The organism is Streptomyces griseus (assembly GCF_900460065.1).
Classification (GTDB): domain Bacteria; phylum Actinomycetota; class Actinomycetes; order Streptomycetales; family Streptomycetaceae; genus Streptomyces; species Streptomyces griseus.
The window spans coordinates 169,059-226,729 of the sequence record NZ_UAVD01000004.1 but is presented as its reverse complement, the minus strand read 5'-3'; the positions used below and the strand labels follow the sequence as shown (position 1 = coordinate 226,729).

Genomic DNA, 57,671 nt, shown 5'->3' with positions numbered 1-57,671 from the left:
GGCGGTGGTGCGGGGTTCGGCGGTGAATCAGGATGGTGCGTCGAATGGTCTGACGGCTCCGAATGGTCCGTCGCAGCAGCGGGTGATTCAGCAGGCGTTGGCGAGTGCGGGTCTGTCGTCGGTGGATGTTGATGTGGTGGAGGCGCACGGTACGGGTACGAAGTTGGGTGATCCGATCGAGGCGCAGGCGTTGCTGGCGGCGTATGGGCAGGGGCGGGTGGAGGGGCGTCCGTTGTGGCTGGGGTCGGTGAAGTCGAATATCGGGCATACGCAGGCGGCGGCGGGTGTGGCCGGGGTCATCAAGATGGTGATGGCGATGCGGCACGGGTTGCTTCCGGAGACGTTGCATGTGGATGAGCCGTCGCCGCATGTGGACTGGTCGGCGGGTGAGGTGCGTCTGCTGACCGAGCCGGTCCCGTGGCGGGCAGAGGGCCGCCCGCGCAGGGCTGGGGTGTCCTCGTTCGGGGTGAGCGGAACCAACGCGCACGTCATCCTGGAGGAGCCCCCGGCTGCCGAGCCGAAGCCTGTCGCAGAGGGAGAGGCGCCCGTTCCGGTGGGTGTCGATCTGCTGCCGTGGGTGGTTTCGGGTCGTGATGTGGCTGGTCTGCGGGCTCAGGCGGCGCAGCTCGCGGGCTTTGTGCGGGCTCAGCGGGCGGCGGGTGCGGTGGACGGTCTCTGGCCGGCGGGAGTGGCGGCGGGTCTGGCGGGACGCGCGGGCCTGGAGCAGCGGGCGGTGGTGACCGGCGCGGACGTCGAGGCGTTGCTGTCGGGACTGGACGCTGTGGGAGCGGGCGAGCCGGCCGAAGGCGTCACCACCGGCGCAGCCACGCCCGGCTCCGGCGTCGTCTTCGTCTTCCCCGGACAAGGTGGACAGTGGGCGGGTATGGGGCGTGAACTCCTGGTCTCGTGGCCGGTGTTCGCCGATCGGCTGGCTGTGTGCGAGCGGGCGTTGGATCCGTTCGTGGACTGGTCGTTGCGTGAGGTGTTGACGGGTTCGGACGAGAAGTGGCTGGGCCGGGTGGATGTGGTCCAGCCGGTGTTGTGGGCGGTGATGGTGTCGTTGGCGGAGGTGTGGCGGGCGGCGGGTGTGGAGCCGGATGCCGTGGTCGGTCACTCGCAGGGGGAGATCGCCGCTGCTGTGGTGGCGGGTCGGCTGAGCGTGGAGGACGGCGCCCGGGTGGTGGCCCTGCGCTCGCGGGCGTTGCTGCGACTGTCGGGGCAGGGTGCGATGGCGTCCGTCGCCCTGGACGCGGTTGAGGTGGAGGGGATGCTGCCCGGGTCGGTGACCGTGGCGGCGGTGAACGCTCCGGGGCAGGTCGTGGTCAGTGGTCCGCCGGACGAGGTCGCCGAGCTTTGTGTACGGCTGGACGGGCAGGGGGTCCGTGCCCGTCGGATCGAGGTGGACTACGCCTCGCACCACGCCCAGGTGGAGGCGATCGAGGAGGAGTTGCGGGCCGGGCTGGAGGGACTGTCCTCGCACGGCAGCGAGGTGACGATGTGGTCGACGGTCACCGGTGAGCCTGTCGGGGACGAGGAGTTGGACGCCTCCTACTGGTACCGCAACCTCCGCGAGCCGGTACGGTTCGACGCCGCTGTCCGGGCCGCGCAGGCCCACCGTCACGCTCACTTCATCGAGTTGAGCCCCCACCCGGTGCTCGCGCTCGCGCTGTCGACCGTGCTCGCGGACGGTTCCGACGATGGCTACGGGCGGGTGTTGCACAGTCTGCGCCGGGGTGAGGCGGAGCGGGCGCAGTTGTTGCGGAGTCTGGGTGAGGCCTGGGCTGCTGGTCTGCCGGTGGGGTGGCGGGGGTTGCTGCCGGTTGTGGAGCCGGTGGCGTTGCCGACGTACGCCTTCCAGCGGGAGCGGTATTGGCTTGATGCTCCGCCGCCGGTTGCTGCGGTGGGTGCGGCTGGTTCCGGTGTGGACGGGTGGCGTTATCGGGTGGGGTGGACGCCGTTGGCGGTGCAGCATGCGGGTGGGCTGCCGCGGAAGTGGCTGCTGTTGTGCCAGGACGTGGCCGATGCGGGTGAGGCGCGGCAGGCGTTGGAGCAGGCGGGCGCCCAGGTCGAGGTACGGACCCTGCCGGACGACCACGACATCGATCGCGCCGGGATCGTTCAACTGCTCGCGGGCGCCGAGCACATCGCCTATCTGCCGGCCCGAGTTGACGGTGGCCGCAAGGCTGAGACCGAGCCCGCGCCAGGGATCGGGACAGGTACGGAGACCGAGACGGAGACCGGGGCCGACACAGAGACCGGGGCCGGGGCCGGGGTCCCGTCCGGTCTGTCGGCTCAGCTGGCTGTTCCGCTGATGGTGATGCAGGCCGTGGTGGAGGTGGAGGGCGCCAGGTTGTGGGTGGTGACCCGGGGTGCGGTGTCGGTGTCGGGGGGTGGTTCGGTTCCTGATCCGGTGCTGGCGGCTGTGTGGGGTCTGGGTCGGGTGTTCGGTCTTGAGCATGCGGGTCATTACGGTGGTCTGGTGGATGTGCCGGTTGTGTGGGGGGCCGGTACGGGTGGGTTGTTGGTGACGGCGTTGGCGCAGTCGGTGGAGGATCAGCTGGCTGTCGGTGCGGACGGGGTGTTCGTGCGCCGGTTGCGGCGTGCTCCGGCTTCGTTGTCCGGTCGTGGGGTGGGGTGGCGGCCGGGTGGGACGGTGCTGGTGACGGGTGGTACGGGGGGTTTGGGTTCGCATCTGGCGCGGTGGCTGGCGCGGAGCGGGGCTGAGCATGTGGTTCTGGTCAGCCGGTCGGGTCGGCGGGCTGAGGGGGCGGTCGCCTTGGCGGAGGAGTTGGCGGCGGCCGGTACTCCGACCACGGTCAGGGCGTGTGACATCACGGACGCGACGCAGCTCGCCGAGGTCCTGGGGTGCACTGACCACCCGCCCATCACCACCGTCATCCACGCAGCGGCGACGATCGAGCTCGCCCACCTGCGTGACGCGACACCGGAGCACCTGAGCACCGTCCTGGACGCCAAGTGCACCGGCGCCGCTCACCTGGCCGATCTGCTCGGAGCCCACCACCCCGATGTCCGGCTGGTGCTGTTCTCCTCGATCGCCGGGATCTGGGGCAGCGGGGTGCACGGAGCGTACGCCGCGGCGAACGCGTACCTCGACGCACTGGCCGAGAGCCGGGCCGCGACCCAGCCGATCACCTCCGTTGCGTGGGGCATCTGGGACACCGAGCTGGCTCTGGGGCGTGTGGACCCCGATCAGATGTACCGCCAGGGGCTGCCGTTCCTCGACCGTGACCGGGCGCTGGACGCGCTCGCGCAGGTTCTCGCCGAGGAAGAAACGGTCCTCGCGATCGCCGAGGTCGACTGGCCCACCTTTGTGCCGGTCTTCACCGCGGCGAGGCCGCGGCCACTGCTCTCCGAGCTGCCCGACGTACGGGCTCTCGAATCCGCCGAGCAGGAGGGCACGGCTCCGACCGCATCCTCCTCGGCCCTGGTGGAGAGGCTGGCCACGGCGACCGAGGCCGAGCGGGACGCGGCGCTGCTCGACATGGTCCGGACAGAGGCGGCATCCGTCCTCGGCCACACCGGCCTGGACGACATCGGCCCCCACCGGGCGCTCCGCGACGTCGGGTTCGACTCGCTGACCGCCGTCGACCTCCGCAACCGGCTCGGCGCCAAGCTCGGTGTCCGGCTGCCCGCCACGGTGGTCTTCGACTATCCCAGCCCGCAGGCTCTCGCCGCCTTCCTCAAGGCCGAGGTGTGGGGCGGCGCCCCCGTCACCGACAGCACCCCCCGGCCCGTGGCGTTCGACAGCGAGCCTCTCGCCATCGTCGGGATGAGCTGCCGTCTCCCCGGTGGCGTGCACTCCGCCGAGGACCTCTGGAACCTCCTCTCCGAACAGCGCGAGACGGTCTCGGGATTCCCCGCCGACCGGGGATGGGACGCCGGCTCGCTCCACCGCCCGGACCGGGAAGGCTCGAACGGCGTGTCCGCCCGAGGCGGAGGCTTCCTGCACGACGCGGCCTTCTTCGATCCGGAGTTCTTCGGCATCAGTCCCCGTGAGGCCCGCGCGATGGACCCGCAGCAGCGGCTGCTCCTGGAGACCGCCTGGGAGGCCTTCGAACACGCGGGGATCGACCCGGAGTCGTTGGCGGGAACCCCGACCGGCGTCTTCGTGGGCTCCAACTACCAGGACTACGGTGCGAACCTGGCAGCCGTTCCGGACGGAACCGAGGGACACCTGCTCACCGGCGGTGCGTCCAGCGTGCTGTCCGGTCGCATCGCCTACACCTTCGGCCTCGAAGGGCCGGCGGTCACGGTCGACACGGCGTGCTCGTCGTCGCTGGTCGGTGTGCACCTGGCGACCCAGGCCCTGCGGCTCGGTGAGTGCTCGCTCGCGCTCGCCGGAGGCGTCGCCGTCATGGGATCGCCGGGAGCCCTGCTCGCGTTCAGCAAGCAGGGCGCGCTGTCGCCGGACGGTCGCTGCCGGTCCTTCTCCGCCGAGGCGGACGGCATGGGCATGGCCGAGGGCGTCGGCCTGCTGCTGCTGGAGCGGTTGTCGGACGCGGTGGCCAATGGTCACCAGGTGCTGGCCGTGGTACGGGGCTCCGCGGTGAACCAGGACGGTGCGTCGAACGGCCTGACCGCGCCGAACGGCCCCTCGCAGCAGCGCGTGATTCGCCAAGCCCTGGCGAACGCGCAGGTCGACGCCGGAGAGGTCGACGCCGTGGAGGCCCATGGCACGGGTACGACGCTGGGTGACCCGATCGAGGCGCAGGCCCTGCTGGCCACGTACGGCAAGGACCGGCCGGAGGGCCGCCCGCTGTGGCTGGGCTCGGTCAAGTCGAACATCGGCCACACGCAGGCCGCCTCCGGCGTGACCGGGGTCATCAAGATGGTGATGGCGCTGCGGCACCACGCGCTCCCGGCCACGCTGCACGCCGACACCCCGTCACCGCACGTGGACTGGGCGACGGGGGACGTAAGGCTGCTGACCGAGCCGGTGCCGTGGCTGGCCGACGGCCGCCCGCGCCGGGCAGGTGTGTCTTCGTTCGGGGTCAGTGGGACCAACGTCCATCTGATCCTGGAGGAGGCGCCCGCGGCACAGGCCCCGACGGCGGAGGGGCCGACGACAGGGGCGCCCGAGGAGGGAGAAGCACCGCGGACGGCGGCGCTGCTCGATGCGGGGCCGGTGCCCTGGGTGGTTTCGGGCCGCGGAGATGCGGGCCTGCGGGGGCAGGCGGCGCGGTTGGCGAGCTTCGTACGGGCTGCCCAGCAGGCCGCGGGTGAGGTCGACCGCGAGTGGATCGCGGGCCTGGCCTCCGGGCTGGCGGGCAGGTCCGCTCTTGAGCAGAGGGCCGTGGTCCTCGGCGCGGACGTTCATGAACTGCTGGCGGATCTCGACGAACTGGCCGAGACAGGTCGGCCGTCGCCCAGGCGGACGACCGACCCCGGCGTGGTTTTCGTCTTCCCCGGACAAGGTGGTCAGTGGATCGGGATGGGGCGTGAACTCCTGCCCGCATGCCCGGTGTTCGCCGATCGGCTGGCTGAGTGCGAGCGGGCGCTGGACCCGTTCGTGGACTGGTCGTTGCGTGAGGTGCTGTCGGGTGGGGAGCGGGAGTGGTTGGGCCGGGTGGATGTGGTTCAGCCGGTGTTGTGGGCGGTGATGGTGTCGTTGGCGGAGGTGTGGCGGGCGGCGGGTGTGGAGCCGGATGCCGTGGTCGGTCATTCGCAGGGGGAGATCGCGGCTGCTGTGGTGGCGGGTCGGTTGAGCGTGGAGGACGGTGCCCGGGTGGTGGCCCTGCGCTCGCGGGCGTTGCTGCGACTGTCGGGGCAGGGGGCGATGGCGTCCGTCGCCCTGGACGCGGTTGAGGTGGAGGGGGTGCTGCCCGGGTCGGTGACGGTGGCGGCGGTGAACGCTCCGGGGCAGGTCGTGGTCAGTGGTCCGCCGGATGAGGTCGCCGAGTTGTGCGTACGGCTGGAGGGGCAGGGGGTCCGTGCGCGTCGGATCGAGGTGGACTATGCCTCGCACCACGCCCAGGTGGAGGCGATCGAGGAGGAGTTGCGGGCCGGGCTGGAGGGACTGTCCTCGCACGGCAGCGAGGTGACGATGTGGTCGACGGTCACCGGTGAGCCGGTCGGTGACGAGGAGTTGGACGCCTCCTACTGGTACCGCAACCTCCGCGAGCCGGTACGGTTCGAGACCGCCGTCCGGGCCGCGCACGACCATGGCCGGGGCGTGTTCGTCGAGGTCGGTCCGCACCCGGTGCTCGGACTCGCGCTGTCGACCGTACTCGGTGAGGGCGAGAGCGACGGCGAGGGGCGAGTGCTGCACACCCTGCGGCGCGACCAGTCCGAGACCGCACAGTTGCTCAGCAGCCTGGGCGAGGCCTGGGCCGCCGGTCTTCCGGTGGCGTGGCGGGACCTGCTGCCCGCCGCGGAACCGGTGGCGTTGCCGACGTACGCCTTCCAGCGACAGCGCTACTGGCTCGACGCGCCCGCCATCGCGGTGGACGCCGCGCAGCCGGTCGGAGCCTCCCCGAGTGACGCGTGGCGCTACCGCGTGGGATGGACACCGCTGGCCGCCCAGCAGGCCGACCGGCTCCACCGGCGGTGGTTGCTTCTCTGCCACGAGGAGGCCGACGCTCACGAGGTGCAGCAGGCGCTGGAGCAAGCCGGCGCGAAGGTCGACGTACGGGTGCTGCCCGGCGCGGCCGACGCCGCCCCCGAGATCGACCGGGCCGGTGTCGCTGAGCTGCTGCGGGGCGCGGAGCACATCGCGTACCTGCCGGCCGGCCTGGACCGGAGTCATCCGGACCATCCTGGCCTGCCCGTCGGGCTGGCGGCCCTGCTCACGGTCGTGCAGGCAGTCGTGGAGCAGGAGGGAGCACGGCTGTGGGTGCTGACCCGTGGCGCCGTGAACGCGCCCGGGACCGGCGGGGCTCCTGACCCGGCGGCGGCAGCGGTGTGGGGGCTCGGCCGGGTCTTCGGGCTCGAACACCCCGACCACTACGGCGGTCTGATCGACCTGCCCGCCCTCTGGCAGCCCCGCACGGGTGGCCAGTTGGCCGCCGCGCTGGCCGAGCCGGTCGAGGACCAGATCGCCCTGCGCGCGGACGGAACCTTCGCCCGCCGGCTCCAGCACGCTCCGGCGCCCCCGCGCGGTGACCAGGAGTGGAAGCCCAGGGGCACGGCGCTGATCACCGGCGGCACCGGAGCGCTCGGCGCCCATCTGGCGCGCTGGCTGGCCCGGAACGGCGCCGAGCGGATCCTTCTGGTCAGCCGCACCGGGCCGGACGCGCCCGGCGCCGACGACCTGGCCCGCGAGCTGACGGATCAGGGCACCCCCACCACCGTCGTCGCCTGCGACATCGCCGACCCCCAGCAGGTGGCCGCGCTGTTCGACAGCTGCGACGGCCACCCGCCGGTCACCACGGTCATCCACGCGGCCGGGGTACCGCAGCGCACCACGTTGCAGGAGTCGGATCCCGCCGCGTTCGCCGAGCTGCTGCGGGCCAAGGTGACCGGCACGCACCACCTCCTCGCGGCGCTCGACGAGCACCCCGCCGACGAACTGGTGCTGTTCTCCTCCAACTCGGGCGTCTGGGGCAGCGGACTGCACGGTGCGTACGCCGCAGCCAACGCCTACCTGGACGCGGTGGCGGAGCAACAGCGTGAGCAGGGCCGACGGGCGATCTCGGTCGCCTGGGGCCTCTGGGGCGGCGGGGGCATGGCGGAGGGCGACGGCGAGGAGTACCTGTCGCGCGTCGGCATCCGCCCGATGGCGCCCGACCTGGCCGTCGCGGCCCTGCACGAGGCGCTCACCCTTGACGAGACGTTCGTGGCCGTGGCCGACGTGGACTGGGAGCGGTTCGTTCCCACCTACACCGTGGCCCGGCGTCGTCCTCTCATCGAGGACCTGCCCGAGGTCCGGCGACTGGCCGGGGCCAGGGACACGGCGACCGCCGACGCGCCCGACGACGAAGCGCAGTCGTTGCGCGGCCGCCTGGCCGGACTGAACGCCGACGACCAGTACGCCGAACTGCTGGCGATCGTGCAGCGCGAGGCCGCGAAGGTCCTCGAACTCCGGGATCCCGAGGCGGTCGCGGAGCAGCGTGCGTTCCGCGAGCTCGGATTCGACTCGGTGATGGCGGTCGAGGTGCGGAACCGGCTGAGGAGGCTCTCCGGACGGCAACTGCCCGCCACCCTGGTGTTCGATCACCCCACGCCGGGCGCTGTGGTGACGTACCTGCGCGGAGCGATGTTCCCGGACGATGCCGAGGCCGTGACGTCACCGCTCGCGCAGATCGAGCGACTGGAGAAGTCCCTGCTGAGCGGGGACCGCCCCGACAGCCGCGAGAAGGCGCGCATCACGCTGCGCCTCCAGTCCCTCCTCGAGACGTGGCGGGGCGAGGGTGACGAGCAGAGGGAGGGACGAGAAGACTCGGGAGCGCAGCCGTTCGAATCCGCGACCCCCGACGAAGTATTCGACTTCATTGACAAGGAGCTTGGTCAGCGCTGACCGCGACCAGCCCCGTTGGACTCCGGCGATTGAGAATGTGATGACGGACCAGGACAAGTTGTTCGAATACCTCAAGCGGGTAACCGGTGAGCTGAAGCAGACGAGGGAACGCCTCCTGCGGTACGAGTCGGGCGAGCACGAGCCGATCGCCGTGGTGGCGATGAGCTGCCGGCTTCCGGGCGGGGTACGCAGCCCCGAGGACCTGTGGAGGCTGGTGGCCGACGGGGCGGACGCCATCACGGCGTTTCCGCGGGACCGTGGCTGGCCGGTCGACGAACTGTACGACCCCGAGCCCGGTCGGCCGGGCAAGACGTACGCCCGCGAAGGCGGCTTCGTCGAGGACGTGGCCGACTTCGACGCCGAACTGTTCGGGATCAGTCCGCGCGAGGCCCTCAGCATGGATCCGCAGCAGCGGCTGCTGCTGGAGTCCGCGTGGGAGCTGTTCGAACGCGCGGGCCTGGACCACACCGCTCTCCGGTCCAGCTCCACCGGTGTCTTCGTCGGCGCGGGCTTCCAGGGCTACGGCAGCCACGCGGACTCCTCCGACGGCTATCTGTTGACCGGCTCCACAGGAAGTGTGGTGTCGGGCCGTCTCGCGTACGTGTTCGGGCTGGAGGGTCCGGCGGTGACGGTGGACACGGCGTGTTCGTCGTCGCTGGTGGCGCTGCATCTGGCGGCGCAGGCGCTGCGGGCGGGTGAGTGTTCGTTGGCGCTCGCCGGTGGTGTGACCGTGATGTCGACGCCGGGTGCGTTCGTGGAGTTCAGCCGCCAGCGCGGGATGGCACCGGACGGGCGCTGCAAGCCGTTCGCGGCTGCCGCGGACGGCACGGGCTGGGGCGAGGGCGTCGGCCTGCTGCTGCTGGAGCGGTTGTCGGACGCTCGCCGCAACGGACATCAGGTGCTGGCCGTGGTGCGGGGCTCCGCGGTGAACCAGGACGGTGCGTCGAACGGCCTCACAGCACCGAACGGACCTTCACAACAGCGGGTGATCCAGCAGGCGTTGGCGAGCGCCGGTCTCGGTCCGGATCAGATCGACGCGGTGGAGGCCCACGGAACGGGTACGACCCTGGGCGACCCGATCGAGGCGCAGGCGCTGCTGGCGACCTATGGCCAGGACCGGCCGGAGGGGCGTCCGTTGTGGCTGGGTTCGGTGAAGTCGAACATCGGGCATACGCAGTCCGCCGCAGGTGTGGCCGGGGTCATCAAGATGGTGATGGCGATGCGGCACGGGCGACTGCCGGAGACGTTGTACGTCGACGAGCCGTCGCCGCACGTGGACTGGTCGGCGGGTGACGTGCGCCTGCTGACCGAGCCGGTGGCCTGGTCGGGGGAGGAGCGCCCGCGCCGGGCCGGGGTGTCCTCGTTCGGGGTGAGCGGAACGAACGCCCACGTGATCCTGGAAGAAGCACCCGCTCTCGAACCCGCTTCCGAGCCCACGGTGGCGGTGCCGGGTCCGGTGCCGTGGTTGGTGTCCGGGCGTGGGGATGCGGGTCTGCGGGGGCAGGCGGCGCGGCTTGCGGAGTTCGTACAGGGTCGTGATCAGGACGTTGATGTCGCGGGTGTGGCTGCGGCGTTGATGGGCCGTGCGGTGTTGGAGAACCGTGCGGTGGTGGTGGGTGAGGGTGTCGCTGATCTTGTCGCTCGGCTGGATGTGCTGGCTGGTGGTGGGTTGGTTGATGGTGTGGTGTGTGGGTCGCCGGTGGGTGGGAAGTCGGCGGTGTTGTTCACGGGGCAGGGTTCGCAGTTTGCTGGTATGGGTGCGGGTTTGTATGGGCGTTTTGGTGTGTTCGCCGGTGTGGTGGACGAGGTGTGTGCGGTGGCGGACGGGTTGTTGCCGGAGCCGTTGCGTCCGGTGTTGTTCGGTGAGGGTGGCCGGGGTGGGCTGATCGACCGGACGGTGTTCGCGCAGGTGGGGTTGGTCGCGTTGGAGGTGGGGTTGTGGCGGGTTCTGGTGGAGTGTGGTGTTCGGGCGGATGTTCTGGTGGGGCATTCGGTCGGTGAGGTCAGTGCGGCGGTGGCTTCGGGTGTGCTGAGTCTGGCTGATGCGGTGCGGTTGGTGTGTGTGCGTGGCCGGTTGATGGAGGAGGTTCCGGCCGGTGGGGTGATGGTGTCGGTTGCTGCTCCGGAGGAGGTGGTCCGGGGGCGGGTTGTGGGGGTTGCGGGGGTGTGGGTTGCCGCGGTGAACGCGCCGGGGTCGGTGGTCCTGGCGGGTGAGGAGGGTGCTGTCCGTGGTGTGGTGGACGGTCTGGTAGCTGAGGGTGTGCGGACCCGCTGGCTCCCGGTGAGTCACGCGTTCCACACGCCGTTGATGGATCCGGTGCTGGAGGAGTTCTCCCGGGAGATAGCCGGCTTGTCGTTCCAGGAGCCCCGGATTCCGGTGGTGTCGACGGTGACCGGTGAGGTCGCGGGGGCTGGTTTCGGGAGCGCGGGCTACTGGGTGGAGCATGCCCGGCGGCCGGTCCGTTTCGCTGATGCGGTTGGTGTGGCGCGGGGCTTGGGGGTGCGGGTGTGGGCGGAGGTCGGTCCGCAGCCGGCGCTGTCCGCTGCGTTGGATGTGCGTGAGGGTGAGGTCGTCGCGAGCTTCCTGCGGCGCGACCGTGACCAGGCGACGAGCTTGCTGACGGGACTCTCCCGGCTCCACGTCCACGGGGTCGATGTGGCGTGGGACCAGTGGGTTTCCCGTACGGGGCCGCTGGTGGAGGTGCCGACGTACGCCTTCCAGCGGCGTCGTTATTGGTTGGAGGGGTCGGCACGGTCCGTGGTGGGGTCGGATGTCGATGCCAGTACGGCGGAGTTCTGGGAGGCGGTCGAGCGTAATGATCTGAGGGCTCTGGGTCTGGACGGTGACACGCCCTCCGACAGGGTTCTCCCGGTTCTGACGGAGTGGCGGCGTGGCCGTCGCGAACACCATGCGCTGGCCGGGCTGCGCTACCACGTCACCTGGAAACCAGTGCCCGAGCCTGCCGCCCCCACCACCCTGACCGGCACCTGGCTCGTACTCACCCGGCCCGACGACCAGGCCCCCGAAGTCATCGGCGCAGTCGGCCGGGCCGGCGGGCAGACCGTCCGGATCACCGTCCCCGTGGACGTCACGGACGAGGAACTGTCGCGGCGGCTGATCGCGGTGTCCGGCGACACCATCACGCCGAGCGGGGTTCTCTCCCTCCTCGCCGTGGCGGACGGCGCGGGAGCGGAAACGGAACCGGAAGCCTTTCCGGACCTGCTGCCCGGGACGGTGACCGACACCGTCACCCTGCTCCGAGCCTTGGACGCTGCCGGTGTCGACGCACCCCTGTGGTCGGTGACCCGCGGTGCTGTCAGCACGAGCGACGACGAACCGACGCGTGACCCCGCCGCCGCGCTGGTATGGGGCATGGGCCGGGTGGCCGCCCTGGAACAGCCCGGCCGGTGGGGAGGCCTGATCGATCTTCCGGCGGTGACGGACGAGAACACCTACGACCTGGTCTGCCGGGTCCTCGCCGGTACGGACCGAGAGGACCAGGTCGCGATCCGTGCCACCGGGGTGCTGGCACGCCGGATAAGCAGGGCGGACGGCGCGGCCGGGACCGCGACGACCTGGCGGCCCCGGGGCACCGCGTTGATCACGGGCGGCACCGGTGCCCTCGGAGGGCACGTCGCGAGGTGGCTGGTGGGGCAGGGCGTCGAACACGTCGTCCTGTTGGGACGCCGAGGCTCCGACGCCCCGCAGGCCGCGGCGTTGCGTGACGAACTCACCGCTGCGGGAGCTCGCGTCACCGTCGCCGCCTGCGACGTGGCGGACCGCGATCAGCTGCACGAGGTGGTGCGCAAGGTCCGGGCCGACGGCGCGGAGATCCGCGTCGTGGTGCACGCCGCCGGCCTGGGCCTGACCGGCGCGCTGTCGGAGGTGCGACCCGAAGAGTTCCGCCGGACCATGGCCGCGAAGGCACTCGGCGCGCTCCACCTCGACGCCCTCTTCGGCCGGTCCGACCTCGACGCCTTCGTACTCTTCTCCTCGATCGCGGGCATCTGGGGCAGCGGCGGCCAGAGCGCGTACGCGGCGGCGAACGCGTTCCTCGACGCCCTGGCCCGGCACCGCCGTGGCCGCGGGCTGACCGCGACCTCGGTGGCCTGGGGCGCCTGGGCCGGGGACGGCATGGCGGAGGGTGACGCCGCAGTGCAGCTCGCCCGCCGGGGCATCACCACGATGCCGGTCGACCGGGCGCTGAGCGCACTCCGGCAGATCCTCGACCGGGACGAGACCACGGCCACGGTCGCCGACGTCGACTGGAGCCGTTTCGCCCGGACCTACCTGACGGTCCGCGACAGCCGCCTGTTCGACGAGATCGCGGAGGCACGGGAGGCGCAGGCGGGGGAGCCGGCCGACGACGGGAAGGGGGCCGGCGACACTCCGCTGACCGGCCGGCTGCGCTCTCTCGACGAGGCCGCACAGCACCACGCGCTACTCGACGTGGTCCGCACGGCGGCGGCCGAGGTGCTGGGCCACACCGGACCGACGGACATCCACGAGGACCGGGCTTTCCGCGACCTCGGCTGCGACTCGCTGACCGCTGTCGAAGTCCGCGATCGTCTCCGCGCCGCCACCGGCCTGCGCCTCCCGGCCACCCTGCTGTTCGACCACCCCACACCACGGGTGCTCGCCGCGCATCTTCGGACGGAGCTGTTCGGCGCTCCCACCGCCGCCGTCCCCGCGCTTCCTTCGCCGGCCGGCGCACCGATGGACGACGACCCCATCGCCATCGTCGGGATGAGCTGCCGGTACCCCGGCGACGTGCGTTCGCCCGAGGACCTCTGGCGGCTGGTCGCGACGGGCGACGACACTCTGACCGACTTCCCGACCAACCGGGGCTGGGACCTGTCGGCCCTCTTCCACGACGACCCGGACCGCCCGGGAACCAGCTATGCCACCACCGGCAGCTTCCTGCACGACGTCGACGAGTTCGACGCCGAGTTCTTCGGCATCAATCCGCGTGAGGCGCTGGCCATGGACCCGCAGCAGCGGCTGCTCCTTGAGGTGACCTGGGAGGCGTTGGAGCGTGCGCACATCGCACCGGAGTCCCTGCGCGCCAGCCCGACCGGTGTCTTCGTCGGCACCAACGGCCAGGACTACGTCTCCCTGCTGAGCGGCGCCGGGATCGCCGCCGAGGGGTACCTGGCGACCGGGAACGCGGCGAGTGTGGTGTCGGGCCGTCTCGCGTATGTGTTCGGGCTGGAGGGTCCGGCGGTGACGGTGGACACGGCGTGTTCGTCGTCGCTGGTGGCGCTGCACATGGCGGTGCAGTCGCTGCGTTCCGGCGAATGCTCGCTGGCGGTCGCCGGTGGTGTGACCGTGATGTCGACGCCGGGTGCGTTCGTGGAGTTCAGCCGCCAACGGGGCCTGGCGCCCGACGGACGGTGCAAGCCGTTCGCTGCGGGGGCCGACGGTACGGGCTGGGGCGAGGGCGCGGGTGTCCTGCTGCTGGAGCGGCTTTCCGCAGCGGTGGCGAACGGTCACCGGGTGCTCGGGGTGCTGCGTGGATCCGCGGTGAATCAGGACGGTGCGTCGAACGGTCTGACGGCGCCCAACGGCCCCTCGCAGCAGCGCGTGATCCGGCAGGCCCTCTCCAACGCCGGCCTGGGACCTGGTGACGTGGATGTCGTCGAGGCGCACGGTACGGGTACGAGCCTGGGTGATCCGATCGAGGCGCAGGCGTTGCTGGCGACGTACGGCCAGGACCGGGTGGAGGGGCGTCCGTTGTGGTTGGGGTCGGTGAAGTCGAACATCGGGCATACGCAGGCGGCGGCGGGTGTGGCCGGGGTCATCAAGATGGTGATGGCGATGCGGCACGGGCTGCTTCCGGAGACGTTGCATGTGGATGAGCCGTCGCCGCACGTGGACTGGTCGGCGGGTGAGGTGCGTCTGCTGACCGAGTCGGTCCCGTGGCGGGCAGAGGGCCGCCCGCGCAGGGCTGGGGTGTCCTCGTTCGGGGTCAGCGGAACGAACGCGCACGTGATCCTGGAGGAGGCGCCCGCGGTCGCACCTCTCCCCGAGCCCCCGGCCGACCACTCCGGCCCGGTGCCGTGGTTGGTGTCCGGGCGTGGGGATGCGGGCCTGCGGGGGCAGGCGGCGCGGCTTGCGGAGTTCGTACGGGGTCGTGATCAGGACGTTGATGTCGCGGGTGTGGCTGCGGTGTTGGTGGGCCGTGCGGTGTTGGAGAACCGTGCTGTGGTGGTGGGTGAGGGTGTCGCTGATCTTGTTGCTCGGCTGGATGTGCTGGCTGAGGGTGGGTCGGTTGACGGTGTGGTGTGTGGGTCGCCGGTGGGTGGGAAGTCGGCGGTGTTGTTCACGGGGCAGGGTTCGCAGTTTGCCGGTATGGGTGTGGAGTTGTATGGGCGGTTCGGGGTGTTCGCCGGTGTGGTGGACGAGGTGTGTGCGGTGGCGGACGGGTTGTTGCCGGAGCCGTTGCGTCCGGTGTTGTTCGGTGAGGGTGGCCGGGGTGGGCTGATCGACCGGACGGTGTTCGCGCAGGTGGGGTTGGTCGCGTTGGAGGTGGGGTTGTGGCGGGTTCTGGTGGAGTGTGGTGTTCGGGCGGATGTTCTGGTGGGGCATTCGGTCGGTGAGGTCAGTGCGGCGGTGGCTTCGGGTGTGCTGAGTCTGGCTGACGCGGTGCGGTTGGTGTGTGTGCGTGGTCGGCTGATGGAGGAGGTTCCGGCGGGTGGGGTGATGGTGTCGGTTGCTGCCCCGGAGGAGGTGGTCCGGGAACGGGTTGTGGGGGTTGCGGGGGTGTGGGTTGCCGCGGTGAACGCGCCGGGGTCGGTGGTCCTGGCGGGTGAGGAGGGTGCTGTCCGTGGTGTGGTGGACGGTCTGGTCGCTGAGGGTGTGCGGACCCGCTGGCTGCCGGTGAGTCACGCGTTCCACACGCCGTTGATGGATCCGGTGCTGGAGGAGTTCTCCCGGGAGATAGCCGGCTTGGCCTTTGAAGCGCCTCGGATACCTGTTGTCTCGACGGTGACGGGTGAGGTCGCTGGTGCTGGTTTCGGGTCTGCTGCGTACTGGGTGGAGCATGCCCGGCGTCCGGTCCGTTTCGCTGATGCGGTTGGTGTGGCGCGGGGGTTGGGGGTGCGGGTGTGGGCGGAGGTCGGTCCGCAGCCGGCGCTGTCCGCTGCGCTGGATGTGCGTGAGGGTGAGGTCGTCGCGAGTTTCCTGCGGCGCGACCGTGACCAGGCGACGAGCCTGCTGACGGGACTCTCCCGGCTCCACGTCCACGGGGTCGACGTGGCATGGGATTCCTGGTTGCCCCGAGGGACGGATTCCGTGGACCTACCGACCTACGCCTTCCAACGGCGTCGCTACTGGCCGGGCGGTTCCGTCGGAGCTTCCACCGGCTCGCTGTCGGGCGTGGGTCTGTCCGGCGCCGACCATCGTCTGCTCGGCGCACAGGTGACGGTCGCCGACGGCGCTGCGGTGTTCACTGGTCGGCTGTCGGTGTCCACGCAACCCTGGCTCGCCGACCATGCCGTATCCGGAACGGTCCTGCTTCCAGGGACCGCCTTCGTCGACTTCATGGCGCACGCCGGTCGGCGGGTCGGCAGCCCCCAGGTGGGGGAACTGACCCTCCAGGCACCGCTGGTACTGGCCGCGGACGGACCGGGCGTAGCGGTCCAGGTCGTCGTCGACGTCCCCGACGAACACGGGCGGCGGACCGTCGCGATCTACTCCCGCCCTGACAACGACACCGGTGACTGGACCCGGCACGGCGCCGGTATCCTCACCGAGGCGCCCCAGGCGACGGATGCAACGGAGGCGACCGAGACGTCCGACGCCCCCGGTGCTTCCTGGGATTGGCCCCGAGCCGCTGCCGAGATGTCGGGCGAGGACGTCTACGCCGGACTGTCGGAGGCGGGATTCGACTACGGTCCCGTCTTCCGGGGGCTGAAGCAGGTCTGGCAGGACGGCGAGGACATCTACGCGGAGGTCGTCCTGCCCGACGACCCGGCCGGCTTCGTCCTGCATCCGGCCCTGCTCGACGCCGCGCTGCACGCCCTCGCCGCCGACTCCGGCACGGGGCCCGGCGAAGCCGGTCTGCCCTTCGCGTTCACCGGTGTACGCGTGCACCGGCCGGGCGCCTCGACGCTGCGCGTACGGCTGCGCCGCCAGGAGCCCGACGGGGTCTCACTGGAGGCCGTCGACACTGCCGGTCACCTCGTGGCATCCATCGACTCGCTGGTGTTCCGGCCGGTCAGCCACGCCGACCTCGCCGCACCCGGGGCAGCCGACGGGGACGTACTGCACCTGCGATGGATACCGCTCCCGGAGCGCGCTCAGGAAGAGGCCCCGGGAGAGGCCCCGGAAGAGGCTCCAGGAGAGGTCCCGGTGGAGGCGCCTGGAGCAGAGCCGGTACGAAACCCGGCCGACGTGCGGCAGTACGGCGGTCATGTGCACGCCGTCCCGGACATCGTGGCGGCCTCCGCCGCGGTGCGCGCCGGAGCGGCCGAGCCGCACTGGGTGGTGCTGCCCTGCCGCGCCCCCGACGAGGGGACCGTCCCGGAGCGTGCGCGTGTCCTGACCGTATGGGTGCTCGGCCAGGTGCAGGCCTTCCTCGCCGCACCCGAGATGGCCGGGCGGAGGCTGGTCGTCCTGACCCGGGGCGCGGTCGCGGCCGACGAGAGCGACCGTGGCGTCGACGTGTCCGCCGCGGGCGTGTGGGGGCTGGTGCGCTCGGCACAGTCGGAACACCCGGACCGGCTGGTCCTGCTGGACGTCGACACCGAGGTGGGCGACGACGAGTGGCCCGCCGTGCTGTCCGCCCTCTCCGCCGCCCCGCTGCCCCAACTCGTCCGGCGGAGCGGGACGCTGTCGACACCGCGCCTGGAAGCGGCCGGTGACGGCGGGGACTTGACCGCCCCGCCCCAGGGCCACTGGCTCCTCACGCCGGGGTCGGGCGGCACGTCGGCCGAACTCGCCCTGGTGCCCCAGCCTTCGAACGCCGACGAACCGCTCGGCGAAGGCCTGGTCCGGGTGGCGGTGCGCGCGGCCGGCCTCAACTTCCGTGACGTGCTCATCTCGCTCGGCATGTACCCGGGGGCCGCATCGATCGGCGGCGAGGGTGCGGGCGTGGTCACCGAAGTGGGCCCGGGAGTGACGGGGACGGCGGTCGGGGACCGGGTGATGGGACTGCTGCCGGACTCGTTCGCCGACACGTCGGCGGCGGACGCCCGCATGGTCGTCCGCATGCCCGAGGACTGGACGTTCCAGGAGGCTGCTTCCGTTCCCATCGTCTTCCTGACCGCCCGTTATGCGCTGGGTGATCTGGCGGGTCTGTGTGCGGGGGAGCGGGTGTTGGTGCATGCGGGGGCTGGTGGTGTCGGGATGGCGGCCGTTCAGCTCGCGCGGCATCTGGGGGCGGAGGTCTTCGCGACGGCGCATCCGTCGAAGTGGGGGGCGCTGCGGGAGTTGGGGGTGGCGGAGGACCATGTCGCGTCTTCCCGTGATCTGGGTTTCCGTGCCGCGTTCCTTGAGGTGACGGGTGGTGCGGGGGTTGATGTGGTGCTGAACTCGCTTGCGGGTGAGTTCGTGGACGCTTCGCTCGAACTGCTGCCGCGGGGCGGCCGGTTCATCGAGATGGGCAAGACGGATGTGCGGGAGGCGGCGTCGCTGCCGTCCGGAGTCCGGTACCGCACCTTCGACCTCACCGAACCGGAACCCACCCGGATCGGGGACATGCTGAGCGAGCTGCTCACCCTGTTCCGGGACGGGGACCTGCGGCTCCTCCCGCTGACCTCGTGGGACGTACGAAGGGCCCCGGCCGCGTTCGGGCACGTGCGGCTGGCCCGGCACACCGGCAAGGTCGTTCTCAACGTACCCGCGCCGCTCGACCTCGACGGAACCGTCCTGATCACCGGCGGCACCGGAACGCTGGGCGCGCTGGTCGCCGAGCACCTGATCACCGCACACGGTGTGCGGCACCTCCTGCTCGCCGGCAGGCGCGGGCCACAGGCGCCCGGTGCCGAGGAACTCGTGGAGCGGTTGCGGGAGTACGGCGCCGACGTCCGCGTCGTGGCGGCCGATCTGGCGCACCGTGACGAGGCCGTGGACGTTCTCGCACAGGTCGGTACGGACCACCCGCTCACCGGAGTCGTGCACGCGGCGGGCATCGTCGACGACGGGGTCCTCGGCTCGCTGACGCCCGACCGGGTCGAACGGGTCATGGCAGCCAAGGCCGATGCTGCCTGGCATCTGCACGAGCTGACCCGGGACGCGGACCTGGCGATGTTCACCCTGTTCTCGTCCGCGTCCGGAGTGCTCGGCTCCCCGGGCCAGGCCAACTACGCCGCGGCCAACACCTTCCTCGACGCCCTGGCCGAGCACCGCAGGGCACGCGGTCTCGCGGCACAGTCCCTCTCCTGGGGTCTGTGGGCCCGGCGCAGCGCCATCAGCGGACACCTCGCCGACGCCGATCTGGCCCGGGTGGCCCGGTCCGGGATGCTGCCGCTCGGCGATGAGCACGGGCTGCGCCTGATGGACGGGGCGCGGGACCGCGGCGGACGGGCGCACGCCGTCCCGGTGCTGCTCGCACCCGGACACCGGCACACGCACCCGCTCCTCGCGCACCTCGAGGGGCCCTCGCTCCCGGCCCGAGACGCCACGCGTGGCAGCGGGGCCGGCGAACCGTCCGTACCGATCGCCGAGAGGCTCCGCGGGTTGTCGGCGGAGGAGCAGCGGCGCACGCTGCTGACCCTGGTGCGGGAACAGTCGGCGGCAGCCCTCGGGCACGAGTCCGCGGACGCCATCGGCGCCCACAAACCCTTCAAGGAACTGGGGTTCGACTCGCTCACGGGCGTCGAGGTACGCAACCGGCTCGGCGCCGTGACCGGGGTGACCCTGCGCGCGACCGTGGTGTTCGACTTCCCCACACCCGGCGCCCTCGCCGACCACCTGTGGGATGCCCTCCGCCCTGACGACGGTACGGGGGAACCCCCGATCATCGCCGACCTCGCCCGCCTGGAGGCCGCTCTGACGCAGGCACCGGACTCCGGTGACCTGCGCGACGAGATCACTGCCCGCCTTGAGGAGATCCTCTGGACCTGGCGGGACAGGGCTGGGGGAGGGCAGCCGGTCACCGAGGACGGCGACGAGGATCTGGCAGCCGCCACCGACGACGAGATGTTCGCCCTGATCGACGAGGAACTCGGCAGGCAGTGACCTGCGCTTTTCGCCTGCTTGCCAGCCGCCGCCCGCACATGAGGAGTTAGGTCCGGATGTCAGACAACCAGAAGCTGCGGGACTACCTGAACAAGGTCACGGCCGACCTGCGGCAGACCCGTAGGCGGCTGGAGGAGGCCCGGTCCGCCGACGCCCAGCCGATCGCCATCATCGGGATGAGCTGCCGGTTCCCCGGCGGCGTCGAGTCCCCCGAAGGGCTGTGGGAGCTGGTCGCGGGGGAACGGGACGCGATCAGCCCGTTCCCCCGCGACCGTGGCTGGGACGTGGACGGACTCTACGACCCGGACCCCGAGCGGACCGGCACCTCGTACGCCCGCGCGGGCGGGTTCCTCGCCGACGCGGGCGGCTTCGACGCGGAGTTCTTCGGGATCAGCCCGCGTGAGGCGCTGGCGATGGACCCGCAGCAGCGGCTGCTGCTCGAACTGGCCTGGGAGGTGTTCGAAGCCGCGGGCATCGACCCGACCTCGGTGGCGGGCCGACCGGTCGGCACGTACGTCGGCACCTCCACCTCCGGCTACGGGATCACCCTGGCCGAGGCGCCCCCGGGGGTGGAGGGGTACCTGCTGACGGGCAGCGCGGCGGCTGTCGCCTCCGGGCGGATCGCGTACGCACTCGGCCTGGAGGGCCCGGCCGTCACGATCGACACGGCGTGCTCGTCGTCGCTCGTCGCCATGCATCTGGCCGCGCAGGCCCTGAGGTCCGGCGAGAGCGAGCTCGCGGTGGCCGGCGGTGCCACGGTCATGTCCAGCCCGGGCACGTTCGTGGAGTTCAGCAGGCAGCGCGGTCTGTCGCCGGACGGGCTGTGCAAGCCGTTCGCCGCCGCGGCGGACGGCACCGGCTGGGGCGAGGGCGTCGGACTGCTCCTCCTGGAGCGGTTGTCCGACGCCCTCGCGAACGGTCACCGGGTGCTCGGGGTGCTGCGGGGCTCCTCGGTGAACCAGGACGGCGCGTCCAACGGCCTCACGGCTCCGAACGGCCCCTCGCAGCAGCGCGTCATCCGGCAGGCGCTGCGCAACGCCCGGGTCGCCGGCGCCCAGGTGGACGTGGTGGAGGCACACGGCACCGGCACCACGCTCGGCGACCCCATCGAGGCACAGGCGCTCCTCGACACCTATGGCCAAGGGCGCCCGGAAGGCCGCCCGTTGTGGTTGGGGTCGGTGAAGTCGAACATCGGGCATACGCAGGCGGCGGCGGGTGTGGCCGGGGTCATCAAGATGGTGATGGCGATGCGGCACGGTGAGTTGCCGGTGACGTTGCACGTGGACGAGCCGTCGCCGCACGTGGACTGGTCGGCGGGGGACGTACGTCTGCTGACCGAGTCGGTCCCGTGGCGGGCCGACGGGCATCCACGCCGTGCCGGGGTGTCCTCGTTCGGGGTGAGCGGAACGAACGCGCACGTGATCCTGGAGGAGCCGCCCGCTGTTCAGCCGAAGACCGCAGCGCCGGTGGCGGACTCGGGTCCGGTGGCGTGGGTGCTGTCGGGACGCGGGGACGCGGGTCTGCGCGGCCAGGCAGCCAGGCTCGCCGACTTCGTACGGGACCGGCGGGCCGCTCGCACGGTCGACCGCGAGTGGCTCACGGGGGTCGCGGCCGGACTGGCCGGCCGGGCCGCCCTGGAACAGCGGGCCACGGTCGTGGGGTCGGACGTGGACGAACTGCTCAAGGGGCTGGACGCCCTGACCGCCGACGGGCAGCCGCTCGCGGCGGCCACCGACTCCCGCACGGTCTTCGTCTTCCCGGGTCAGGGTGGTCAGTGGGTGGGGATGGGGCGTGAACTCCTGGTCTCGTGGCCGGTGTTCGCTGATCGGCTGGCTGTGTGCGAGCGGGCGTTGGATCCGTTCGTGGACTGGTCGTTGCGTGAGGTGTTGACCGGTTCGGACGAGAAGTGGCTGGGCCGGGTGGATGTGGTCCAGCCGGTGTTGTGGGCGGTGATGGTGTCCCTGGCGGAGGTGTGGCGGGCGGCGGGTGTGGAGCCGGATGCCGTGGTCGGTCACTCGCAGGGCGAGATCGCGGCTGCTGTGGTGGCGGGTCGGCTGAGCGTGGAGGACGGCGCCCGGGTCGTGGCCCTGCGCTCGCGGGCGTTGCTGCGACTGGCGGGGCAGGGGGCGATGGCGTCCGTCGCGTTGGATGTGGCGGAGGCGGAGGAGGTGCTGCCCGGGTCGGTGACCGTGGCGGCGGTGAACGCTCCGGGGCAGGTCGTGGTCAGTGGTCCGCCCGACGAGGTCGCCGAGCTGTGCGTGCGGCTGGAGGGGCAGGGGGTCCGTGCGCGTCGGATCGAGGTGGATTACGCGTCTCATCATGCGCAGGTGGAGGTGGTTGAGGGGCGGTTGCTTGGTGAGTTGGGTGGTGTGGTCGATCTGGGGGGTTCGGGGCCGGAGTTCGTGTCGACGGTGACCGGTGGGCCGGTTGCGGTGGGGGAGTTGGGGGCGGGTTACTGGTATCGGAATCTGCGGGAGCCGGTGCTGTTCGCCGATGTGGTGCGGCGGTTGGACGGTGAGGGTCCGCAGGTGTTCGTGGAGATCGGTCCGCATCCGGTCTTGTCGCTGGCGATGGAGCAGACGGTCACCGAGGGGCGGGTGTTGCACAGTCTGCGCCGGGGTCAGGCGGAGCAGGTGCAGCTGCTGGGCAGTCTGGGTGAGGCCTGGGCTGCTGGTCTGCCGGTGGGGTGGCGGGGGTTGCTGCCGGTCGTGGAGCCGGTGGCGTTGCCGACGTACGCCTTCCAGCGACAGCACTACTGGCTCACTCCTCCGGCGAGCACACGGCAGACCGCCGTCGGCCGGTACCGGATCGGCTGGAGAATCCTGCCGGAACCGGAGCCTGCCGGGGCGCCCCGGACCAGCGACTGGCTCCTCGTCCACGAGGAGGGCGACCGTGCGGACGAGGCCGCCGCGCTCGCGGCGGCGCTGACGGCCGAAGGAGGATCGGCACGTGTGGTCACGGTGCCTGCCGGGACCGATGCGATCGACGGGCCCCCCAGGACCGCCGGAACCGTCGAACCGGACCTACTGACACGCCTGCTGGGCGATGCCGCGCCGTCGGACGAGCACGCGCCCGGCGTGGTCTCCCTGCTGGCGGGGGAGGCCGCCGTGAGCCTCCTGCGGGCCGTGGCGTCCCTGCCCGGGCAGCCGCGTCTGTGGCAGCTCACCTCGGGCGCGGTCGGCGTGAGCGACGCAGACACCGTCGCGGACTGCGCGCAGGCCGAGCTGTGGGGCTGGAGCCGCTGCTTCGCACTGGAGCACCCGGACCGCTGGGGCGGCCTCATCGACCTGCCCGTCGGCGTCGCCGCCGACGACATGGTGGCCCGGACCGCCGCCCGCCTCGCACGCGGCGGCGACGAGGACCAGATCGCCGTCCGCCCCGAGGGCTCCTACGGCCGCCGGCTGCTGACCGTGACCGACCAGCCGGGCGACCCCCGGACGACGTGGCCGTCGGCCGGGACGGTGGTGGTCACCGGCGGCACCCAGGGGCCGGGCCGCCACGTGGCCCGCTGGGCAGCCTCCAGGGGCGCCGACCGCCTGGTGCTCGTCGGTGCCGCGTCGGCGGAACTGTGCGCCGAGCTGACGGAAGCCGGTACACCGACCGTCACCGTGGCGGGCGACATCACCGACCCCGAGGCCCTCCGCCTCCTCCTCCGGGAAGCCACGGCAGACGTGCCGTTGGCCGCCGTGGTGCACGCCGCGGGCGCCATCGAGCTGGCCCCGGTCCGGCAGAGCGACCCCGCACACGCCGCTCGCGTGATGCGGGAGCGCTGCACCGGCGCCGAAACACTGGCCGAGGTGCTGCGCACCGACCACCCGGACGCCCGGCTCGTGCTGCTCTCCTCGGTCGCGGGCGTCTGGGGCGCCGGGGCGCACGGCGCGTTCGCCGCCGCCGGCGCACACCTCGACGCCCTGGCCGAACGCGAACGCGCGGCAGGCCGCCCGGTCACCTCCGTCGCCGTCAGCCCCTGGGAGGCCGAACCCGAACTGGCCGACCTGCTGCGCGGACAGGGGGTGCCCGCCACCGACTCCGGCGCGGCCCTGGCCGCACTGCCAGGCCTGCTGGCCCTGCCCGAGGCGGCCGTCGTCCTGGCCCACGTGCACTGGGAGCGCTTCGTACCCACCTTCACCGCCGCCGGGCCCCGGCCGCTCATCGGCGACCTCCCGGAGGCACGTCGCGTGCTGGACGCGGAGGCCGAGGCCCAGGCCGCCCCGGACCCGGACGCCGCGCACACCTCCAAGCTGGCGCGGGCCCTGGCCGTCTCCTCGGCGGCCGAGCACGACCGGATCGTCCTGACGGAGGTACGGGCCACCGCCGCAGCCGTGCTCGGCTACGCCGGGCCGGAGGCCATCGGCGAGGCCAAGGCCTTCCGCGAGCTCGGCATGGACTCCGTGACCGCCGTCGAACTGCGCAACCGGCTGTCGGCGGCCTCCGGCGTGCGACTCCCCGCCACGCTGATCTTCGACCACCCCAACCCGACCGCGGTGGCCCGTCTGCTGCGCCGGGAGCTGACACCGGGCCTCGTCGAAGCCGACGACGCGAGGTCCGAAACGCCCCCGCGCCCGGCGGCGGAGGACGAGCCGATCGCCATCGTGGGGATGAGCTGCCGGTTCCCCGGCCGCGTCGCCTCCCCCGAGGACCTGTGGCAGGTGGTGGCCGGGGGCGTCGACGCCGTCGCGCCCTTCCCCGACGACCGGGGCTGGGACATGTCCGCCCTCTACGACGAGGACCCCGATCGGGCCAGGACCGTCTACGCCCGAGGCGGCGGATTCCTGCACGACGTGGCCGGGTTCGACGCGGGGTTCTTCGAGATCAGCCCCCGTGAGGCGACCGCCATGGACCCCCAGCAGCGGCTGCTCCTGGAAACCTCCTGGGAGGCGTTCGAACAGGCGGGCCTCCTCCCGGAGGACCTCCGCGGCAGCGACACCGGCGTCTTCGTCGGGACCAACGGACAGGACTACGCGTCCCTGCTGATGTCCGGCGACGACGGACTGGAGGGCTACCTCGGCACCGGCAACGCGGCGAGCGTCGCCTCCGGCCGAGTCGCCTACACGTTCGGACTCGAAGGCCCGGCCGTCTCCGTCGACACCGCCTGCTCGTCCTCCCTGGTGGCGATGCACTGGGGTGCGCAGGCGCTGCGGCAGGGCGAGTGCTCGATGGCGTTGACCGGCGGCGTCACGGTCATGACGACCCCCGGCTCGCTGCTCACCTTCGCCCGGCAGCGCGGCCTCGCCGCCGACGGGCGCAGCAAGGCGTTCTCCGCCCACGCCGACGGCATGGGCATGGCCGAGGGCGTCGGCGTGCTGCTCCTCGAAAGGCTCTCCGACGCCCGGCGCAACGGGCACCGGGTGCTCGCCGTGATCCGCGGCTCCGCGATCAACCAGGACGGCGCGAGCAACGGCCTCACCGCCCCGAACGGCCCCGCGCAGCAACGGGTCATACGCCAGGCCCTGCGCAACGCCGGACTCGAAGCGGCGGACGTCGACGCCGTCGAGGCGCACGGCACCGGAACCACGCTCGGCGACCCGATCGAGGCGCAGGCGCTCCAGGCCGCCTACGGGCAGGACCGACCCGCCGGCCTCCCGCTGTGGCTCGGATCGCTGAAGTCCAACATCGGCCACACTCAGGCCGCCGCCGGAGTGGCGGGCGTGATCAAGATGGTGATGGCGCTCGACCGGGAGACCCTGCCCCGCACCCTGCACGCCGACGAACCGTCCCCGCACGTGGACTGGTCCGGGGGCGCGCTGCGGCTCCTCACCGACCCGCTGCCCTGGCAACGGTCCGAACGCCCCCGCCGCGCCGGTGTCTCGTCGTTCGGGATGAGCGGCACCAACGCCCACGTCATCCTGGAGGAGGCCCCCGCCGCCGGAAGCCAGGACACCGCCGAGCCGGGAGCCGGCAACCAGGAGGCGCCCGTCGTACCGCCGTGGCTGCTCTCGGCCAAGTCCGAAGCGGGGCTGCGTGAGCAGGCGGACCGGCTGCGGCGCCGGCTGCGCGCGGCACCCGGCACCGACCCGGTGGACGTCGGCCACGCGCTGGCCACCACGCGCTCGTCCTTCGCGCACCGCGCGGCCGTCCGCGGCGCCGGGCCCGACGAACTGCTCGCGGGACTGGCCGCGGTGGCCGCGGGGGAGCAGTCCCCGTACGTGCTCCGGGGCCGGGCCGACGCCGGGGAGCGCCCGGTGTTCGTCTTCCCCGGCCAGGGCTCCCAGTGGGACGGCATGGCCGCCCGCCTCCTCGACACCTCGCGGGTCTTCCGCGACAGCGTCGAGGCGTGTGCCGAGGCCCTGGCGCCGCATCTGGACTGGTCGCTGCCCGACGTGCTCCGGGGCAGCGCGGGTGCGCCGCCGCTGGACCGGGTGGACGTGGTGCAGCCCGCACTCTTCGCGATGATGGTGTCGCTCGCCGAACTGTGGCAGGCGCACGGCGTCCGCCCGGCCGTCGTGGTCGGCCACAGCCAGGGCGAGATCGCCGCCGCGTACGTGGCCGGAGCACTGGACCTGGACGACGCCGCCCGCGTCGTCGCCCTCCGCAGCCGGATGCTGGCCGGTCTCCAGGACAGCGGGGGCATGACCTCGGTCGCCGCTCCCGTCTCCTGGGTGGCGGAGCGACTGCCCCGATGGGGCGGCGAAGTGGAGATCGCCGCCGTCAACGGACCCCGGTCGGTCGTCGTGTCCGGTCCGGTCCGGGGGCTGGAGCTGATGGAGAAGGAGTGCGCCGCCGAGGAGATCCGCGTGCGGCGCGTCCCCGTCCGGTACGCCTCGCACTCGCGGTACGTGGAGGAGCTGCGCACACCGCTGCTCGCCGCCCTTGACGGCCTGTCGCCCCGGGCGGCCACCGTGCCGTTCCTCTCGACGGTGACCGGCGGGTCGGTCGACACCGCCACCCTGGGCGCCGACTACTGGTACCGGAACCTGCGCCACACCGTACGGCTCGACGAGGCCGTCGGCGACCTGCTCGGCCGGGGGCACCGCGCCTTCGCCGAGATGAGCCCCCATCCGGTCCTCACCGCCGGGCTCCTCGACACCGCCGAGCAGGCCGGCACGGACGCGTTCGCGGTGGGCACCCTCCGCCGCGACGAAGGCGGCCTCGACCGCTTCCTCACCTCCCTCGGCGAGGCGCACGTCCGCGGCGTACGGGTGGACTGGCGGCCCGCCTTCACCGGCCACCGGCCGTGCCCCGTGGAGCTGCCGACGTACGCCTTCCAGCGGGAGCGGTACTGGGTCCACGCCGCGCCCCCCGGGACGGGGGACGTCGCGGCGGCGGGGGTGGAGCCGGCGGACCATCCGCTGCTCGGCGCGGAGATCGCACTCGCGGACACCGACGAACTGGTGCTCACCGGCACGGTCCGCACCCCCGCCCTGCCCTGGTTGACGGACCACCAGGTCTCCGGCGTCACCCTGCTGCCCGGCACCGCGTTCGTGGACCTGGCGCTCCGGGCCGGTGAACGCTGCGGCTGTCCGGTGGTGGAGGAGCTCACGCTCCAGGCCCCGCTGGTTCTCCCCGAGGGCGGGGAACCGCGCCTCCAGGTCAGGGTCGGCCCGGCCGACGACGCGGGCCGGCGCGAGTTCCGCGTGCACTCCCGTACGGAGAACGGCGCGGGGAGTGCCATCGCCCTGGCCGGCGGTGCGGACGACGCCGGCTGGACCTGCCACGCGACCGGCAGCCTCCTTGCCGATGCCGATGCCGATGCCGATGCCGGCACCGACGCGGCCGACGCGGCGGCCTCCGCCGTTTCTCCGGGCGTCGAAGCGGAGCCGGCCGCCTGGCCTCCGGCCGGTGCGACCGCCGTCGACATCACCGACGGCTACGACCGGCTGGCAGAGCTCGGATACGGCTACGGGCCCGCGTTCCGGGGCGTCCGCGCGGTCTGGCGCCTCGGCGACGAGGTCTTCGCCGAGGTGCGGCTGCCGGAGCGACTCACGCAGGAAACGGGCCGGTTCGGACTGCACCCGGCCCTGCTCGACGCGGGTGTCCAAGCCGTCGGCCTGGCCGCCACCGGAGCCGGCGGAGAGGAGCCGGACGGCGGCGGCGACGCCACGGCCGTCCGGCTGCCCTTCGCGTGGACCGGGCTGAACCTGCACCGCGCGGGCGCGAACGCCCTGCGGGTGCGGCTGGCGCCGACCGCGAACGGCGGCGTCTCCGTCAGGGCCACGGACGAGACCGGAGCCCCCGTCCTGTCCGCCCGCGCGCTGGAGTTCCGGCCCGTCTCGACCCGAGGGCTGCGGCTCTCCGGAGGCTCACTGTTCCGCCTGGACTGGCGGGAGACGCCCGCGCTGCGGGCACCCGCCACGCCCGAGGCCGGCGGCTGGGCCGTCGTGGGCCCCGACGCCGACGAACTGCGTACGCTGCTGGACGCCGGCGGGGCCGACGCCACCGCGTACGCGGACCTGCCCGCCCTGCTGGACGCAACCGCTTCCGGCGCCCCGGCGCCCGGCACCGTCCTGCTGGCTCCGGAACCCGCGTGGTCCGGCAGCACGGGCTTCGTGGACGAGGTTCACACCAGGACCGCGAGCCGACTCGCCCTGTTGCAGGACTGGTTGGGCGAACCCCGCTGGGCGGACACCCGTCTGGTGGTGACCACCCGGGGCGCGGACGCCCTCGATCCGGTGGCCGCCGCGGCCGGGGGACTCGTCCGTTCGGCACAGGCCGAGCACCCCGGCCGCTTCACCCTGCTCGACCTGGACGGGGACGTACGGCCGCGGGCGGTCGTCGACGCCGTCGCGAGCGGCGCGCCCCACCTCGTCGTACGCGCCGGAACGGTGCTCGAACCCTCCCTCGTCCGCCTGCCCGCACCGACCGGGGCGCCCGCCCCGCTCACCGGCACCGTCCTCGTCACCGGCGGCACCGGAGCCCTCGGCGCCCAGGTGGCCCGGCACCTCGCGGCGGAACACGGGGTGAAGCACCTGCTGTTGATCAGCCGAAGCGGCGCGACGGCGCCGGGCGCCCCCGAACTGCGCGCCGACCTCGCCGCCCTGGGCTGCGAGGCCACCATCGCGGCGTGCGACAGCGCCGACCGGGACGCGCTGCGCACCGTACTGGACGCCCTCCCGGCCGATCGGCCGCTGAGCGCCGTGATCCACGCGGCCGGGGTGCTGGACGACGCCGTGCTCACCTCGATGACGCCGGGACAACTGGAACGCGTGCTGCGGTCGAAGGCCGACGGGGCGATCCACCTGCACGAGCTGACCCGCGAACGCCCGCCGGCGGCCTTCGTCCTGTTCTCCTCGGCGGCCGCCGTCCTGGGCAGCCCCGGTCAGGGCAACTACGCGGCGGCGAACGCCCTGTTGGACGGCCTGGCCCGGCACCGCCACGCCGCCGGACTGCCCGCGCTCTCCATCGCGTGGGGCCTGTGGGAACAGCGCACGGGCATGACCGGCCATCTCTCCGCGGCGGACCTGCGCCGGATGACGCGCGCGGGTCTGGCCCCGCTGGACACCGAGGGCGGACTGGCCCTCCTGGACGCCGCGCTGGCGGCGGGAGAGGCGACCGTGATCGGAGCGCGGGTGGACCTCGCGACCCTGCGCGCCCGGGATGCCGGAGCGGCGATCCCGCCGCTCCTCAGCGGCCTGGTGGGGGCGTCCGCCCGCACGGCGCCCAACGGTTCGGCGGAGCGCGAGCCGGGGACGACGGTACGGCGGGAACTCCAGGGCCGGACGCCGCGGGAACGACGGCAGGTGCTGCTGCGCCTGGTCCGCTCCGCCGCGGCCGCCGTGCTCGGCCACACCGACGCCGGCCAGATCCCGTCCGACGGAGCCTTCACCGAACTCGGCTTCGACTCCCTCACCGCCGTCGAACTGCGCAACCGCGTGCAGTCCTCGACCGAACTGCGGCTGCCCGCGACCCTGGTCTTCGACCACGCGACCCCCCTCGCGCTCGCCGCGTACCTGGACGGGGAACTGGCGGACGGGCCGGGCCCCGCCCCGGCGGAGGCCCCACGAGCACCGGTGGAGCACGCCGCGCCCGACACCGTCGAGGCGCTGTACCGGGAGGCGTGCCGACAGGGGAAGGGGCACGTGGCGATGGACCTGATCGCGGCGGCGTCCCGGCTCCGGGAGCAGTTCAGCGACCCGGCGGCGCTGGCCGCCCCGCCCCGGCCGGTCCGCCTGGCCTCGGGGGCCGACGGGCCCGTCCTGATCTGCCTGTCCACGATCACCGCGCTGTCCAGCGTCTACCAGTACGCGCGCTTCGGCACGGCCCTCAACGGGCGACGCGAGGCGTGGTTCGTCCCGGTGCCCGGGTTCACGGCGGAGGATCCGGTGCCGGCCGATGTGGACGCCGTCGTCGAGCTGCACGCCGACCTCGCGCTGCGGTGCGCCGAGGGCCGTCCGTTCGCCCTCGTCGGCCACTCGGCGGGTGGCTGGCTCGCGCACGCGGTGACGAGCCGGCTGGAGGACCGGGGGGTGCCGCCGGTGGGCACCGTCCTGATCGACACCTACCTGCCGGGCAGCTCCGCCTTCACCCAGGTGCAGGACGCGCTGACCGACCTGATGTTCGACCACGAGTCCACGGTCGGGCGGCTCGACAGCGTCCGGCTCACCGCGATGGGCGCCTATCTGCGGCTGTTCGACGACTGGAGCCCGGAACCGGTGCACACACCGACCCTGTTCGTCCGGGCGGGCGAGCCCGTCACGGACACCGTGCGGGGCGACGGGTGGCGGCTGAGCTGGCCGCTGCCGAACACCACGCGGGAGGTTCCGGGCGACCACTTCTCCCTGATGCAGTCCGGCGCCGCCACCACCGCCGAGGCCGTCGACGCCTGGTTGCGGGAGCTCCCCGGGCCGAAGGCCGGCTGAGCCACCGCGGGGCCGCCCCGGCGCATGCCGGGGCAGCCCCGCGCGGGAACGCCGAGGGGCCCCGGCATGCGCCGGGGCCCCTCGGCGTTCGGTCGGTCAGCCGCCGTGCGCCGCGAGCGCGTCCGTCAGCTCCGTGTAGGACGGGCCGGGGGAGAGCACCGGAGGCTCCCAGCCGGTGGCCAGTACGGCGTCCAGCCGCTCACGGACCTCGGGGGTGTCGAGGCTGTCCGGCGAAGCCATCAGATTGGCTCGCAGCTGCGCCCGCTCCCACAGTCCGTGGTCCTGCTGGCCGGCCAGGGCGGTGAGCACGGCCGGCGGAAGGGCGGCGGGCGGCTCCGGAAGGCCGTCCACCGTCGCGCGCCAGCTCCGGGTGCGCTCCACGTCGTCGTGGACCCCGTCCTCGTACCAGGGGCGGATCGTGCGTTCGGCGTGGGCCCGCAGCCCCGCGCTCACCGCGTCCAGATCCGCACCGTGCTGCTCCATCAGATCGCTGAGCTCGGCCGCACCTGCCAGGGCGAAGGAAGCGCCTCGGCCCAGGATGGGATCGGTCGTGCACAGCACGTCCCCGATCGGCAGGTAGCCGGACGGGGTCTCGGGCGTCAACTCGCGCCAGGAGTTGGTGAGTCCGGCCATCGGCACGACATCACCGATCGGTTCGGCGTGGCCCGGGCGGAGCCACGGCTCGAACTGGGCCACCGCGTCGGCGGCGGCCTCGAACGCGCCGGTCTCGCGCAGACGCCCGAGCGTCTCGTCCTCCGGCAGCCGGGCGAACACCACCGCGAACGTACGGTTGTCGTGCGCGTAGAGTCCGCCGCCGAAACCGGCCCCGCCCGCGAAGACGACGGGGACCAGGAACGTCGGCGGCTTCGGCACACCGTCGAGGAGCCGGTAGAAGCGGCTGTGGTACACGTTGCCGCACGGACTCTCCTCCATCTCCTTGGTGAAGGCGCCGACCAGCGGTGAGCGACGCCCGGTCGCGTCCACCACCGCGTCCGCGTCGATCACCGCGCCGTCCACCCGCACACCCCGCACACGCCCCTGTTCCACCACGACCTCGCGTACCGAGAGACCGTGGTGGACCCGGACGCCGGGCTGCTCCCGGAGCGCGCGGTGCAGGACCCACTCGACGGTCGCCCGGCGCGAGCCGAAGCTCGCCAGCTCGGTCGCGTCGGCCGGAGCCTCGACGCCGGGCGGCGCCGTCATGTCGACCTCGTCGACCCCGTGCGCCAGCAGATCCGCGTGCACGTCCGGCAACCGGGTGTGCAGCAGATGCCGGAACAGGCCGAGGAACATGTGCGGGTGGCGGACCTGGGGCGCCCCCGGCCGCCGCCACTCCTGAACGTCTTCGAGGTTCTCGGGCGGCGGACCGTCCCGCTCCACCAGGTCCACCGCGTACCCCTGGCGGGCGAGCAGCAGCGCGGCGCCGAGCCCGGCTATGCCCCCGCCCGCCACCACGATTCGTGCAACCATGCGTGCTCCTGGATGTTGTGCGGCCCCGCGAGTCACTGCGAAGCGGCGGCCACACCCCACGCCCGTGCCCCGGTCGGGCACCGTGCCCGTGCCGTCGAGCCGACGGCGTCACGCCGCGATGCTAGGCGGCCGGGCACGGCCGTGTGGAGTGTGTGGGGCGAAGATAGGGGACCCCCTACCCCCGGAAGGGGGCCGGCCGCTCGGAAGGGGTTCAGCCCTGGGCGTCCGCGTTCTCGCTCCCGGTCTTCTCCCTCCCGCTTTCGGGCGCCTCCTTCGCCGCCTTCCTCGTCGCCATGAGGCTGGTGATCGTCGTGATGATCAGCACGCCGAAGATGACGCCCAGCGAGACCGGGAGCGAGACCTCCGGGACGTGCAGGCTCGTCGTCTCGTGGAGGCCGTGCAGGACCAGCTTCACTCCGATGAAGGCGAGGATGACCGACAGGCCGTACGACAGGTGGACCAGCTTCTTCAGCAGGCCGACGATGAGGAAGTACAGCTGGCGCAGGCCCATCAGCGCGAAGGCGTTGGCGGTGAAGACGATGTACGGGTCCTGGGTCAGGCCGAAGATCGCGGGGATCGAGTCCACCGCGAAGAGGACGTCCGTGAGGCCGATCGCCAGCATGACGAGCAGCATGGGGGTGGCCAGCCGCTTGCCGTTCTCGCGGACGAACATCTTCGTGCCGTGCCATGTGTCGGTGGAGGGCAGGCGTCGCTCGATGGCCTTCATCAGGCGGCCCTCCTCCCAGTCCTCGTCCTCCTCGCCGGCCCGTGCCTCCTGGATGAGCTTCCAGGCGGTCCAGATGAGGAAGGCGCCGAAGATGAAGAAGACCCAGGCGAACGAGTTGATCGCGGCCGCGCCCGCCGCGATGAACACGGCGCGCAGTACCAGAGCGATCAGCACGCCGATCATCAGCACGCGTTGCTGGTAGATCGCCGGAACCGCGAACTTCGCCATGATCAGCACGAAGACGAACAGATTGTCGACGCTGAGCGACTTCTCGGTGACATAGCCCGCGAAGAACTCGCCCGCCGCTTGTCCGTTGCCCCATATCAGCAGGCCCGCACCGAAGAGGACGGCGAGCACGATCCAGACGGTCGTCCAGATGCCCGCCTCCTTGATCGAGACCTCGTGCGGCTTGCGGCCACCGATGAGGAAGTCGGCCGCGATGAGTACGCACAGACCTACAACTGTGAGCACCCACATGGTCGTTGAGACGTTCAACCTGGATCCCTTTCTCCGGCGAGAGCTGCTGAGGGTACACGGATACCCAAGGAATGGTAAAGAATGTGTATGCAGGGGGAGTTGGGGGCCGTTGTTCCCCGCCTGGTCGGAGCCTGTCGCTCCGCCGTGAGCTGGGGTGGGACCTCCGCCACGGTAGGGGGTCGATCAGGGGTGGGGCCGCACTTGATCGCCGGTACGTTGAATCTGGATGAAGGAATTCTCATACAGGTCAACCGAGCGAAGGAAAGAGCCTTGACTGAAACGAATTCCGGTCGGCACATCGAGATTTCCTGGTCCGATCTGGGCATCACGGTGACCGCGGAACTCGACGGCCGCAACGCCGAACTCGCCGACGCCCTCTGGGACGCACTGCCCTATCGGAGTCTCCAGGGGCACGCACTCGTGGCGGGTGAGCACCTCTATCACGCGGCCCCGATTCCGTCACTGCTGCACCTGCCCGCGGACACGCGGATAGCGGATCGACGTGAGGCGCCCGACGGGACCTTATTCTGCTCCGGTCTCCAGCACGTGGGTATCAAGTACGGAACGCTGACCGAACCGATGCCGGCAACCCCGGTGGGCCGCATCCGGCAGGAGGACATTCCGGCGCTCCTGGAGGCCGGAAAGGCGATCTGGGATTCCGTCTACGCGACGAAGAAGCCGATCCTGGTGGAGGTCCGCAGGGCCGGAACCACGGGCGGCCACAGCATTCCGAAACTGGCCGCCACGGATGCGGGCGCGAGCCGCCTCATCGACGATGTGCACGCCGCGACCGAGAAGGCCTGGCTCGCCGAACCGAAGGAGCTCGCCGACCTCCACGCGGGGCTGATCCCGTCCGGGGCGGGCAGCTTCGACACGGTCCTGCCCACGCTGCTGTTCGTCAACGGTGAGACCCGCCCGCTGGGGTACGCCACGTACGGCGGTCTGGTCCGGGGAGCCGTCCAGGGCATGCCCATGGACTCACTGCGACACATGACGCGCCTCCTGGTCGGCGTTCCGGCCGAGTTCCTCGGCTACTGCGGTCTGGAGCAGCTGTGGGGTTTCACCCAGCGCTTCCTGGACTGCCTCGACGGGCTCGACCGCGAGGACTTCCTGAGCGTGGTGGGCCAACTGGCCCTCTACATCAACTGCCTGGGCGGCTGGAACCTGCACCTCTACCCCTGGGAGGCCGGAGACCACCTGCGCCAGCTGCGCCCCGATGAGCCGGCCCTCCAGTCGTGAGCCGCCTCCCCGAACGCGCCGACGCCGTGGTCATCGGGGGCGGTGTCATCGGCGCCTCGACAGCCTTCCGACTCGCCGAGTCCGGCGTCGGCACCGTCCTGCTGGAGCGCGGCGAGCTCGGATCGGGATCGTCCCGGAACACCGCCGGCGTGGTGCGTACCTACTTCCCCGGGAACGCGCTCATCAGCAGCCTCGCCGTCCGGAGCCTGGCGGACTACCGGGCCCTCGGCGAACGGACCGGCGCCGACCTCGGCCTGAAGAAGATCGGCTTCCTCGTGCTGTTCACGGACGAGCGAGAGGTGCGGGACTTCCGGCAGACCCGGGACGCCCAGCGCGCAGCCGGCGTGGACGTCGAACTGGTGACCGCCGCCGAAGCGGCACAGCTCAACCCACTGGTCGACGAGCGAGCCATCCTGGCGGCGGCCTGGTCGCCCCAGGCCTACGCCTGCGACTCCGTCTCGATCGTGCGCGCCTACGCCGCGGCGGCCCAGCGGGCCGGGGCCACCCTGCACACGGACGCGCCCGTCACCGCCATCGACCCCGACGGCCGGGTCCACACGCCCGCGGGAAGCATCCTCGCCGACACCGTCGTCTGCGCTGCGGGCCCCTGGGCGAAGACGGTCGCCGCCATGGCCGACGTGACGGTGCCGGTGACCCCGTACCCCGTCGAACTGCTCCTGGCCGACCACCCCGGCGGCGCCCCGCAGAAGGCCCTGCCGATGACCATGCACCCTTCCGGCCTGCGCATACGCAGCTGGGAAGACCGCATTCTGGTGGGCATGGGAGCTCCCGCTCCGGACGAGACCCGACAGGACTGGCTGGGACGGGTTTCCCAGCAACTCGGCACGGCCTTTCCGAGCCTCGCCGGCGTCTCCATCGAGAGCGGATGGGGCGGGAACCTCGACCTCAGCCCGGACGGAATGGCCTTCATCGGCCGCGATCCCGCCCGCCCGTTCGTCTACGCGGCCGGATTCTCCGGGCAGGGCCTGTGCCAGGCGCCCGCCGCCGGAGAGATCGTCCGCGACCTCGTGCTGGGCAAGGAGTCCTGGATCGACACGACGGGCCTGTCCACCGCCCGCCGACTCGACGGCCGGGCCGGCACCGGGTAGAAGGCAGCCGCGGCACGCGCCCACCGCGAGACCGCGGACAGACGCGGGAACGCGTCGCGGCGCCGGGTGGGCCGGCGCCGCGACCCCGCGAAGCGCCGTTCGGTTCGTACACACACTTCGAGAGGACATCCATGGTCGAGCACACGGGCGGAGAGTTCGTCCGGGAGATGATGCGGTGGCACTTCAGCCCGGAGACCGGGTCGCCGTTCTGGCTGGAACGAGCCGAGCGCCTCGACTTCGATCCGCTGACCGACGTCCGGGACTTCGAGGACCTCAGCCGGTTTCCCAACGTGGTCGACGAGCTGCGCGACATCGGCGTGCGCGAGCTGATACCCCGTGGCTACGGCGAGAAGCACGAGGCGTCCGTCTACGAGAGCGGCGGCACCACGGGACGGCCCAAGGCGGTTCCGTACAGCGCCGAGTGGCACCGGCGCAGCGTCGAATGGTTCAGCGAGCGACTCGACTCCCACGGGGTGCCGCGCAACGTCGACTGGCTCAGCGCCGTCCCCACCGGACCGCACAACGTCGGAGCGATGGCGATCGACACCGCGATGCTCCGCGGTGGGCTGAACTTCAGCATCGACCTCGATCCGCGCTGGGTGAAGAAGCTGGTGTCGGAGGGCCGGGCGGACGTCGCCGACGCCTACACCGACCACCTCATCGAACAGGTCGGCCACATCCTCGTCGGCCAGGACGTGGGCGTCCTCTTCGCCACGCCCCCGCTGCTGGAACGCCTCGCGCAGCACGACGATCTCGTCGACCTGGTCAACCGCAAGGTGCGCGCGATCATCTGGGGCGGTACGCACCTGGACGCCGACACCCGGGACCTCCTGCGCGACGAGGTGTTCCCAGGCGTCACGATGGTCGGCGGGTACGGCGGGACGATGATGCTGGGCACCTCGGTGGAGCGGCCCGGCCTCGGTGACGACGAGCCCTGCGTGTTCGACTCCTTCGCGCCGTACACCACGTTCCGGGTGATCGACCCCGGCAGCGGAAAGGTCGTCCCGTACGGCGAGCGCGGGCAGATCGTCGTGCACCACATGAGCCGGAGCGCCCTTCTCGTCAACAACATCGAGCGGGACCACGCGACGAGGATCGCACCGGTGGACGGCGGCTTCGGTGATGCCGTCGCCGATGTCACACCCGTGGCGTCCTTCGGTGACACGGCCGTGGTCGAGGGCGTGTACTGATGCTGTCCCTGGACGCGCTCGGCCCCGGCGGCCCGTACCGGTCCCGGCGCCAGGAGACCATCGGCGACTTCGCCGGAAACCGGGTGGCGACACTGAGCCTCGCGCCCTCGCTCTACGTCACCCGCGCGATGAAGGCCCTGCGCCGTGTGCCGGCCCCGCCCTTCGACGCCCGGATCGAGGCCTTCGCCCGGGCGGGCCGGGCCTTCGCGACGGAGACGATCGCGGGACTCACACCGCGGGAGTACCAGCACACCGTCAGCACGGTCACCGGGATACCGATCACGGTGGTCCGCAAGTCCACCGACGAGATCGCGCAGGCGGCCGAGCGGATCCACCACAGCGTGGAGAACGCGCGACCGGCCGGCGCGGTCGACTCGTGGCGTGATCCGCGCGCCCGGGACGGCGCGGCGGTGTGGACCCGGCGGGGTGAGGTGTTCGCCGTCCACGCCGCGGGCAACCACCCCTCGGTGCACCAGGGTTGGTTCGACGCCCTCGCACTGGGCTATCGCGTCGCCGTGCGGCCCTCCCGCCGTGAGCCCTTCACCCCGCACCGGCTCATCACCGCCCTGCGCGAGGCGGGCTTCGGCGACGAGGGCGTCGTGCTGCTGCCCACCGACCACGAGGTGGCCGGAGACCTCCTCCGCCACGCCGACCTGGGAATGGTGTACGGCGGCGCGGACGTCGTGGGCAAGTACGCGGGCGATCGCCGCGTACTGCCGCAGGGCCCCGGACGCTCCAAGGTGCTCATCACCGCCGAGACCGACTGGGAACCGGTCGTCGACACCATCGTGGAGTCGATCAGCAGTGGCGGAGGAGTCGGTTGCGTCAACGCCACCGGAGTCCTCGTGGAGGGAGACCCCTCTCCCGTGGCCGCGGCGATCGCCGAACGCCTCGCCGAGCTGCCCAGCCTGCCCGCGACGGACGAACGGGCGGTCCTGCCCGTACAGCCCACCGGGCTCGCCCGCCGGTGGGACGGGTATCTGCGGCAGCGCGCCGCGGGCAGCAAGGCGTGGCTCGGCGGTGACGGGATCGTCGACGATCTCGGCGACGGTTCGGCGGTACTCCGGCCGGCGGTGCACCAGCTCGACAGCCCGTTCGCCGAACAGCTCGGGATGGAGCTCGGCTTCCCCTGCGCGTGGGTCGCGCCGTGGGACCGCGAAGCGGGTGTCCGGCCGCTGCGCGACACCCTCGTCCTCACCGCCGTCACCACCGACGGGAATCTGGTCGACGAGCTGGTGGCCGAGCCGACCATCGCCAACGTCTACATCGGGGACCATCCGACACCGTGGATGGCGCACGGACTGCCGCACGACGGCTATCTCGCCGAATTCCTCATGCGTACCAAGACGATTCGGCGCTGACCGACGGCCGGTGGGGCGTGCTGAGCACCCCCACCGGCCGTCGGCGTCACGGGTGGTCCGTCAGGTACGAGGTGTCGTTGAGCAGGCGCACCGAGGCGGCGCCCTCCCCGGAATAGGCCACGGCCGACAGCGAGGCGGCCGACAGCTCCATCCGGAACAGCGTCACCGGTGGTGCGCCCAGTGCCAGCCGCAGCAGCGTCCGCAACACCCCGACGTGGGAGACGACGAGCACCGTACCGCCCTCGTACCGTGCGAGGATCCGGTCCCGTGCGCGTTGGGCCCGGCGCGCGACCGAGGCGAACGTCTCCCCGGTTCTGCCGGGCACGGCCTTCGGAGAGGCGAGCCACGCGGCCATCTCCTCCGGATGGCGCTCCCGCACCTCGGCGAACGTGAGCCCCTCCCAGGCGCCGAAATCCGCTTCGGTGAGCCCTTCGTCGATCTGGACCTCCAGATCCAGACGCCGGGCGGCTGCCTCCGCTGTCTGCCGGGCCCTGCGCAGCGGGGACGACACCACCGCCTGCACCGGGCCGCGCGAGACGAGCACCCTCGCGGCGGCCTCCGCCTGCCGCAGCCCGTTCTCCGACAATGCCGGATCCGAGCCGCCGCTGCCGGATATCCGCCTCTCCGGTGTCCATGCCGTCTCACCGTGGCGCAGCAGCAGAAGTGTCGTGGAGCCGCCCCGGGCGGCCGGTGCGGGATTCACGCCGGCTGTTCCCCTCCTGGCTGCCGGGCCGATGCGAAGCGGCTGTCCATTTCGATGGTCCCCTTTCGTTCGCTGCCCCGTCCCGGCGGCCGTGCGGCGGAGTGCGCGGTTCAGCGGAGGGCCTGGATGACCGGCGCGAAAATCTCCATGTTGTATTCCATGACCGTGAAGTAGGTGAAGCCGTAGCGTTCGCGGCGTTCCTTGATTTGCTGCACCATGTCCTCGGGACTTCCGACCAGGACGCTGGGCACCTCTTCGGGGAGGTCCTCGGCGCCGGGCGGCAGCGGCGCGAACCTGTCCGGCATCGAAGCGCCGTCGGTCGGCGGAACCACCTGCTGCACCAGGAGATTGAGCTCCACGGAGTCGGCGCGCTCACCGAGCAGGCCGCGCACATAGGCGATGCGGTCGTCCATCTGCGCGGCTCCGGCCAGTTGGAGCGCGTCACCACTGGCGTTGGCCCAGCCGCCGGGGAAGGCGATGATGTCGGCGTGCGTGGCGGCCACGCGCAGCAGCCGGTCGCCCCAGCCCGCGATGAGCAGGGGCGGTCCGGACGGCTGGGCCGGACGCGGCTCGTACGCGGGGTCCTCGAAGAGGCGGCGGAGCGTGGTGACCGTCCGCTCCAGTTGTTCGACCCGCCTGCCACCGCTGGGGAACGGAATCTCCGCGGTGTCGAACTCGGCCTGCACATAGCCCGCGCCGAGCCCGAGTTCCATCCGCCCGTCGACGAACCGGTCGGTACTCGCCGCATCACGTGCGAGAAGCGCGGGGTTGTAGAACGGCGTGTTCAACACGAACGTGGTCAGCCGTATTCGCTCGGTCGCCTCGGCCGCGAGCACCAAGGAGGGGAACGGTGCGGGGAATCCGAGGTGGTCGGCCACTCCGAGCACGTCGAATCCGAGTTCCTCGGCCCTGCGGCACTTCGCGCGCCACTCCTGCAGGGAACCGGGAACGAACATGTTGACGCCGAAGCGTAAGGGGAGTTGGGAAGGCATTATCTGTGTGTATCACGCTTCGATTCTCCCGTCACCCGGTCGAGTGCGACGAAAAGATCTCAATCTCTCGGCCACCGCTGCCTTTTCGAACCGGCCCTTGGATACGCCGCGTGAACGTATGTGTAAAAGCTGGGAAATGGCGCTGCGCCGCCTTGGGCGGGCGACCGGACAGGCGGGGTGAGTCCGAGAGGACCATGGCCCGGCGAAGCGAGGTCCGCAAGGGCGTCCGGTGCCCGGCACGCCTTCAAGTGGGCTGTGTGGGTGTGGTGTTGGTTTGTCGTCGACAGTGGAGGACCGCGGGTTTGGCCGGTATGTGTCAGGGTGCCGCGGTTTCGCTTTAGACTTCGGTCAGCGTTTGGTAAAGCCAGGTACGACCCGCGGGGGAACCCCGCACAAATGATGGGGTGGACAGTGATTTTGAAGACGTTCGGCTGGTCGTTCGCGGTGACCGCGCTCGGCCTCGTCGTGGCGGTGCTCTACGGGGGGTGGGCGGCCTTCGGGGTGGTGGCGATCCTGTCCATCCTCGAGATCTCGGTGTCCTTCGACAACGCTGTGGTCAACGCCGGGATCCTGAAGAAGATGAACGCCTTCTGGCAGAGGATCTTCCTCACCATCGGGGTGCTCATCGCCGTCTTCGGCATGCGGCTGGTCTTCCCCGTCGTGATCGTGGCGATCAGCGCCAAGGTGGGCCCCGTCGAGGCCGTCGATCTCGCGATCAACGACGCCGAGCGCTACGAGCAGCTCGTCACCGACGCCCACCCGTCGATCGCGGCCTTCGGCGGCATGTTCCTGCTGATGATCTTCCTCGACTTCGTCTTCGAGGACCGTGACATCAAGTGGCTCGGCTGGCTGGAGCGCCCGCTCGCCAAGTTCGGCAAGATCGACATGGCCTCGGTCTGCGTCGCCCTGATCGTCCTCGCGATCAGTGCCATGACGTTCGCGACCCAGGCCCACCAGCACGGCGGCACGCACGTCGACAAGGCGTCGACGGTCCTCCTCTCGGGCGTCTTCGGCCTGATCACGTACCTCGTCGTCGGCGGTCTCTCGGGCTTCTTCGAGAACAAGCTGGAGGAGGAAGAGGAGCGCGAGCACGAGGCCGAGGAAGAGGCCAGGAGGAGCGGCCGGAACGCCCCGGTGGTCCTGATGGCGGGCAAGGCCGCGTTCTTCATGTTCCTCTACCTGGAGGTCCTGGACGCATCCTTCTCCTTCGACGGCGTCATCGCCGCCTTCGCCATCACCAACGACATCGTCCTGATGTCGCTCGGCCTCGGCATCGGCGCCATGTACGTCCGTTCGCTGACCGTCTACCTGGTCCGCCAGGGCACCCTCGACGACTACATCTACCTGGAGCACGGCGCGCACTACGCGATCGGCGCACTGGCCGTGATCCTCATGATCTCCATCCGCTACCAGATCCCCGAGGTGGTCACCGGTCTCATCGGTGTCCTGCTGATCGCCGGGTCCTTCTGGTCCTCCGTCCGCCACAACCGCAGGTCGGCGGCGGACGGAGGGGAGCGCACGGGTCCCCCCGAGAAGGCCGAGGTTCCCTCCGGCGTCTGAGCCGGCGCCGACCGCCGCCGGGCCCTCAGCCGACGGCGGTGAGGCTTGCGTACGCCTCGTCGTCGAGCCGCACCAGCGCGGCGTCGACGTTCTCCTCCAGATGGGCGGTACGGGACGTGCCCGGTATCGGGAGCATCACCGGGGAGCGGCGCAACAGCCAGGCGAGGGCGAGCTGTGCCGGACTCGCCCCGTGCGAGCGGGACGCGGCGTCCAGCGGTCCGCCGGGGCGCGCGAGTTCACCGGTGGCCATCGGGAACCACGGAATGAAGGCGATGTTCTCGGACTCGGCGTAGTCGAGCACGTCCTCGGCCGACCGGTTCGCGAGGTTGAAGAGGTTCTGCACGGAGACGATGTCCACGTGCGTACGGGCCTCCTTGAGCTGCTCGACCGTCACCTCGGACAGTCCGAGGTGACGGATCTTGCCCTCCTGCCGCAACTCGGCCAGAGCGCCGAGCTGTTCGGCCAACGGGACCGCGGGATCGATGCGGTGCAGCTGGTACAGATCGATCCGGTCGACTCCGAGCCGCCGCAGGCTCAGCTCCAGCCGCTCGCGCAGGAACTCGGGCCGGCCGTTGGACCGCCAGTCGTCCGGGCCCGGACGCTCCGCCCCGCCCTTCGTGGCGATGACGAGGTCAGCGGGGTAGGGGTGGAGCGCCCTGCGTATCAGCCGCTCGTTGACGAACGGGCCGTAGGCCTCCGCCGTGTCGATGAAGGTGACGCCCAGCTCGACCGCTCGGCGTAAGACCCGGACAGCTTCGTCGGGGTCGCGGGGCTCACCCCAGACGCCCGGGCCGGTCAGCTGCATGGCCCCGTAACCGAGACGGTTCACGGGAAGGTCGCCGCCCAGGGCGAGGACGCCGGAGGCGTCGGCCGGACGGGTGGTGGACTGCGTGCTCACGATGATCCTCGAAGTCGCGTACCGAAAGGGACAGGTCGCGGGGCCCACCGGTGTGCCGTGGCCCCGACGACCTCACCGAGCATGCCCCATCACCCGGGCCTCGGACAGAGGAGATGCTCCCGTGCCCCGACCTCGGGTGGTGCTCCCTTCGGAACGCGTGCCGCTTCAGGGCTTCCTGGCGACCGCTCCGTACATCGCGATGTCGCGGCCGTCGATGTCGCTCTGTTCCGGACCGGGGCGCCATTCGTGGACCTGGGTCACCCCGGGGTCCTGCAGCTCCAGCCCGTCGAAGAACGACGTGGCGGTCGGTAGGTCCCGCAGGACGAAGGGCATGCCTTGCTGGCGGTACTCCTGGGCGACGCGGTTGACCTCGTCGGGCGCGAAGTCCGCGGTGCCGATGGTCATCGCCAGGTAGCTGCCGGACGGCAGGGGATCCAGCAGCCTGGAGACCAGCCGCCGGTCGTCGGGCGGCAGGATGAAGTGCATGATGCCGATCACCATGAGACCGACGGGCCGGCCCAGGTCGATGAGTTCGCGGAACTCCTGGCTGCCGAGGATGGCGTCGGGGTCGTGCATGTTCGCGTCCACGTAGGCCGTCGCGCCCTCGGGGGAACTCTGCAGGAGGGCGCGGGCGTGAGCGAGGACGATGGGGTCGTTGTCGACGTAGACCACGTGCGATTCCGGAGCCACCTCCTGCACGACCTCGTGCAGGTTCGGCGAGGTGGGAAGTCCGGTTCCCACGTCGAGGAACTGGCGGATGCCCCGCTCCTGAGCGAGGAAGCGCGCGGCGCGGTGCATGAACCGGCGGTTCTCCAGCATGTGCACGGGCAGGGCGGGCCAGTGCCGTGCCATGGCGTCGCCCGCTTCCACGTCCACGGGGTAGTGGTCCTTGCCGCCCAGGATGTAGTCGTACACCCGGGCCGAGTGGGCCCGTGTGGTCGCCAGTCCGCCCTGACGGTCGTTCGGCGTGTTCATACGGAGCCTTTCGTCCGGGGACGGGCCTTCTCGACGGTATAGAGGCGCGGGTCCGGGCGCAAACGATGAGACGGCCGGTGTCCGGGCGGTCATGAGTCCCGTTGCGCCCGCAGGGCGATGATGGCGATGTCGTCCCGGCGGTGGTGGAGAGGCGGCAGGAGACCGCGGACCAGGGAGGGGAGCGGCGGGGTCCGGTGGCTCAGCGCGTCGGCGCGTGCCCGCAGCCGGCGGAGGTTGTCACCGATGTCGGTGTCCGGCGTCTCCACCAGCCCGTCGGTGTAGAACACCAGGGTGTCACCCTCCCGCAGGTCCGCGTCGAGGGTGGTGCGGACGAGGTCGTCGGTGACGCACAGGGGCGGGTCCGGAGCCGCGAGCCCGTGCAGATGGCGCGACGGCGCGTCGGCCGGGATCAGCAGGGGCGGCGGGTGCCCGGCGTTGGACAGGCCGATGTGCCAGCCGCCGTCCGTCCGCCGGCGCAGGATCGCGTGCACCGCCGTCACCATCGACGGACTGTCGAGTGCCTGCACGATGCGGTCGAGGCGGCTCAGGGTGACCGCCGGGCTGGCGGCCGGGCCGCTGTCGTACGCGAGTCCCCTCAGGATGCTGTTGACCCGGGCCATCGCCATGGCCGCGTCGAGGTCGTGCCCCGCGATGTCACCGATGGACAGGGCGAGGGCGTCGGCGGAGAGCCGGACGGCGTCGTACCAGTCCCCGCCGACCTCCGCCGCCGAGTCCGCCGGATGGTAGAGCGCGGTGATCGTGAGGCCCTCCACGGACGGCGGGGCCGCCAGGAACGACTGCTGCAACGCGAGCGCGTTGCCGCGGATGTTCTGGAGCTCCATTGTCCGGCGCAGCGGCCCGCTCATCTGCTGGAAGACGTCCCGCAGCAGGGAGAGGTCGGCCTCGTCCGGGGGCGGGTTGCCCCGGCAGGTCGCGATGGTCGCCAGCGCGACGGTCCGGCCGTCCACCACCACGGGCAGCAGGGCCACACCGGTCGCCCCGGCCTCCCGCAGCCACCGGACGGACACCTCCGACAGTCCGTCCCCGGGGGGCCCGCCGGGCGGGAAGACCAGCAGCCGGGCCTCCTGGCTCTCGATGGCCCGCCGGGCTACCGGACCCAGCGCGAAATCGGCGTCCAGCGGGGGCAGGGAGGGCAGTCCCGGGGCGAGCCCCACCCGCTCCGGCGAGGTCGCGGCCGGTACTCCGGAAGGCCGTCCACCGTCCTCGACGCCGTCCACGACACGGAAGATGGCCACCGCGTCGGCGAGCTCGGGTACGACGGCCGCCGCCGTCGTCAGGAAGGCCTCCGAGAGATCGCGGGCGGCGGGCACGGCCGCCATGCGCGCCAGCAGCTTCTCCCTTATGCGGGCGCGCCAGTGCTCCTCGGCGTCGGTGGCGGTCCCCACGAACTCCACCTCGCCGTCCTCGTCGACCACCGGCGCCGCGATGATCTTGACGTGGCGGAAGCGGTCGACGGCGCCTTCGAGCCGCACCCTGACGATCGTGTCGAGGGAGGAGCGCTGCTGCGTGGCCCTGCGCCACGCCCGCTGGAACCAGTCACGGTCCTTGGGATGGACGGCGTCCATCCACGACATGTCCAGGCCCGGAGTCCACAGCTTCTCGGCTATCCCGCCGCCGGACAACACGGTGACGACACCGTCGGGCGACATCACCCACACGGACTGCGGCACGGCCCCCATGAGCGCCTGGTACCGCCTGAGGAGACGCTCCTCGTTCACGGCCGTCCCCTCCGCCGCCGGAGCGACGCACCCGAGGACCGGGCCCACGGCAGGACACCGCACGCGGCCGTCTCTGACCGGCTCCGCCCGCCCCGCTCCCGGGACGACGCCAGTGGATCATCACCACTCATGCTCCGATGATCTCTCGCATCCCGGACATCAGCACACCCAGGTGCGTCGCGCGGCCACCTGGCCACCGGCGGTCGCCGGCGCGGCAGAACCCTCCGCGGCTTTCCGCCCGGCCCGGGCGCTACCCGGGCGTCGGCGGCAGCGCCCGAGGGGACGGGGCCCGTTCCAGACCCGCCAGGTGGGTGTCCACGACCCGCACGGCCCAGTCCGTGCCCTCGTCCTCGCCCTGCCGGATCATGTGCAGAGCGAGCCCGTCCATCATCGCGTGCAGGCGCTCGGTCTGGACCCGGACGTCCGCCGGGTCCACCTCCACCGCGCGCACCACCCGCTCGCAAAGGTCTCTCACCGCCCGGTGCGCCCTGTGGTGCGTCGCCCGCAGATCGCCGTCCGCCATCGCCGCCGTGCCGAGGACCACGGTGATCTCCATCTCCAAGCGCCGCGACTCGTCCAGGGGCAGCAGCTCCAGGAGCACCGCCCGCGCCCAATCGGCGCCCGGCTCGATGGCGGCGACCCGCTCGGCGAGCCGCTCGACCACCAGCGCGTACGCACTGATCCGCAGGCTGGCCTGTGTCGGGAAGGTGTAGCGCAGCGAACTGGGCGGGAGTCCCGCCTCGGCGGCCACCTTGCGCACCGACAGCGCGGGGAGGCCCTCACGTACCAGAACTCTCCACGCCGCTTCCGCGACCTGGCGGTTGCGTTCATCGGTGTCGATCACACGAGGCATGGCGCCATTGTCGCACGACCGTACGAGAACGTGCTACGGTCTTTTTGGCACAGTCGTACGAAAACAGGAGAGGAAAAGTGGACATGGCGTGGATCGTCTTGATCGCCTCCGCCGTGCTGGAGGCAGTCTGGGCCACCGCCCTGGGGATGTCCCAGGGATTCCGGCGGCTCGTGCCGACCGTCGTCTTCGCCGTCGCCATGACGGTGAGCATGGCGGGACTGGCCTATGCGATGACGTCGCTGCCCACCGGCACCGCGTACGCGGTGTGGGTCGGCATCGGTGCCGTCCTGACCGTCCTGATCGCCGCCGCGCGGGGTCAGGAGAGGCTGACACCCCTGCGCGCGGCTCTGCTGGCCGGCCTGATCGGCTGCGTCGTCGGACTGAAAGCGGTGAGCTGAGTGCCTTGGTTGATTCTCTTCGTCAGTGCCGTGCTGGAGGCCGTCTGGGCCACCGCGCTCGGCGCCAGCGACGGCTTCTCCCGGCCCGTCGCGAGCGTGGTGTTCTTCGTCGCGCTGATCTTGAGCATGATCGGTCTGTCGCGCGCCGCGAAGCACATCCCCATCGGCGTCGCCTACGCCGTGTGGACCGGCACCGGCGCCGCCCTCACGGTGGCCTGGGCCATGGTCACCGGCGGCGAGGCGGCGAGCGCGCTCAAGGTGCTGTTCCTGATCGGCATCATCGGCTGCATCGCCGGACTCAAGCTGTCCAAGCCGGGTCCGACCGGCGGCGGCTCCCGTCCCGGTGACGCGGAGGACCGGTCCGACGGGGTCACGGCACCGAACGGGACCCCTTGAGGCCCGTCCCGGGCGGGGGTGCCGCACGTCCGTAGCGGCGCCCCCGTGGTCAGGCGCCTCGCCGACCGCCGGGATGCCGCTACGGATCCGTCCGGGCCCGCGGAGCGGCGATGGCGATACCGGTGACCGTGACCGCGGGCGCGGGGGTAGGCGGGCGGTCGGGCGGTCGGGCGAAGAATCGCTGACGATTCCCCGGGGGTACCGGCTGTGCGGCGCAGGGGGGGCAAAGGCCCAAGGGAAGCCGAATACAACTCAACCGGACGGTCTCGTCGTTGGAACGGGGCCCGTCATCTCTCCCTTTTCTCGGCCGTGGGCGATCGTGACCGAGATTACCGTTTCCTACTAACCGACTTAGTTACCCAGCGGTTAGGGTGTGTGTCGGACCGGCAGAGGTAGACCCCTTTTACTTGTCACTCGGAAAGCTACCTACTGCACGGGCGCTCCCCGCAGCGCGCCGCAGTCACAGACGAGGAGAATCAGTGAGTCGCCCATCTCTTCTTGGCCGACCCGCCGACATTGCGTCGGCCGGGCGTCGCCGAATAGGCCGCCGGGTCGCGCTCGTCGCGGGAGCCGTGGGTGCGGGCTTCGGTGGGCTGTATCTCGTGGGGCTGCTCGTCGCCGGCGACGATGTTCCCGCGGGCACGCGGGTGAGCGGTGTGGACATCGGGGGGCTGAGCACCGCGCAGGCGCGGGAGAGGCTGGACAGCGGCCTGGGCAAGGCCTGGTCGGAGCCGGTGAAGGTGCGCCTCGGTGACAGTGACGGCACCGTCCGCATATCCGGCATCTCGCTGGACACGGAGGAGACCGTCGCCCGGGCCGCGCAGACGGGAGCCGATCCCTTCACCGTGATCGGCCGCCTCTTCGCGAACGGTGACCGCGAGGTCGAGCCGGTGATCCGTGTGGACGAGACGAAGGCCCGGGCATCGCTGGCCGAAGAGGCCGCGTCGTACGACCGGAAGGCGCGGGAGGGCGCCGTCAGGTTCAAGGCGGGCGAGCCGGTGCCGGTGCGACCGGTCACCGGGCGATCCCTGGATGTGGACGGCGCGGTCGAGCAGCTTGCTTCGGAGATTCCGGGCCAGGGCGAAGATCCCGTGCGACTCCCGGTTCGCACGACCGAACCGCGGGTCGGTGCGGCGGAAGTCGAGCGCGCGATGAAGGAGTTCGCCACTCCGGCGATGTCGGCGCCGGTGACGCTCACCGTCGACGGTCGGAGAATCGAGATCGGCCCGGCGGCGCTCGGCAAGCACCTCGCCATGAAGCCCGACGGGGACAACTCGCTGGCCCCCGTGCTGGACGGCGAGGGGCTCCTGGCCGAACCGGCGGTGGCGAGTGCGCTCGCGCTGGCCCTGGACGAGCCGGCCAATGCCGAACTGAGGCTGGACGGCGGCCGAGTGGCGGTGGCCTCCGACGGCAAGGCCGGGCAGGATGTCACGGCCTCGGCGCTCAAGAAGGCCGTACTGCCGCTGCTGACCAGGAGCGGAGCAGCCCGCACGGGCGCGGTCGGCGTCAAGGAGGTCGAGCCCACGCTGACCCGTGACAACCTGGGCCGCCTCGGCATCAAGGAGCAGATGTCCACCTTCACGGTCGATTTCGAGTCCGCCCCCTACCGCGTCACCAACATCGGCCGTGCCGCAGAGCTGATCAACGGGTCGGTTGTCCTGCCCGACGAGACCTGGAGCTTCAATCGCACGGTGGGCGAGCGGACCGAGGCCAACGGTTTCGTGGAAGGCGTCATCATCAACAACGACCGGTACGAGAAGGCTGCCGGAGGAGGCGTCTCCGCAGTGGCCACCACGGTTTTCAACGCCTTTTTCTTCGCCGGTGTGAAACCGGTGGAGTACGGAGCTCACTCGTTCTACATCGAGCGCTATCCGGAGGGCAGGGAGGCGACGGTGGCCTGGGGCAGTCTCGACCTGAAGTTCAGGAACGACTCCGGCAAGGCGATATACATCGACGCCCGTGCCACGGACACCTCGGTCACCATTACCTTCCTCGGCACCAAGAAGTACGACGAGATCGAATCGGTCAAGGGCCCGCGCACCTCCGTGAAGCAGCCGGCGACCCGCGAGGGGGCATCCGGAGAGAGCTGCGTCCCGCAGACCCCGCTCGAAGGCTTCAACGTCTCCGTCGACCGGATCTTCAAGGACGGTGGCAGAACGGTCAAGACGGAGAACTTTAAGACGCGATACGACCCGCGCGACGAAGTCACCTGCGACTGAACGACGTCCCAGCAGATACCGCGGCCCCGCCCCGCCGCCCTCGCCCCGCGTGTTGGTGATCCGACCCGCGATGTCACCCCACGGGGCGAGGGCGGCCCGCTCCCCGGGACCGTCGAGGCCGACGACCTTGGCACGTACGTCCTGCCACCGGAGGCGCCGGCCGGAGCGAGCGGAAGCCACCGAAAGCCACCCGAGAGCATGTGCGTCTGAGTCTGGGGGCATGAACGACGACGACCTCTGAACTTGGGCTGCCTGCCATCGAAGCTGGGCGAGTTCACGGGGTACGCGTGGACAGGACACCCGGATGACGGGCTGTAGTGAGGTGCCACGGGAAGGGGACGGTAGGCGTTATGTCATACGTACAGCAATTGGCCAAAGGGGCGGGCCAGGGCTCACCGCCCTTCTGGATCATCGCCATCGGTTTGATCGTCATCGTTGGAGTGGCGTTTCTGTTGAGCAGAGCTCGCAGGAGATAGGACGCGCGCCTCAGGCCGTCCGACTCCGATGGCAGCTGATCCACCTTCGTTGTCGGGGACCATCGGGATCTCAGACGGACACCGAGAGGCCCGGCTCGTCGGAGCCGGGCTCCCTCGTCGTTGGCGTTGACGAGGTCGCCACCTCGTGGCCCGGGATCCTACGGTCCCATTCTCGCTTGCCTGCCCACCCGTCGGACAGGCCGCTTCACGAGAACGCGAGACCAAGGGCCCTCCCGTAACGGCTGTTCATAGGTCTGATGATCTTGATAGGGCTCTTGTGATCCCGGCGTCTGAGCCGTCCCGGACAGCCCCGTTCACCGGCCTGAGCCCGCGTGGCTTCAGCAAGTTGGTGACCGTGGTGCGCCGCGAGGCCGCGGAGGAGTTGCGGCGCGCACGGCCGTGGGGGCTACGGCTAGGTCCTGTCCGGATCTGCCAGGTTCTCCTTGAGCACAGTCGGTGCTGTGGGACTTGACGGTGCTTCCGATGAATTGGGTCGACACCCGTTCCATGCTGCGGGAAACTCCTCGCGATGACTCAACGAACCGACACGCCTCCCACGTGGGACGAGCGTACGCAGCTGGTCATTTTCCTCGACTACGCCCGTGACACCGCGCGAGCCAAGTGCGAGGGCGTGTCCGCCGAGGACGCCCGCAAGGCCCCGCTCCCGGGTTCACCGCTGATGACGCTGTGCGGGCTGATCAGCCATCTGCGTTGGGTCGAGTACTACTGGTTCCAAGTGATGTTTCTGGGCGAGGAGCTCGCGGGGCCGCTCACCGGGGCGACCGACGATGATCCCGACCCTGAGATGCGGACAGCAGTCGACATTCCGTTGCCCCGGCTTCTTGCCGAGTACGAGGAACAGAGCGCGCGCTACCGTCGCCTGGTGTCCGACCACGACCTGGACTCAACGGCCAAGCGTTCCATCAGCGACGGCCGCAAGGTAGACCTCCGGTGGGTGATCCTCCACCTCATTGAGGAGACGTCCCGCCACAACGGCCACCTCGATGTCGTGCGTGAGCTCGTCGACGGGCGGACCGGGGCCTGAAACCGGTCGTGCGGGTTGCGAGCGGAGCCACAGCCGGATCGCTGCCACGGTGACGGTGCCGTGGAAGACGTAGGCCCGCTTGTCGAAGCCGGTCGGCCTGCCGCCTTGTCCGCGGCTGACCGGATCATCGCCTCGTCGTCCTGACCGGCCGACCCCGTGCTCGGCGTCGCCCGCCTGCGCAGCGTTGTGCCCAGCACGTAAACGCACTCAACCAGAGCACCTGGCCGTTCACGATTCGATGGGCATCATCTGGACCAGGCGGACCCAGTTCTCTTCGTCCGCCTTGGTATGGGTGGCTCGGATCCTCCAGCGGCCGGCGGGCAGCGCAACCGACGCCTGGGACGGTGCCCCGCCGCCGGGATGCTCGGTGTACAGCGCGGAACCTGCTTCGGCAGAGTCCATGAGCACGGCTGGACCGTCCGATGACCACGTGCCGCACTCCTCCCACTCGGTGGCGGGGTTCGCAAGAACAGTCCTGGCCGCCGCCTTCAGCTCGACCTCGGAGTCAGCCGCCAGCCACCGCAGGAAGGCCCGATGCTCGGGTAGAAAGCAACTGGGGGCTGGCTCGTCCGCCAACACCAGCGCCTGCGCACCGTTCTCGCCAACAGTGATCACACCAGCCGGCCCGTCCACCGCGCAGGCCCGGTCGTAGTCGTCCGGAGCGGTGGCGTCTCCCACCATGACCCCGGTCTCCGTACACCCACGCCATACAGCCAACGCGGAGACGGGGACAACGATCAAGGGCCCGCCCATCGACTCCACCCAGACGGGGGAGGTACGGGACGCACGGGCTTCGGGAGACGAAGAAACGCTCATGACATCAGTGTGCCCGCGCCCACTGACAACGTCCGCAGTGGCGACTGGCACCGGAGCAGGAACGGCCCAGAGTCTGCCGCATCCTCAGTTGCGGGACCGGGGGTGCCGGCTACCGGCCAGAAACGCCTCGCGCGCCTCTGGCCGGGCGTCGCACCCCGTCGGCCTCGGCGGCATCAGGCCAAGGGGGAGGACAGTTCGCCTTCGGGTTCGAGCCGTCTCGGTCGGCGGCCGGGAACAGGGGCGGCGTGGGGAGCCCCTGCGGCGTGTGTAACGATCTCCCCCGACCTGTGGGGGGTGTTGCTGAATGGCGCAGGACATTGCGCTGCGGCCGGTGGTGGACCCGGCCCTCGACGACGCGGAGCGCGCGCTGCTGGAGAAGTCCGCCGACGGACTCTTCCCGGCCACGCTGCCGTTGCCCGAGGAGTCGGCGCTGGGCGGCCGTACGAAGGCGGACATCTGGACGGCCCTGGGGGTCTCCGCGGTGTGCGCGCTACTGCCGGTGACGATCCTGTGGGCGCTGATCGGCGTGTGGACCGGCCTGGCCGTCGGCCTCGCGGCGCAGGCGGGGCTGGTCTGGGTCGGGGTCCAGTTCGGGTTCGAGGCGTTCGTCCTGACTGTCGTGGGCGCGCACCTGCTGGCCTGGCCGCTGATCGTCGTCCTCGGCTGCGGGACCGACGAGCGGCAGCGGGTGGCCCGGCTGCGCCACGGGCGCTACTACCTGGCCGAGGACTTCGGCGGCGACTCCCTGCGCGAGCTGCTGGGCCACTCGCCGCTGCGCCGGATGGAGCGCGCCCAGGCCGCTGTGACGGCGGTACTCCAGTCGCAGGTCGACCGGGAGGGGCTGCTGGACGACATCGCCAACGACGTGACGCTGCCGGCCCAGCAGTACGAGATCGCCCAGCGCCTGGCCGAGCTGACCCGGCTGGCGCGGAAGGTGCTCGCCGCTGCCGGGGACGCCTCCGGCTCGCGGGTGGAGGAAGTGCTGCGGACTCAGCGGCAGGCGCTGCGGCTGTCGTCGAGCGCGCTGGAGGAGCGGGTGGAGGCGCTGGAGCGGTACGCCGAGAACACCCGTGCGGCGGACGCGGCGTACCGCGAGTGGGAGGCCGTACGAGAGCTGGAGCAACTCGGCGAGGACATGCACGAACTGGTGGTGAACACGGTGCGGGACGAGCTGGCCGTCGCCGAGATCGAGGGGCTCGCCGACCGGTCCCGGCTCCAGGACCTGCACCGGATGCTGGACGATGCGCGGGAGGCGGGGCTGCTCGCCACGCGGTTCGCCGACGAACCGGCCGGGCGCCGGTCCGGCGACAGCGGCCGGGCGTGAGGGGGAGGACGACATGACGCAGACATCCCAGCCGAGACGCGAGCTCCACTCCGGCCGCGGCAAGAAGACCTTCGACCGGATCCCGAGCGGATTCTCCCTGGTCGGCGCCCTGGTGATCCTCTTCGAGGTGGTCACGCTCGGCGCGGTGGGCCTGGCCCTGGCCGTCGGCGACCCGAGCGACGACGGGGCGTCCCGGGACAAGGAAGCCCGGCGGGTCGAGGTCACCTACATCGCGACGGGCGACCACCCCTCGGTGAACCTCAGCGTCGGGAACGCGAACGACAGCCACGAGTCCCGCAGGATCGTCACCCTGCCGTACCGCGAGACCGTCGAGATGGCGCCGGGGGCCGACTTCTATCTGGACGTCACAAGCCGCGAGGACCAGGAAGGGGGCACTCTCACGTGCACCGTGCTGGTCGACGGCAAGGTGGTCCAGCAGGCGCACAACACAACGGACCCCTCGTCCGCCATCTGCGCGGGAAGCGTCACGGCCGCCCCGCGACCGGGCATCCCCGTGCCCACTCTCACCCCCGGCGCCTCCCCGCTGCCCGAGGAGCGGCGGCTCACCGGGACCGTCAAGGTGCCGGAGTACCCGGGCGAGGGCTCGCCGGTCGTCGGCACCGTCACGGACTCCTCCCTGGAGTACGCGGAGCTGGGCGGTACGTGGGACCGGAGCAGGACGCTGGATCCGGTCTTCGACGGCTTCACCCGCAAGCAGGAGGGGCGCCAGCGCGCACTCGTGAAGTCCACGCAGGTGGACGAGGACATCATGGCCGCGGCCGGCGGCACCGGGGAGCTGCGGGGTGTGGCGGGCGCGGTGATGGACGAGCGGCGTCGTTACGAGTACCCGCGCGACCAGGCGGTCCTGGTCGACGTCGCCTCGCAGCCGCTGAAGGTCGACGGACGTGACGCCTGGCTGCTGGTCAGTGAGATCCACTTCCACAAACGCGGGGTGCCGTCCACGATGGACCTGAACGCGGTCCTCGTGGTCGACACCGGGCGCGTCCGCCCCTCGGTGCTGTGGGTCGTACTGCCGGAGACCAACAAGAAGCTCTGGCCGGACCTGAACACTCTGGTCGCATCCGTCCAGGTTCGCTGACCTGTACCGATACGGGACGGGCCCGGGCGCGCGACGCGTCCCGGGCCCGTCCGGTAGAGCGCTCAGGTCGTGTCCGCAAAGTCTCGTCCGGGGAAAGTGGGCGGCCCCATCCGCGAGGAGCGGGCTTGCGCCGGCGGAGCCGGCCATGCGGTGAGACTGCCTGCCGAAGGAGTCGTGCTCCGGGCCGGTCATGGCCTGCGGCAGGAGCGAACTCCTGCCGAGGTCGTCGACCATCCGAGCCGGGCACGGAAGGCCGGCACCATCGGCAGCACCGAATCGTCACGAGCCTGGGCGAAACCGACCGTGCTGCCGCCCGCGGCGGTCGGGCATCCTCCCCTTCCTCACGATGTCGGGAACCCGCTCACCAAGCCCGGATCACCAACCGTTGCGGGCGACCCCGCCGGCGCCCGGCGCCGACGGCGGGGGTCGACGATCGGGGACGTCAGGCCGCGCGGTCCACGGGTGTCTCCCGGGGCTGCCGGGCGACGGCGGTGCGGAATCCGTCGCCGAAGCGGTGGTCCAGGGCGTGGGCAAGCCGACCGCGGAGCGCGGTCAGCCGCTCGATGGCCTGGTCGAGACCGTCCAGTCGGCGCAGCGTGACGTTCTCCACCGGGCAGCCCCCGGCCCCGCCGTCGCCGGTCGCCGGCCCCACCTCGGGAGGCCGGCCGTCCAACACCGGAACCAATGACTCCACGTCCCGTATGGTCAGCCCCGCGTCCAGGAGTTCCCGCACGGCGCGGAGCCGGTCGAGGTCCTCCGCCCCGTACTCGCGGTGGCCCACCCGTGAGCGGCGGGCCGTGAACAGGCCGCGCTCCTCGTAGTAGCGCAGCGCCCGCGGTGTGAGCCCGACGGCCGCGGCGGCGTCGCCGATACGCACGGTTCGCCCCCGAATCAGGTTCAGAGTTCCACCAGGACCGCACCGATGTGACGGCCCTCCAACAGGTCGCACAACGCCCGGGGGGCTTGGTCGATTCCCGAGACCCGGACATGCGGGAAGGTCAGCGTGCCGTCCCGCAGCCCCTGTCCGAACTCCTTCGTCCACTCCGGGAGCGCATCCAGGTGATCGCTCCCGGACAGACCGCGCACCGTGATCCCGCGCAGGATGAGCGAGCCGCTGTCCACCTCGATCACACTGCGAAATCCTCCGGAGAGCTGCCCGTCGAGCGCCCCGATGAGCGCGATGCGCGCACCCCGGCGAGCCACCGCGAGCGCCGCGGAGAGCTGCTCCCCGCCGACGTTGTCGAAGACCGCGTCGAGCCCTTCGGGGGCCGCCGCGCGCAGTTGGTCCTCCATGGATCCCGCGCCGCGGATGACGGCGGCGTCATAGCCGAGCTGCTCCACGAGAACGCGTGCCTTGCGCTCGGAGCTGGTGCTGCCGATCACCCGGGCGGCTCCCCGCAGCCGGGCGAACTGACCGGCCAGCGTGCCGACGCCGCCCGCCGCCGCGCTGACGAAGACGGTGTCCCCGGCCCGCACCTGCGCACCGCGCACGATGCCCAGCCAGGCGGTGAAGCCCTGGGACAGATGAGCCGCCGGGTCGGGCAGCTCGGCGGGGTCGACACGCTGGAACTCGGCCGCGTCACCCACCGCGTACTCGCGCCAGCCGTGCCGGTGGGTGACGAGATCCCCGGGGACCAGCCCGGCGTCCGAGCCGTTGACCGCGACGACCTCGCCGAGGGCCGGTCCCCACAGCGGGCGGTCGGGCGCGTAGCCCGTCACGGGCAGATCGGTTTCGTCCCGCATCAGGGTGCGCATCACGGCGGTGACGCTCATCAGCGTGTTCCGTACCAGGACCTGTCCGGGCGTCGGGTCGGGTATCGGGAAAGTCACCACCTGGAGGTGATCGGGCGTCAGTTCTCCCTCCGGGCGACGAGTGAGACGCACCTCGCGATAGGTGGCGGGGCTGGAAGAGGGCATGGCTGCTCCTGGGCAGGGGCCGCGCGGGATGTCCTCGGCGGCCGTGGGCGATCGGTCGTTCCGACGGTAGGACTTGACGCCCGCGTCAAGTGCAAGGTCGGCAGGCTGCTTCGCTCTCTTCCCCCTGCTCTGAACAGGTTCGGTGAGGCCGAGCTGGATGCGTGCGGCCGCGACGGCCTCGTAGGCGCTGGCCAAGTTGTCCTCGCGGGTGCGCCAGTCGGTAGCGGCCGGGGCGGCGGTGAGGACCGGGGTGAGGGCGGGGGCCAGGGCGGTGCGGGCGAAGGCGCTGCCCAGCATCGCTTGAAGCCGTGGCGAGGTATCGCCGCCCGCTACGACAAGAGCGCCGGGTCCTGTCGAGCAGCCGTCGCCCGCGCTTCGCTTCCGAGGTGGGCGTGGCATGTGAAGTGGCTCCGAGGGGTCGGCCCGGTTCTGTTGCCGCGTGGAAACGCCGTCATTCGGCCGCACGCCGCGCGATACCGGCGGACACCGGTCCGGCCCGCAGGCGTCCGGGCGGCAGGCCGGGGTAGACGGCTGACCGGCCCGCCCTTCGGCGCGGCCGGAACTCAGGAGAGGACATGATCAGCGTGAGCGACGCCGAGCACCGGAAGCAGACCCCCGACGGAGCGGCCGAACTCCTGGTTCGCTGCCTGGAGAACGAGGGCGTCGAGGTGGTGTTCGGCGTACCCGGCGAGGAGAACATCCGTTTCACCAACGCCCTCGCCCGCTCGGAGAAGATCCGCTACGTCCTCACCCGGCACGAGCAGGCCGCGTCTTTCATGGCGGAGATGCACGGCCGGCTCACTGGCTCGGCGGGTGTGATGTCCGCGACGCTGGGGCCCGGAGCGATCAACCTGATGCTGGGCGTCGCCGACGCCATGACGAACAGCACGCCCGTTGTCGCGATCACCGCCCAGGTCGGCAAGGAGCGCAACTACAAGGAGTCCCACCAGTTCGTGGACCTGGTGAGCATGTTCGCCCCGGTCACGAAGTGGTCGGCGGAGGTCCCGGCCACCCAGGCCATCCCCGAGATGGTGCGGCGCGCGTTCAAGACCGCGGAGTCCGAGCGGCCCGGCGCCGTCTACCTCGCCGTGCCCGAGGACGTCGACGAGGCGACGGACGGCTCGGACCTGCGCCCGCTGCGCAGGAACGTCGTGCAGCCCGAGGCGCCGTCCCCGCAGCAGATCAAGCGGGCGGTGGAGCTGCTGCGGGAGGCCCGCCGGCCGGTGATCCTCGCCGGACACGGCGCGGCGCGCGGCGGTGCCGAGGAGTCGCTGGCGGCGTTCGCCACCGCACTCGACGTGTCGACGGCGACCACCTTCCACGGCAAGGGCGTCCTGCCCGACGACCACCCGTGCGCGACCGGCACGTTCGGCTTCATGCGGCGCGACTACACCAACTTCGGGTTCGAGGAGGCCGACGTCGTCATCGCCGTCGGCTACGAGCTGCAGGAGTTCGACCCGTCCCGGATCAACCCGGACGGGGACAAGAAGATCATCCACATCCACCGCGTCCCGGCGGAGGTGGACGACAGCTACTCGGTCGACGTCGGCATCATCGGCGACATCTCCGCCTCCCTTGACGCCCTCGTCACCGAACTCGACGGCCTGCGCTGGACCGTCGACGACGAGGACACCGCGGCCACCCGCAAGCTGCTGGCCGAGGAACTCGAGCGGGGCGCCGCGGACGAGCGCTACCCGCTCGCCCCGCAGCGCGTCATCGCCGACACCCGCGCCGCGCTCGGTCGCGACGACATCGTGCTGGTCGACACCGGGGCGCTGAAGATGTGGATGGCCCGGCTCTATCCGACGTACGCGCCGAACACCTGCCTCATCTCCAACGGCCTGTCCACCATGGGCTTCTCGCTGCCCGGCGCGCTCGCGGTCCAGCTCGCCAGGCCGCAGACGAAGGTGCTGGCGGCGGTCGGCGACGGCTCGTTCCTCATGCACTCCCAGGAGATCGAGACGGCGGTTCGCGAGAACATCCCGCTGACCGTGCTGATCTGGGAGGACAACGGCTACGGGCTCATCAAGTGGAAGATGGACCTGGAGGTCGGGGAGAACTCCAACACCGACTTCGGCAACCCGGACATCGTCCAGTACGCCAGCAGCTTCGGGGCGAAGGGCTACCACATCGAGTCCGCCGGGGACCTGCTGCCGACGCTCCGTGAGGCACTGGCGGACCCGGGCGTGTCGATCATCAACTGCCCGGTGGACTACGCCGAGAACATGAACCTC

26 protein-coding genes and 1 pseudogene (2 of these 27 cut by a window edge) are annotated in these 57,671 nt (G+C 71.5%); 16 read left to right on the top strand and 11 right to left on the bottom strand.

The window, feature by feature from the left end; translation table 11 throughout:
• The 3 genes in view from DTB53_RS37860 to DTB53_RS02500 are tightly spaced (at most 56 nt apart) and all read left to right on the top strand, a layout consistent with a single transcriptional unit that may run on beyond the window.
• Positions 1–8,476, top strand: partial view of a type I polyketide synthase gene (locus DTB53_RS37860; protein ID WP_218568187.1) — the 3' portion only. Its footprint begins 3,611 nt before the window's first position; the window shows 8,476 of its 12,087 coding nt (coding positions 3,612–12,087); its start codon lies beyond the left edge, outside the window; the stop codon is at positions 8,474–8,476.
• 40 nt (positions 8,477–8,516) lie between these two features.
• Complete coding sequence (locus DTB53_RS02505) at positions 8,517–19,658, top strand: type I polyketide synthase (RefSeq protein WP_075025194.1); 11,142 nt, start codon at positions 8,517–8,519, stop codon at positions 19,656–19,658.
• Positions 19,659–19,714: 56 nt separating this feature from the next.
• Positions 19,715–30,454 carry a type I polyketide synthase gene (locus DTB53_RS02500; RefSeq protein WP_012381768.1) on the top strand — a complete coding sequence of 3,580 codons (10,740 nt, stop codon included), beginning with the start codon at positions 19,715–19,717 and terminating at the stop codon, positions 30,452–30,454.
• 96 nt (positions 30,455–30,550) lie between these two features.
• Here the strand turns inward: DTB53_RS02500 and DTB53_RS02495 are convergent, their stop codons facing one another.
• Together DTB53_RS02495 and DTB53_RS02490 are read right to left on the bottom strand one after the other, a co-directional pair.
• Positions 30,551–31,924, bottom strand: a complete 1,374-nt coding sequence (locus DTB53_RS02495) for an FAD-dependent oxidoreductase (protein WP_012381769.1) — start codon at positions 31,922–31,924, stop codon at positions 30,551–30,553.
• Positions 31,925–32,135: 211 nt separating this feature from the next.
• Complete coding sequence (locus DTB53_RS02490; protein WP_012381770.1) at positions 32,136–33,146, bottom strand: TerC family protein; 1,011 nt, start codon at positions 33,144–33,146, stop codon at positions 32,136–32,138.
• A 252-nt stretch (positions 33,147–33,398) separates the two neighbouring features.
• Between DTB53_RS02490 and DTB53_RS02485 the strand changes: the two genes are divergently transcribed.
• The 4 genes from DTB53_RS02485 to DTB53_RS02470 all read left to right on the top strand — a co-directional run bounded on the left by DTB53_RS02485 (position 33,399) and on the right by DTB53_RS02470 (position 38,027).
• The gene (locus DTB53_RS02485; RefSeq protein ID WP_012381771.1) at positions 33,399–34,367 is read left to right on the top strand and encodes a cucumopine synthase-related protein; all 969 of its coding nucleotides are present in this window, start codon (positions 33,399–33,401) and stop codon (positions 34,365–34,367) included.
• Positions 34,364–35,476, top strand: coding sequence for an NAD(P)/FAD-dependent oxidoreductase (locus DTB53_RS02480; RefSeq protein ID WP_012381772.1), 1,113 nt, complete (start codon positions 34,364–34,366; stop codon positions 35,474–35,476). Before DTB53_RS02485 ends, DTB53_RS02480 begins: the two co-directional genes overlap by 4 nt.
• Before the next feature lie 131 nt (positions 35,477–35,607).
• The gene (locus tag DTB53_RS02475) at positions 35,608–36,666 is read left to right on the top strand and encodes an AMP-binding protein (RefSeq protein ID WP_003970504.1); all 1,059 of its coding nucleotides are present in this window, start codon (positions 35,608–35,610) and stop codon (positions 36,664–36,666) included.
• Complete coding sequence (locus tag DTB53_RS02470) at positions 36,666–38,027, top strand: aldehyde dehydrogenase family protein (RefSeq protein WP_012381773.1); 1,362 nt, start codon at positions 36,666–36,668, stop codon at positions 38,025–38,027. Before DTB53_RS02475 ends, DTB53_RS02470 begins: the two co-directional genes overlap by 1 nt.
• Positions 38,028–38,073: 46 nt before the next feature.
• Here DTB53_RS02470 and DTB53_RS02465 read toward each other — a convergent pair whose 3' ends face one another.
• Positions 38,074–38,730 carry a histidine phosphatase family protein gene (locus tag DTB53_RS02465; RefSeq protein ID WP_012381774.1) on the bottom strand — a complete coding sequence of 219 codons (657 nt, stop codon included), beginning with the start codon at positions 38,728–38,730 and terminating at the stop codon, positions 38,074–38,076.
• A 110-nt stretch (positions 38,731–38,840) separates the two neighbouring features.
• The gene (locus DTB53_RS02460) at positions 38,841–39,722 is read right to left on the bottom strand and encodes an LLM class F420-dependent oxidoreductase (RefSeq protein ID WP_012381775.1); all 882 of its coding nucleotides are present in this window, start codon (positions 39,720–39,722) and stop codon (positions 38,841–38,843) included.
• 411 nt (positions 39,723–40,133) lie between these two features.
• Between DTB53_RS02460 and DTB53_RS02455 the strand changes: the two genes are divergently transcribed.
• Positions 40,134–41,282, top strand: a complete 1,149-nt coding sequence (locus DTB53_RS02455; RefSeq protein WP_012381776.1) for a DUF475 domain-containing protein — start codon at positions 40,134–40,136, stop codon at positions 41,280–41,282.
• Between the two features lie 25 nt (positions 41,283–41,307).
• Here the strand turns inward: DTB53_RS02455 and DTB53_RS02450 are convergent, their stop codons facing one another.
• The 4 genes from DTB53_RS02450 to DTB53_RS02435 form a co-directional block, all read right to left on the bottom strand.
• A complete protein-coding gene (locus DTB53_RS02450; protein ID WP_012381777.1) occupies positions 41,308–42,180 on the bottom strand; it encodes an aldo/keto reductase in 873 nt (290 codons plus the stop codon).
• A 165-nt stretch (positions 42,181–42,345) separates the two neighbouring features.
• Entirely contained in the window at positions 42,346–43,155 is an 810-nt protein-coding gene (locus DTB53_RS02445) for an SAM-dependent methyltransferase (protein WP_003970510.1), read from the bottom strand.
• An 89-nt stretch (positions 43,156–43,244) separates the two neighbouring features.
• Positions 43,245–44,894 carry a PP2C family protein-serine/threonine phosphatase gene (locus tag DTB53_RS02440; RefSeq protein ID WP_042498891.1) on the bottom strand — a complete coding sequence of 550 codons (1,650 nt, stop codon included), beginning with the start codon at positions 44,892–44,894 and terminating at the stop codon, positions 43,245–43,247.
• Positions 44,895–45,144: 250 nt separating this feature from the next.
• Positions 45,145–45,747 (bottom strand): TetR/AcrR family transcriptional regulator, encoded by a 603-nt coding sequence (locus DTB53_RS02435; protein ID WP_012381779.1) that lies wholly within the window; start codon positions 45,745–45,747, stop codon positions 45,145–45,147.
• 83 nt (positions 45,748–45,830) lie between these two features.
• Between DTB53_RS02435 and DTB53_RS02430 the strand changes: the two genes are divergently transcribed.
• From DTB53_RS02430 to DTB53_RS02405, 5 genes and pseudogenes are all read left to right on the top strand, one after another.
• Positions 45,831–46,145, top strand: a complete 315-nt coding sequence (locus tag DTB53_RS02430; RefSeq protein ID WP_012381780.1) for a DMT family transporter — start codon at positions 45,831–45,833, stop codon at positions 46,143–46,145.
• Complete coding sequence (locus tag DTB53_RS02425; RefSeq protein WP_012381781.1) at positions 46,146–46,541, top strand: DMT family transporter; 396 nt, start codon at positions 46,146–46,148, stop codon at positions 46,539–46,541.
• Between the two features lie 515 nt (positions 46,542–47,056).
• Entirely contained in the window at positions 47,057–48,760 is a 1,704-nt protein-coding gene (locus tag DTB53_RS02420; RefSeq protein WP_413251626.1) for a VanW family protein, read from the top strand.
• Positions 48,761–49,513: 753 nt separating this feature from the next.
• Positions 49,514–49,651, top strand: a pseudogene (locus tag DTB53_RS37195) (IS5/IS1182 family transposase); the annotation flags it as partial.
• 114 nt (positions 49,652–49,765) lie between these two features.
• Complete coding sequence (locus DTB53_RS02405) at positions 49,766–50,281, top strand: DinB family protein (RefSeq protein WP_012381783.1); 516 nt, start codon at positions 49,766–49,768, stop codon at positions 50,279–50,281.
• 228 nt (positions 50,282–50,509) lie between these two features.
• On the opposite strand, the gene DTB53_RS02400 is transcribed toward DTB53_RS02405, so the two are convergent.
• Complete coding sequence (locus DTB53_RS02400) at positions 50,510–51,034, bottom strand: Imm21 family immunity protein (RefSeq protein WP_256090815.1); 525 nt, start codon at positions 51,032–51,034, stop codon at positions 50,510–50,512.
• Between the two features lie 367 nt (positions 51,035–51,401).
• On the opposite strand from DTB53_RS02400, the gene DTB53_RS02395 reads away from it, so the two are divergent.
• Both DTB53_RS02395 and DTB53_RS02390 read left to right on the top strand, forming a co-directional pair.
• Positions 51,402–52,421 carry a hypothetical protein gene (locus tag DTB53_RS02395; RefSeq protein ID WP_012381785.1) on the top strand — a complete coding sequence of 340 codons (1,020 nt, stop codon included), beginning with the start codon at positions 51,402–51,404 and terminating at the stop codon, positions 52,419–52,421.
• Positions 52,422–52,434: 13 nt separating this feature from the next.
• Positions 52,435–53,520, top strand: coding sequence for a hypothetical protein (locus DTB53_RS02390; protein WP_012381786.1), 1,086 nt, complete (start codon positions 52,435–52,437; stop codon positions 53,518–53,520).
• 442 nt (positions 53,521–53,962) lie between these two features.
• Here the strand turns inward: DTB53_RS02390 and DTB53_RS02385 are convergent, their stop codons facing one another.
• Together DTB53_RS02385 and DTB53_RS02380 are read right to left on the bottom strand one after the other, a co-directional pair.
• Positions 53,963–54,397: a MerR family transcriptional regulator gene (locus DTB53_RS02385; protein WP_012381787.1), complete on the bottom strand. Its 435-nt coding sequence runs from the start codon at positions 54,395–54,397 to the stop codon at positions 53,963–53,965.
• 20 nt (positions 54,398–54,417) lie between these two features.
• On the bottom strand, positions 54,418–55,437 hold the full coding sequence (locus DTB53_RS02380; protein ID WP_012381788.1) for an MDR family NADP-dependent oxidoreductase: 1,020 nt from the start codon (positions 55,435–55,437) through the stop codon (positions 54,418–54,420).
• 575 nt (positions 55,438–56,012) lie between these two features.
• Here DTB53_RS02380 and DTB53_RS02375 point away from each other — a divergent pair.
• On the top strand, positions 56,013–57,671 hold the 5' portion of the coding sequence (locus tag DTB53_RS02375; RefSeq protein WP_003970523.1) for an acetolactate synthase large subunit. The gene runs 36 nt beyond the window's last position; 1,659 of the gene's 1,695 nt are visible here — the first part of the coding sequence; it begins with the start codon at positions 56,013–56,015; the stop codon falls past the right edge of the window.

Coding starts and splice junctions, on each gene's coding strand:
- DTB53_RS02505 (WP_075025194.1), top strand. CDS start 8,517: ATGACGGACCAGGACAAGTTGTTCGAATACCTCAAGCGGGTAACCGGT.
- DTB53_RS02500 (WP_012381768.1), top strand. CDS start 19,715: ATGTCAGACAACCAGAAGCTGCGGGACTACCTGAACAAGGTCACGGCC.
- DTB53_RS02495 (WP_012381769.1), bottom strand. CDS start 31,924: ATGGTTGCACGAATCGTGGTGGCGGGCGGGGGCATAGCCGGGCTCGGC.
- DTB53_RS02475 (WP_003970504.1), top strand. CDS start 35,608: ATGGTCGAGCACACGGGCGGAGAGTTCGTCCGGGAGATGATGCGGTGG.
- DTB53_RS02470 (WP_012381773.1), top strand. CDS start 36,666: ATGCTGTCCCTGGACGCGCTCGGCCCCGGCGGCCCGTACCGGTCCCGG.
- DTB53_RS02460 (WP_012381775.1), bottom strand. CDS start 39,722: ATGCCTTCCCAACTCCCCTTACGCTTCGGCGTCAACATGTTCGTTCCC.
- DTB53_RS02445 (WP_003970510.1), bottom strand. CDS start 43,155: ATGAACACGCCGAACGACCGTCAGGGCGGACTGGCGACCACACGGGCC.
- DTB53_RS02435 (WP_012381779.1), bottom strand. CDS start 45,747: ATGCCTCGTGTGATCGACACCGATGAACGCAACCGCCAGGTCGCGGAA.
- DTB53_RS02430 (WP_012381780.1), top strand. CDS start 45,831: ATGGCGTGGATCGTCTTGATCGCCTCCGCCGTGCTGGAGGCAGTCTGG.
- DTB53_RS02405 (WP_012381783.1), top strand. CDS start 49,766: ATGACTCAACGAACCGACACGCCTCCCACGTGGGACGAGCGTACGCAG.
- DTB53_RS02400 (WP_256090815.1), bottom strand. CDS start 51,034: ATGGGCGGGCCCTTGATCGTTGTCCCCGTCTCCGCGTTGGCTGTATGG.
- DTB53_RS02395 (WP_012381785.1), top strand. CDS start 51,402: ATGGCGCAGGACATTGCGCTGCGGCCGGTGGTGGACCCGGCCCTCGAC.
- DTB53_RS02390 (WP_012381786.1), top strand. CDS start 52,435: ATGACGCAGACATCCCAGCCGAGACGCGAGCTCCACTCCGGCCGCGGC.
- DTB53_RS02380 (WP_012381788.1), bottom strand. CDS start 55,437: ATGCCCTCTTCCAGCCCCGCCACCTATCGCGAGGTGCGTCTCACTCGT.